Genomic DNA, 56,804 nt, shown 5'->3' on the forward strand with positions numbered 1-56,804 from the left:
AACCTCAACCTCAGATGCCCACCGTCTCTCCGGTGCGTCTCAACCGTCTTTCCAGTCCGTCAGGCCAACCTCAGTTGCGCCGGTGAAGGGGGTTCTAAGTATTACTCTCAAAACCCGCAAGCGGAAAATGACGTTATTGATCTTTTTTTTGAATTTTCTTTTATAAATACGATATTTCAATGACTTACACGTTATAGAAATTGACCACCACCCTTCTGTTCGGATGCTGTTGGGCATGATCTGACTGGCAAGCCCCGTAAAACAAAATGGGCCGCCACAAGATATAGAGACTTCGCGATTTCAAGATACAAGTCAGGGCGACTCGAAACGGGAAAACGAGTCGGAACTGCGGCCAGAATCCGGTCAAAATCCTCTCACCCCCGCCGGACGCCTAATACTGCGGGTCGCTCCCTGCCGGGATGTGGACGGAACAGGCACGATGTCCGCTATTGAACGCCCTGTCTTGCGCATCGCCTAAAGATGCGGTCAGGTTCCACCAATTCACTCTTCGATCCGAAAGCAGATCAGCAATGGCGCGCAACATTCAGTTTCCTTTGGTCAGAACCGTCGGATTTGACGGCGCGCTGGTGACCTTTGCGGATAGGATGACCGACACCGCGAACCGGGCAGCACTGGCGTTTCGGTCTGAAGTCGATCGTCTGCACTGGGATGAGGTGACCGAGTCGTCAGCCTCCCTGGGCTCGGCCTTTGTTCGGTTCGACACGCAGCGCATCTCTCATCAGAAGATGCTGCAAAAGCTTCGGGATCTGGTTGACCAGAAGGACTGGTACACTACACCCCTGCCCGCGGGTCGCAGGTTGTGGCGCGTTCCGACGGTTTACGGGACCGACCTTGCGCCCCAGCTTGACGATGCCGCCGCTGCTGCCGGCCTGTCACCGGAAGAAGCAATACGTCGGCTTGGACAATCCCGCGTGCGGGTTCTGACCATCGGCTTCGCTCCGGGGCAGCCTTATCTTGGGCCTCTGGGACCCGAATTCAACATTCCCCGGCTGCAAAGCCTGACCCCCATGGTGCCGGAAGGGGCTCTGGTTCTGGCGATCTCGCAATTTGTTCTGTTTTCCGGGCCGACGCCAACCGGGTGGCGGCATATCGGGCAGACCGCCTTTCGGTGTTTCCGTCCCGAAAGGGTCGAGGCCTTTACCCTTAGACCTGGCGATGAACTGTTGTTCGAGCCCGTTTCCCGCGACGTTCTGGAACACATCAGAGTCAACAACGAGGACGGCACAGGCGGCGCAACCTGTGAGGAGATCGCGCCATGAGCCTGATCGTCCACCGGATTGGCCCGGCCTGCACCATTCAGGATCAGGGGCGCACAGGTTTTCTGGATCAGGGGCTGTCCCGATCAGGGGCCGCGGATATTCTGGCCTTGCACGAAGGGGCGGCGCTGCTGGATCAAAGCCCAAACCTTGCGGCGCTGGAGATGGCCGGGATGGGAGGCGAGTTCGAGGCGACGCATAACATGCGCATCGCCCTGACTGGCGCACGAATGCAGGCCAGCATTGATGGCAGCCCTGTCGCCTGGAACGCCTCGCACCAACTGAGCGCCGGGCAAAGGCTGGTCATCGGGGCGACGCTGGCTGGAAACTATGGCTATCTGCATCTGGGCGGCGGCATCGAAGCCGAGGTTTTTCTGGGGTCCCGCTCCACCCATCTGACAGCGCGGATTGGCCGGGCGTTACAGCAGGGTGACAGGCTGACCTGTGGACCGGATGCAGGCAACAGCGGGATGAAACTGGCTGCTGTCGAGCGGTTTTCGGGCGGGGTGCTGCATGTGGTTGCCAGTTTTCAGACATCTTTGTTTGACGGCGCGACGCTTGAACGGTTTGCCCAAACCAATTTCCGGCGCGGCGCACGCGCCAACCGGATGGGCATGCAGGTGGACAGCGACGGTGACGGCTTTGCCGCCTCGGGCCAGCTGAATATCCTGTCCGAGGTGATCACCCCCGGCGATATCCAGATGACCGGCACTGGCGATCCGTTCATCCTGTTGCCGGAATGTCAGACCACGGGCGGGTACCCTCGTATCGCGACCGTTCTGCCATGCGATATGTCCCGCGCGGCACAGACACCCGCAGGCGGCGACATCCGGTTCGAATTTGTCAGCATGGAACAGGCTGAAGAAATGCACAAAGCGTTCCTGTCAGACCTTGCGCGCCTGCCCTCAAAAGTCGAGGCACTGGTGCGTGATCCCCATGACATACCGGACCTGTTGTCCTACCAATTGATCGGCGGAGTGATCTCTGCCACAGACTAAGGAGATGTGCCAATGCCAAGCGTCGATCTGAATGCCGATTTGGGGGAAAGTTTTGGCCCCTGGAAAATGGGCGATGACGAAAGCCTGCTGAAAATCATCACCTCGGCCAACATCGCCTGTGGGTTTCATGCCGGTGATCCGGATGTAATGGCATCGACGATGAAACTGGCGGCCGAAAATGACGTAGGCATCGGCGCGCATCCCGGCTTTCCCGATTTACAGGGGTTTGGTCGGCGGAACATGAAGTTGCCCCATGACAACCTGCGCAATCTGGTCCGGTATCAGCTGGGGGCCGCAATCGGCATGGCCACCGCAGTTGGTACCAAGGTACGGCACCTGAAACTGCACGGGGCGCTGGCCAATATGTGTTCAGCCGATATCAATATGGCGCGCGCCTGTTATCAGGGTGCATTGGATGTTGATCCCGATATCATCGTCATGGTGCTGGCCGCGACAAAACAGGAAGAGGCCGTGCGTGAACTCGGGTGCAATTGGGTGGGCGAGATTTTCGCCGACCGTGCATATAACGACGACGGAACACTGGTTGATCGCAGCCTGCCCGGCGCCGTCATCCACGACGCCGACGTCGCCGGACCTCGCATCCTGAACATGGTCCGCGAAGGTGCGATCATCACCGAAAGCGGCAAGCGGCTGGAAACGTCCATCGACACAATCTGCCTGCACGGCGACGGCCCGACCGCGGTTCAAATCGCCCGCTCCGTTCGCGAAAGCCTGATCGGGGGCGGTGTCGATGTGACGAAATTCACCCGCTGACCATCATGCGTTAACGTCGGCAACCCAATTTCACGACTGTTGCCCGTACACGTCTCAGCGCCTAGCATGACGGGCAAGCACATGTTCTGAAACCTACAATTTCAAACGATCGCTCGCCCCGGTTGGGGTGTCGCGCAAGGAGGTAGTCGAATGTCCTTTGATCTGATGTCCTATCAACCCCGGGGCGACAAGAAGAACTCGGACTTCTTTGCGGAATACCTGCCGAAAATCTACGAGCGCCGGACAAGCTCGGGCATCGCCGGGCAGGTCGGGCCAATGCGCGCAATCTGTATGCAGGTCGAAACCGACGCGCTGTTCGATACGCTGGTCGAACTTTACGTGATGACACCCTATCGCCACACAGCCAGCTATCTGGGGCAGACCCACAAATTTTCGGTCCTGCATTCGCATCCCGATTATCCCGCGCTGATCGTGATGGCCCCGCTCAGCCCCGGTTTCGAAGACTTCATCCCCCGCATCAATCGCATGTACCCGCTGGCCCGCAATACGCCGCAAACGCGGTATGTTGGCGAGATTTTCGGCGCCTGTGATCTGAAGGCGCTGACCGGGACGCTTGAGGATCAGAATATCCGCTTCGAATATGCGGGAGACACAGAAAACCCGTTCTACACATTGGACGGCTTCCGCTTTACGACCCCGTCCGATTTCACCTGTAACCGGGTCGGGTATTCGACACTTGATTTCAACGACACAGACAGCCTGGGCCTTGGTGATCGTGTGTTATTGAGCGACGCGGAACAAGCGCGGCTGGATCAGGCAGCCGCGTTCGGATCGGACAGCAAAATAGCGCCCTTGATGCTGGGCATCGATCATCTGGCGACGCGCGTGCTGGCGGGTGAGCGCGAGGATGCGATCCTCGAATTCCTGACCATGGTGCCCTACTATTTCTGGGGGGCTTACAACATCTTCGACATGAACTCGTCCACCAATGTGAACCGCAACGCCAATGTGGACGATGACAAGAAATCTCCGGCCAAGGTTTTCACCGCCAACAACACGCCGTCCTTCGTCAACTCATTCGCCAAGCTGCCGATGCCGACCGAGGATTTTGTGCGCAATTTTGGCCGTCGCCTGCATCACATGGCCGTCGAGATCAAGGATGGCGACCATGGTGCCGGGGAAAAGAATGTCGACTTTGTCGTGAACACGCTTAAAGACAAGGGCGTGCCGTTCCTGGCCCATGTGGTGGGCGAATGCAAAGACGACCCGAACCTGAAACAGATCTTCTCGAAACACTCGAAGAACACGCTGCTGATCACTGAATATATCGAACGGTGTCACAAGTATGACGGGTTCTTCACCAAGGACAATGTCGCCGCCCTGACCGCCGCCGCGGGACAGGACGAACAATATCAGCACGGTCACGTCTTCGATTAAAAAAAGGGCCGCGGATGACCGCAGCCCAGACCCAACAGGAGAGAATATGCCGGACCTTATGATGGCCCGATCATGAAACAGGTGACATTGCGGGCTTGCAGACGGCGACACGCCAAATCGGCCTGTTCCCGCGTCATGCCCTGGAATGTCGCATCAAAGCCGCGCGAGCTCTGACTGACCTTGCGCAGACTGCCATCCAGCGTGGTCATTTCCGACAGCGCCGTTTTCAGCAGAATCTTCTCGGCCTCATATCGTGTGGTGTAGCGGCCCACATTTACCCCCCACAGATGTCCACCGGACGAGGACAGGCGGGTAATCACTTCCTGCTCGGGCTCTGGTGGGCTGGCGGGTTCGGTCGAGGCCAGCACCAGATTGTCCGGGCGCAGCGCCGGGCGGGTGTCGGATGTTTCAACCGGCGGGGCGGTTGGGGCAACATCCGCTTCGGCAATCGCCGCGGCAATGCCGCTGCTGATACGGTCGCTGTTCTGGTCCGCCACGACCGCGACCGCACTTGCAACCTGTGTTGTGGCACTCGGGCGCCCAAGCGGGCGCAGGCTGGATTTCGGTGCTCCGCTCAACGCTGCAACTTGGGTATCGCCCCCCAGCCCGACATTGCCCGCATAGACCGGGCGCTCAGGTTTGCGGATAGGTGCACGAGACGGGGCACGGCGAAACCCCAAATCCAGCAATTCCGCAACCTTGGCGTTCCGCGACGCCCCGGATTTACCGCCAAAGACAGTTGCGATGATGCGCTCATCCTTGCGTTTGGCCGACGCCACGAGGTTGAATCCCGCCGCACGTGTGTATCCGGTCTTTATTCCGTCCGCACCTTTATAGGCCGCCAGTAGGCGGCGGTTGGTGTTGGGAACAGTCTTGATACCGGCATCCGTCGATTGGCGCGAGAACAGGTTATAATACTGCGGGTAATCATACAGCAGATGCCGTCCCAGCGTTGTCATGTCACGCGCGCTGGACAGGTGCCCTGCCTCAGTCAGACCATGCGCATTCTTGAAGGTCGTGCGGCTCATGCCCATCGCTTTGGCGGTTCGGGTCATACGGCGGGCAAAGGCCGCTTCCGAGCCACTGATGGCAATGCCGATCGCCGTGGCCGCGTCGTTGGCCGATTTTACCGCAGCGGCGCGGATCAGATAGCGGAACGCAATCGTCTGGCCCGCGCGCAGGCCCAGCTTCGACGGGGGCTCGGCCGCCGCCTTCTGGGTAATCCGAACGGGTGTGTCCAGTGTGATCTCGCCGTTTCGCACCGCCTCAAACGCGATGTAGAGCGTCATCATCTTGGTCAGCGAGGCCGGGTGCAGCCGCGCATCCGCATTTCGTGAATGCAGCACCTCGCCAGTTCGGGCGTCGATCACCATAGCTGCGTAAGGCGCCGCCATGGACCTGAGCGGCGCAAACGCCAGCACACATAGCAACGCTATAAGGAAAAAGCCCATTCGGGCCGGAACTGTCCGCCGAATCTGCACGATCTTTGCCTCTGTCTGCCTCGCGCTGCCGGGTTTTCCCGGTCAGCAAAAATTATTTTATTGTCCCCAAGGCTATCACAGCGACCCAATGAAATAAACCGAAAGCTGAGGTTTTCGCAGTTTCGTTTTGCGTCTGGGCTGAGGCTATATCTTGCGAATTTCCCCGTCAGAACCACCAGATGCGCGATAAAGGCAAAACTGCGCCCGGTTGCGGCAGGGTTTATGTGAAACTGAGGCGAAAAGGCAACATCACTTCAGGTCGCGCAACAGATCGGCCAGATCACCCAAATCTCTCAACTCGCGGAATCGGGTGCTTTCGACCGGGGCTTCTGCATGTTCCACCTCCCAGACCAGACCGTGGGGCACGTAGACACCCCAGCACCCGGCCTGAATCGGGGCTACGACATCTGACCGCATCGAATTGCCGATCATCATTGCGGCAGTCGGGCCATCACCATGACGGTCGAACACGAACCGATAGGTTTCGGGGGTCTTTTCGGAAACGATTTCCACCCCATCGAACAGATCACCCAGCCCGGACTGGGCCAGTTTGCGTTCCTGATCGATCAAGTCGCCCTTGGTGATCAGGATAACCCGATACGCATCGGCAACACCTTCGACGGCCTCGCGGGCATGGGGCAACAGCTCGATCGGATGGGCCAGCATCTCTTGCCCCGCTTCGATCAGCTGCCGGATGACCCAGGCCGGAACGCGGCTTTCGGTAACTTCGATCGCCGTCTCGATCATCGACAGAACAAATCCTTTGATGCCGTACCCATAGCGCTGAATGTTTCGTTTTTCTGCCGCAAGAAGACGGTCCATCAGGTGATCACGATCGGCATGATCGGCCAAGAGTTCAGCAAAACGAGCCTGCGTCATCTGAAAAAACCGTTCGTTATGCCAAAGGGTGTCGTCTGCATCAAACCCGATTGTCGTCAGCTTGGTCGTCATCCCGTTTACGTCCGCTTGCTCTTTTCACTGGCCATGCACACGTTATATAAGCGCCAAGATAAACCCCAAGCCTGAATCGGACAGTTGCACACGATGCTTGAAATGATCTGGATGATGTCTGACAAGCCGGACGACGACAGTGACGCGTCCGTCCTGGTACAGACACGCCCAAAAACCAAGCGTCCGCCTTTATACAAGGTCCTGTTGCTGAACGACGATTATACACCGATGGAATTTGTGGTGCATGTGCTTGAACGCTTCTTCGGCATGACCCATGCGCAGGCGTTCGAGATCATGCTGACCGTTCACAAGAAAGGCGTGGCCGTAGTCGGTGTTTTCAGCCACGAAATTGCCGAGACCAAAGTTGGTCAGGTGATGGATTTTGCCCGCAGGCACCAGCACCCTTTGCAATGCACAATGGAACGCGAAGAGTAAGGCCTTTGGCCTGACGCGCGCGCCTCTCTCAGCCGGAATTGCCCATGTCCCCTCGTCTGGAACTTGCCTTGCAAAACGGCCTGACGCTGTCCCCCCCTCTTAGCGTGATTTGCCCCACACCCGACCATGATCTGTCTGCGCTGGCGGGCGGCGCACAAGTTGTGCAGCCTTTCAAACCATTTCACGACCATTTCGCCGCGCAGGGTTTTGAAACGGTGCCCGACGCAGATGGCCCCTGTCAGGACGCCATTGTCTTTCTGCCCCGCGCCAAGGCACTGGCCCGGTCGCTCATTCATCAGGCCTGTGCGCGGGCGAGCGGCCTGGTTGTCGTCGACGGTGCCAAGACGGACGGTGTGGACAGCATATTGAAGGATGTGCGCAAGCGGGTTCCGGTCGAGGGACCGCTTTCCAAAGCACATGGCAAGATTTTCTGGTTTCAGGCCGATGATCAGGCCTTTGCGGACTGGGCCGCGCCGAAACATCAGATGGTTGACGGATACCACACAGCGCCGGGTGTGTTTTCAGCGGACGGGATTGATCCTGCCTCAGCCCTGTTGCTGAAGACTCTGCCTGACCGGCTTGGTCCCTGCGTGGCCGATCTGGGTGCGGGATGGGGGTATCTGTCTGCGGAAATCCTGAAGCGCTGCGGGATAACCTCGCTGCATCTGGTCGAAGCTGACCATGCGGCCCTGACCTGCTCGCGGCTTAATGTCACTCAATCCCAGGCGCATTTCCACTGGAGCGATGCCGTATCCTGGACCGCCCCGGAACCTATCGACACCGTTGTGATGAACCCGCCATTCCACACGTCTCGCAGCGCGGATCCCGCCTTGGGGCAAGGGTTTATAACCTCCGCCGCCCGCAATCTGACACGCAACGGAACCCTTTGGATGGTCGCCAACCGGCACCTTCCTTACGAAGCTACACTGAACGAACATTTCGCTCAGGTCGGTGAAATTGCCGGCGACAACCGGTTCAAGGTATTCCAGGCCTCTCGCCCTCGGCGTTAAGGCCCGTTAACCTGCGCCCCAATTCAGGAGGATTCGGATGTCCTTTTCCATCGCTGGCAAGACAGCAATCGTAACGGGCGGGGCCAGCGGCATCGGCCTGGCCATCGGGCGGCATTTCGCGGATGCGGGCGCAAATGTCATGTTTGCCGACATAGATGAAAAACGCCTGATCGACGAGCTTGGAGAACAGGCCGAAGGCAGCAATATCCGGTACTTTGCGGGCGATCTGCGCGAAAAGCTGACCATAGCCAACCTGTTATCTGCGACGCTGGATGCGTTCGACCAGGTGGATATTCTGGTCAACGGCGCACGGCAAGTGATCCCGTCTGATCCGCTGGATCCGGATGACGATTCGATGCGCACCCTGCTGAACCAGAACCTGATGCCCGCCTTGCGGCTCAGCCAGTTGGTCGCAAATCGCATGATCAAACAGGCCGACGGCGATGTCGAAAACCCGGCGGGGACGATCATCAACCTGTCCTCGATCGCGGCCCGGCGGACCCACCCCGATCTGATGGCCTATTCCGTTTCGACCGCTGCACTGGATCAGCTGACCCGGTCCCTTGCGGTTGCGCTGGCTCCGAAACGGATCCGCGTCAACTCGATCGCGCTGGGTTCGGTCATGAGCGCATCGCTACAATCGACCCTCAAGGACAATCGCGACTACCGCGTCGATATCGAAAAGCACACGCCCCTGGCCCGTATCGCCTCGGCCACGGAACTGACGGAAACCGCGCAATATCTTGCGTCTGATGCAGCTGGTTTCGTCACCGGGCAGATCCTGACAATCGATGGTGGCCGTACCCTGCTTGACCCGGTCGCAGCCCCTGCACATTAAGACCCATGTTCGAAACAGAAAAATCTACCGCCTCCGCCTGGTTTCGCCAATTGCGCGATGACATCGTTGCAGCGTTCGAAGCCCTTGAAGACAGCCACACCGACGGGCCGTTTGCCGATGCCGCACCCGGTCGGTTCGAGGTCAAGGAAACCAAACGCCAGTCGAACGATGGGTCAGACGCGGGCGGCGGGCTGATGTCGGTCATGCGCGGCGGGCGTGTGTTTGAAAAGGTCGGTGTCAATGTCTCGACTGTCTACGGCACGCTGGGCGAACGTGCGCAACAAGCGATGGCGGCGCGCAAAGGCATCCCCGGAATGACCGAAGACCCGCGCTTCTGGGCGTCGGGTATCAGCCTTGTGGCCCATATGCAGAACCCCCATGCCCCGGCGGTCCACATGAATACACGCATGTTCTGGACACCCCATGCCTGGTGGTTCGGTGGCGGCTCGGACCTCAACCCCTGCATCGAGTATGACGAGGACACCGCGCATTTCCATGCCACGCAAAAGGCGCATCTGGACCCGCACGGACCCGCCCATTACCCGCGCCTCAAGGAATGGGCTGACGAGTATTTCTATATCCCTCACCGCAAACGCGCGCGTGGCGTCGGCGGGATCTTCATGGACGACTATTGCACCGGTGACTGGCAGGCGGATTTTGCCCTGACACAGGATATTGGCAGGGCCTTTCTGCCCGCCTTCCTTCCCTTGGTTGAAAAGCGCCGCGTTCAGAACTTCTCAGAAGCGGACAAGACCACCCAACTGGTGCATCGCGGCCTTTATGCGGAATACAACCTAGTCTATGACCGGGGCACAAAATTCGGTCTGGAAACCGGGCATGACCCGGATGCCGTTCTGATGAGCCTGCCGCCGATGGCAAAATGGGTCTGACGATCAGAACGTGTCCATGATGAAATTGTCGTAGCAATAGTTCTGCGCCGACACCGCCGACATGTTTGCTCCGACTTTCTTGACCGTGATCGAATAGCCGGGTTTCGTATCGGCCCCCGGCGGCGGAGTCATGGAAAACTGCACCGTTCGCACGCCGGGTTCATACGCCCGCCAGATATAGATCCTCTGCGAGTTCGGAACGCCCAGTGTGCGAATGGCATAATCTCCGATCCCGCACCAATAATTGACCGGCGCGGATGAACCGACAGCCTTTACTTCGTAAACCCCGTCCGGCAAGGGCGTGATCTCGGTTCGGAACTGCGGCCGGACTGACAGGCCGAACCCAACGGCCCCGGCCACCGCAGGCGTCATAACAAGTGTGGCAGCGATGAATGGCTTGAGAAAACGCATGATCCAGATATCCCGAAACAATGGCACCAATACCGATAGCATAACCACGACACCCTGCGAGTAAAGTGGGGCAAACCAGCTGCGCCGGCACAGTTATCCGGGGAAATTCCACTATTCATATCGCCGGAAACAAGTACACTACCCGAAAGAATTAATAACGCATCAAACTGTCGGCAGTTCCGTTGAACAAGAGTTTTCCAAAAGACTGGTTCGATTTCCCACCCGAGAAATATGCGGATCTGGGGGCGATGTTCTATCTCGCGGGTCTGACAAAAACGCACCAGAAACGTAACCTTGCGCAAGTTCTTTATGCGTTCGAAACCCCGTTCCGCCTGGGCCAATACCAGATCTTCAGGCAAAATGGCTTTCCCCGCGGATTTGTCACTTTTGCCGGTCTCAGCCCCGACGCCGAATATCGCTATGCGGTGAAAGAAACCTCACTGACAGACAAGGATTTTACCAGCGGGTCTTCCTTCTGGATCATCGACCTTGTCGCGCCGTTTGGACAGACCAGCCAGATTGTTGATATCCTCAAGCAAGAGATCCCGCATCCGCGCGTGCGCACCAACCGAATGGACAGCGACATGACACGCAACCGGATTGTCGAATGGACACGGGACGATGCAGGCGAGGTTCATATGCGCCTGTACCGAAAGAAGGAATTTGAGCGGATGCTGCAACAAGGCGAGGTCTAGTTGGTTTCAGTTCCGATCACAGGTGAATTGACCGGCAACGTGACCGGGTCCCCACCCAATGTGGCGATGGGGCAACCCACGCTGAACAACGGAAACTTTACACCGCTCACCCAAAGCTGGACAATTGCGACACCCCCTGCCAACGGTACAGCCACGATCGACCCAAATACCGGTGAGTGGACCTATACGGTCGATCCGACGTTTTTCGACAGCCTCGACAATGGTGAAGTTGTTTTTGATTCCTTCTTCATCAGTGTCTCGGGAACAACGCAAGCCGGTCCGATTACACTTCCGTTTACCGGCTCCCCGGACCCGGTAGAGGTGGTCATCCGGATCGAAGGCGTGTGTTTCGTAGCCGGAACCCTGATCGAGGCCGAAAACGGCCCGCGCGCCATCGAGACCCTGAAGGTCGGGGACAAGGTGGCGACAGCCGATCACGGGTTGCAACCTGTTCGCTGGATCGAAAGCAGCACGATCCCACCCGACCGATTACGCGACGAACCCGCAATGTGGCCCGTTCGCATCTCGGCAGGCAGTCTGGGACCCAACACACCCTCGCGGGATCTTCTGGTGTCTCAGCAGCACCGTATTCTGGTGAACGGCCCCCGGGTTGAGCTGCTTTTCGGAACCACCGAAGCACTGGTTGCCGCCAAGCACCTGTGCCGATGGCCCGGAATAGGGCTCGATACCTCGGTTGAGACGGTCGAGTATCTGCACATCCTGCTGGATCGGCACGAAATCCTTTCGGCGGATGGGGCACAGGCGGAAAGCCTGTTTCTGGGGGAAGAGGCGCTACATACCCTTTCATCCGACGCGCTCCAGGAACTGGCCGCAATATTTCCCGACCGTCCCTCCTCCGGCCATCAGGGGTTTGGACGCGCCGCGCGCCTTATCCTGCTGGAACACGAAGCCCGCGCACTTGCCTGAGGTCAGGTGCCGGTCCCGATGCGGCCACCGACATTCTGCGGGGCCAGCGCAACCGTCTTGATCACGGCATGGCATGTACTGCCCGGCTGCAAGTTCAACGCCGCAACTGACCGGCGCGTGACCCGTGCAAGAACAGTCCCAGCCAGTGTCCTGACCGACACGATCGCTCCGGGACCTTCACCCGACCGGATCGAGTCGACCGTCCCGCTGAGCACGTTCAATGCCGACAGACCCTCGGGCTTTTGGACGGACAGGATCACCTCTTGCGCCGGAATGCGAATTCGCAGATGCGCGCCGACCTCCTGCCCGATACGTGGCAGAAACAGACGCGCGCCATTTGCGTTCAGCTCGGTCAACCCGTCAGCGTGGTGCTGGTGCACCTGCACTTCCAACACGGCCCCGACCGCGCGCACACCTGCGGGCGCCACGGACGGATCCGACAGAACCTCAGACGCGGGGCCATGGCGGACGACCCTGCCATCCTGCAAAGCGACAACCGATGTGGCCAGACGGGCCACCTCGTCGGCTGAGTGGGTCACATACAGGATCGGGACAGACACCTCATCCCTGAGACGCTCGAAATAGGGCAGGATCTCCGCCTTGCGGGCCTCGTCCAGCGCCGCAAGCGGTTCATCTGCAAGGATCAGTCGCGGGCTGGCCAGCAACGCCCTGCCTATCGACACGCGCTGTTTCTCGCCCCCTGACAACCCGGCTGGACGGCGATTCAGAAGGTGGCCGATCCCCAGCATCTCGATGACCTTTTCCGGGTCTTCACGCTGCGCGCTTTTGGGGGCGAACCAGCGGCCATAGGCAAGGTTCTGGCGCACGGTCAGATGCGGGAACAACCGCCCTTCCTGAAAGATATAGCCCAGCCGCCGCCGGTGCGGCGGCAGCCAGTGCCCGCGTTCGGTGTCAATCAACACCCAGTCATCCACGGCCACTCTGCCCGCGCGCGGCCGCAGCAATCCGGCCACCGCGTTGACAATCGTGGTCTTGCCCGACCCGGAACGCCCGAACAGCACAGTCACACCGGGTGGCGCGTCAAAACTGACCTCCAGATCGATCCCCGGCAGCTGATGATGCAAACGAACAGACAGGCTCATGATCCGGCCACCCGCGCAGCGGCGCGCCGTCCCACATATTCCGACAGCAATAACGCGCCCATGGCGATGACGATCGAGATCAGGACCAGCCGCGTTGCAGCAGCCTCGCCCCCCGGCACCTGCAAAAAGGCGTATACAGCCGATGGCAATGTCTGCGTCTGGCCCGGAATATTCGACACGAATGTAATCGTGGCCCCAAACTCACCCATGGCTTTTGCAAAGGCCAGAATGGCCCCGGCGATGACACCGGGCAGGATCATCGGCAAGGTCACGGTCAGAAACACCATAGGCCGCGACGCCCCCAGCGTCGCCCCCGCCTGTTCCAGCTTCGGGTCCACCGCCTCGATCGACAGACGTATCGCCCGGACCATCAGCGGAAAGGCCATGATACCAGCGGCCAGCGCGGCCCCAGTCCAGCGAAAGGCGACCACAATGCCGAACTCGGCTAAAAACCGCCCCAACGGCCCCTGAGCGCCGAAGGTCAGCAACAGCAGATACCCCGTCACAACCGGCGGCAGGATCAAAGGCAAATGCACCAGACCATTCAGAACCTGCCGCCCGGGGAACCGCCAGCGGGCCAGAATGTAGGCCACGAAAATCCCGACCGGCAAAGTCGCCAGCGTCGCCCAAAACGACACGCGCAGCGACAGCTTCAGCGCTTCAACTTCGGCGGGGCCCAACCACTCCAACGCGATCACCCGCCCGGCAGGGAAAATCCCTGCTCCTGAAAAATTGCCAAAGCCGCATCGCTGTGCAGATGATCCAGAAAAGCCCGCGCCGCACCTGTGGCATTACCTGTCATCGCCGCCGGATAGATGATCGGAGGGTGCAGGTCGGTCGGAAAACTGGCCACAACACTGACCCGCTGTTCCGCCTGCGCATCCGATCGATAGACGATCCCCAGAGGCGCGGCACCGGTTGCCACAAGGGCCAGCGCAGCGCGCACATTATCGGTTTGCGCCACACGCTCCTGCACCGCCTCCCACTGGTTCAACCCCTGCAAAGCCGCCTTGCCGTAGATACCGGCGGGCACCGCATCGACCAGCGCCATGGCCAGAAAGCCTTCGCCCAGTTCGGCCCTGAGGTCATGAACCACCCGAATGTCACCCAGATCAGGACGCCCAGCAGCGCCGATCAGAACCAGACTGTTGCCCAGAAAATCCGATCGTGTCCCCGGCTGCAACAAGCCCTGCTGTTCCAGATAATCCATCCATTCGGCGTTGGCCGAGATGAACACGTCCGCAGGCGCACCCTGCTGAATCTGCCGCGCCAGTACCGAAGACGCCGCGTAAGACACGGTGACATCCTGCCCCGTCCGCTCTGTGTATTCCGTTGCAATTTCGTCCAAAGCGGTCTTGAGACTGGCCGCGGCGAAAACCAAAACCCCTTCTGCCCCGGCCCGGACCGGAGCCAGCACAAATGCGCCAAGGACCAGTGCCACCATCCAGATACGGCAGGCGAAGGGTAGGATCATGTGTGCTCCCGACCGGAAAGTTGCAGTCTCTTCGGGCATATCGGAGGCCATAGGGCGCTTGCAAGCGCCTTTGATCTTTTCCAGACCACATGCCTGAAACCCACGCAGACCTGCCTCATAAGCCCATGCTCACCGAGGCTGGCGTCTTTGAGGGCGGCATTTCCTATCCGCAACCCATCGCGGAATAAAAATCTCACAGACCCTCTTGCGCCCGCCCGCTGGCTTGGCTACATGCAGCGTCACGGGTGATTAGCTCAGTTGGTAGAGCGCTTCGTTTACACCGAAGATGTCGGGAGTTCGAGTCTCTCATCACCCACCATCCTTTCCCCACAATTTATCAAGGTCTTACGTGACTGGCACATTTTGCTGTGCTGCGCGTGAAACTGTGTCCGCTGCGCATTGATCGCCCCGCTGAGTAAATAGCGTTTTCTTGATTAGTGACACGTATCTCAGCATGATCCGGATATGTCGGTTGAAATGGACACGTGGCTAAACGACCTCGGATTGGGTCAGTACGCAAGTGCCTTTGCGGAAAACGACATTGATGCGCGGGTTTTGCCATTGCTGACAGGCGACGACCTGAAAGAGCTTGGGGTAAGCCTTGGTCACCGAAAGATCATCCTTGCGGCGGTTCAGGATTTGGTTGGCTCTGGGCGCCTGTCTTCATCAGCGCCAGCCGCAGGGGAGCCAACCAGCGAGAAAACTCAGCCATCCGCCCTTGATGATGTGCATGGCGAAGCTGCACCAGCAAAAAAGCCCATCGCACCTGCGGCTGAGCGGCGTCATCTGACAGTCTTGTTCGCTGATCTGGTCGGCTCGACGGAGTTGACCAACCGATTTGATCCCGAAGACATGCGGGATCTGCTACAGAACTATCAGGATACCGTCGCGGGGGCAGTGAGCAGGTATGGTGGCTATGTCGCGAAATATCTTGGCGACGGTCTTCTTGTGTTTTTCGGCTGGCCAACAGCCTACGAAGATCACGCCATTCGCGCGATAAAGGCGGGGCTTGAGTGCGTCCGTCGGGTTGAAGAGCTCAACGCCCCTGACGGTGAGCGTTTGTCAGCCAGACTGGGTATTGCCAGCGGCGATGTCGTGGTCGGTGACACGATCGGCGAAAACTCGTACGAAGAAGGTGCCATGACCGGGCCGGCGGTCAATCTGGCGGCGCGGATACAGGAACGCGCCCTGCCAAACTCGGTGGTTTTGTCTGCAGAAGAAACCGAAGCCGCCTTGCACCGGATATTCGAGTTCGAGACCCTTGGATCAACTCAGTTGAAGGGTTTCAAAGACCCTCGGACCTTGTTGAAGGTCGTATCGGAACGCAGCGCGGAAAGCCGGTTTCGCGCGTCATACAAGGATGACGCTGGCAGCACCATGATTGGCCGGGACTACGAAAAGGGTATCCTGTTGCAATCGTGGCAACGTGCCCAAAACGGTCATGGTGAGGTCGTTCTGCTGTCGGGGGAGGCGGGGATTGGAAAGTCGCGCCTGACTGAGGGGTTTCTTGCGGACGTTACAGCAACCGGACAAGCCGATGTGATAAGGCTGAACTGCTCGCCCTATCTGACCAGCAGCCCCTTTCATCCGGTCACCCAGCGAATTTCACAGGATGCGGGCGTTGAACCGGATTTTGACGACAATCAAATTCTGGAACATGTCAGGAAGCTGCTGGAAGGCCGGGAAGGTCTGGACTGGGAACAGGTTCTGCCTGTCTTTGCAGCGCTGGTTGCGCCGCGCAGCGCGCTGGCTCGTGAAGTTCTCGAGATGTCGCCGCAGGAGCAACGCGACATAACGATCCAAACCCTTATCCATACGGTGCAGGTCCGGGCCGGCGTGCGCCCGGTTATTCTGTGTGTTGAGGATGCACATTGGATCGATCCCTCGACGCAAGCCCTGCTGGAGCGGTTCAAGGCGATTTGCACCGATCTTCCCCTGATGATCTTGATGACCCACAGACCTGGGTGGGACCTGGCCCGCGATGACGGGGACACGCATGTTCAAACACTCCTGTTGCGCCGGTTCGGTTCTGCTGATGTCTCGGATCTGGTCCGCAATATCACCGGCAAGGACCCTGACGATGCCTTGATCGCGACGATCATCGAAAAAACGGACGGCGTGCCCCTGTTTGTCGAAGAATTGACCCAAGCAATCGTAAATGCTGATGAGCAGGGACAAGTCCACATACCATCGTCGCTGAAGGGCGCCTTGATGGCGCGGCTTGATGCAGTTTCGCCCGAGGCCAAACAGGTTGCGTTGACGGGGTCCGTCATTGGGCGGGAATTTGAACCAGACTTGGCAAAGGCCGCGATGGGGCTGGAACGCGCGGATATCAATCTTCGCCTCGAAGAATTGTCGCGAACGGGATTGATCTTTGAAAGCGGAAACAACCGCGGGCATTTCGTGTTTCGCCATGCCCTTATCCGCGATACGGCGTATCAATCCATGTTAAGTTCTACCCGCAGGCAGCAACATTCAGATGTTGCCCGAGCACTGATCGCGATGCGATCAGCTGAAATCGAACGCCGACCCGAGCTGGTGGCCCGCCATCTGTCAGAAGCAGAAGAATGGCGCGCCGCATTCGACAAATGGGAAGCTGCGGCGGAAATGGCGTTGGCCCGGTCAGCCAGCCAGGAAGCGATGGCCAATGCACTGGAAACACTCAGGGCTGCGGAAAAACTTGGCTCTGAAATCAGTGCGGAGATGGTCAGGGGCAAAATTCTTGTCGGACGCAGCCATGACAGCCAGGGCCGGTTGCCTGAGGCGATGGAAGTTCTGAAAAGTGCATCTAAAGCTGCCCGGAAACTCCATGACGTGGAGCTGGCAGCCGATGCAGCCAATCATTTTGCTGACTCGTGCATGATGACAAGCACGCGACATCACGAGGCCATTGACCTTTGTGACAAGGCGCTGAAAGACCTGTCTGACGGTGACGAAGTCAGGCGGTGCCGGTTGATGAGCCAACTTGCAAGGGCGTATATGTTTGTCGGCCAGTTTTCCGAGGGTACGCGCTTTGGTCAGCAATCCATGGAACTGGCGGCGAAACTTGGGGATCATAAATCCCAGTTTTCGGTAATGATGATGCATTTTGGGGCGCCATTCATCGCGCGCAACGGGCGAGAGGCGCGCCATTGGCGTGAAAACCTGGATGCCATGCATCGGGTCGCAGAAAAGCTTGGCACCATTGATCAGGGCCGCGACCGGACGCTCAGCCTGTTTGTCGGTGCTGAAATGGCCGACCGCGACCTGATGGACAACTCACTCGAATTGCTGACTGCGATTTCCGAAAAGGACAATCATCTGCAACTCTATTGGGTTCAGAAACACGCACGCGCCATGGTTGCAATCATGGACGGCGACTTTGTTCAGGCTGAAAAGCACGCCACCGAAGCGGTCAAGATCGGCCGAAAAACGCACGGCGAACATGTCGAGGGCGTTTTCGGCGTTCAGATGTTCACCATCCGCCGCGAGCAGAACCGCCTGCACGAGGTCGCGCCTGTGATCAAGAAACTGATGACCGACAGCCCCGAAGACATATCGTGGAAGCCGGGTTTTGGCCTTATCGCAGCCGAACTGGGGTACACGGAACCCGCCGAAAAAATACTGAATGAAATGGCGGAAAACGGCTTCGACCTGCCGCCAGATGCCATGTATTCAACAACACTGTCCTATCTTGCCGACATCTGTGTGGCAGTCGGGCATCCGGATCATGCCCAGACGCTTTACGGTATGCTGCAACCCTACGAGGACCTGACGATCACCGCAGGGGCAACCACAGTCTGCACAGGTGCCGCAGCCCGACGCTTGGGGAACCTGGCAACGGTGCTGAAAGACTGGGAAATTGCCGGGAAGATGTTCCGGAAAGCCATCGAGATTGACACGAGGATGAATTGCCCGCCATGGATTGCGCATTGCAAGGCAGCGTATGCATCCGCACTCAGACAACAGGGCCGCCCCAGCGATTTGGAACTGGCGTTTCAACTGGAAGGGGAAGCGTTGGCAATATCACAGAAATTGAGTATGGTTTCCCTTAAGTCAAAGCTCGAAGGGGTAGCCAGTTAAGGCCCGGAAAATGCTTGGGGGGCATAATGCCACGATACATCATTGAACGGAATTTTGCCGAGCAGCTGAATATCAGCGACAACGACAAAATTCACATCAAAGAAATCAACGACGAAGTCGGCATTGAATGGATCTTTTCCTTCCTCAGCGCAGATAAGCGCAAAACATACTGCCTTTACGAAGCCCCGGATGAAGAAAGCCTGCGAAAAGCAGCCGAGCGTCTGAACATTCCTGCCGATGTCATCACGCCGGTAGATCGGATCGATCCGGGACTATTTGCCTGACGACCAGCTTTCTCCCACAACCAAGTATCCCCTTCTCAGGGCAATAACAAACTCACGAGGCAGCCGTGCGCGAAACCTTTCCTGAAACAAGGGAGGCCTAAGCATGTTTGACCTGAAAGCACTCGACGGACATATCGCAACTGTGGATCAAGGCGATTTGGACGCGCTTGATGCCTCACTGCGCGGCGGGGTCTACCTGCCGGGAACCCCGGAATACGAAGAAGCCAGGATTACCTGGAACAGCATGTTCGAGCGTTTCCCCGCCTTCGTGATCCGTGCGATGGGGGCGAGCGACGTCCAGAAGGCAATTAACTTCGTCCGACAAGCAGGCCTCATGATGACCGTTCGATCAGGTGGGCACCAGATTGCAGGGCACGCCGTCGCGGACAAGGCCGTCATGCTGGACCTGTCCCAGATGCGTTCGGTTCACGTGGACCCTGCCCGCAAAACTGTCCGCGTTGCACCCGGTGCGTTGCTTGGAGACGTTGATCGCGAAACACAGGCCCATGGTCTTGTCGTCCCCACAGGCATAAATTCGACCACCGGCATCGCCGGGCTGACCCTGGGCGGCGGTTTCGGCTGGACGACCCGGAAATTCGGCATGACAATCGACAACCTTCTGTCGGCAGAAGTTGTCACAGCGGATGGCGCGATTGTCACCGCATCATCCACGAGCCACCCGGAACTTTTCTGGGCCATTCGTGGTGGTGGCGGAAACTTTGGTGTCGTCACCTCATTCGAATTCCAGTTGCATGATCTTGGGCCCGATATCCTGTCCGGCCTGATCGTGCACCCGATCGAAAAGGCACCAGAACTGCTTTCCGAATTTGTGGCCATTGCGGACACGTCCCCCGATGAGCTCACCGTCTGGAGCGTGATGCGAAAGGCGCCGCCGCTCCCGTTCCTGCCGGAAGAGTGGCACGGGCGCGAAGTGCTGATTTTCGCAGCGTGCTATAGCGGCCCGATGGATGAAGGTGAAAAAGCGATGTCGGCCTTGCGCGCGCTGGGTGAGCCGATTGTGGATGTCATTTCACCGCACAGATTCGTGGACTGGCAGGCGGCTTTTGATCCTCTGTTGTCGCCGGGCGTCCGCAACTATTGGAAAAGTCATGACTTCAACACGCTGCCCCCGGCCGCCATCACGGACCTGCTGGACGCGATTTCCACCCTTCCTGATCCCGCCTGCGAGGTTTTCATTGCTCATGTCGGTGGCGCGATGGCCCGCGTTGAGCCCGCTTCTACCGCCTACCCGCAAAGATCTGCGCATTTCATCATGAATGTCCACACGCGATGGGAAGACCCTGACAAGGATGACACCTGCATCGGTTGGGCGCGCCAGCTGTACGAACAGATGAAACCGTACTCAACAGGCAGTGCCTATGTGAACTTCATGCCTGAAGACCAATCCGATCACATGAAAGGCGCTTATGGAGTGAACGGCGAAAAGCTGTCCAAGATCAAAGGAAAGTACGATCCCACCAACTTGTTCAGGATGAACCACAATATTCTACCAACGTAAGACAACCAGAGTGGCAATTCCCGAACTGCATTGATGTTGGGACCGCTGTCTTAGCACCACTCAATTTTTCTCGCTGTTCGGCTATCGCGCCAAGCGGTTCCTCTCACCTATGGCCGCGCTGGCACTCATGCCCTCTTGTCGTGCAGCTACCCTAGATGCTGTATCCTTAGAGCGTTGAACTTGCGGGGCGCGACCGAACCGACGTCCCTGATCCCGCTTCAAACACCTGTTTTACGCTTAAGCCTGCAATCTGGGTCGCTAAGAACAATTCATCGAATAACCGCCTCGGAATTCGCGGGGCAAGTTTCTTTCGACTACTGGCCGAAACTATCCGACAAGCCCATTGCGGCGTCCGGTTCCCAGAACCTTCACCTCGAGCCAGTGGAACACCAAAGCAATTACGCCCGCTACGAGAATGTAGAATACAGCCAACAGGATAAGCGGTTCGTAGACGATAAACGTATCGGCACGCACACGGGACGACACGGCATAGATATCAACCACGGTTATTGTGGCGACCAGCGGTGTTGCCTTTAGTTGCAGTATAGTTTCACCGCCCAAAGTCGGCAGAACATTGCGGATTGCCTGCGGTAACCAGATGCGGCGAAACATCGTCAGCCTTGGCATACCAAATGCCTTGGCCGCCTCCAGCTGTCCTTTGGCAACACCCTTGAAGGCTCCGCGCATGACCTCGCCTTCATAACCCGCATAAGAAAGTGTCAACGCCAGCACCGCATAGGGCCAAGCCTGACGCAGGTACGGCCAAAGTTCAGATGATCGTATCCATGGAAACTGCGGAAACAGAGAGCCGAGGCCATAATACAGCAACCAAAGCTGCAAAAGCAGCGGTGTGCCGCGAATGATGGTACAGAACGCCTTGGCGGGTGCCGCAAGGTACCACGGCCCAACGGCCTGCGCTAATCCAAGCGGTACAGCCAGTAAAAATCCAAGAACGATCGTGACAACCAGCAACCAAAGCGTGGTCCAGATACCCTTCAATGCAAGCGGCGCATAATTGGGTATCCAATCCCACCGCAATGTCATCGCGCACCAAACCGCGATCCCGGCAAAGATCAGCATCATCACGATACGATGAGGTTGCATCAGAGATCTGAGGTCGATCATCTGCTGCCTCCGTTCAGAGCGGGTTGGCCGCGACGGGCCCATTTCTCAATCCGCGCAAAGATCCCACCCGAAAACAGCGTAACCATCAGATAAAGGAAGCCCGCCGCCAAGAAAAAGGTGAAGTAGGCCCGCGTGCTGCTGGCCGCCTGGCGCGTTTCCAACGTCAGCTCGTTAAAGCCGACAACGGCCAGCAATGCGGTGTCTTTGGTTGCAATCAGCCACAAGTTGGCCAGACCCGGTACCGCAAAGCTCATCATGGCGGGGATTGTGACGCGCCGCATGGTCATGAAGGCCGGCATCCCGTAGGATTTCGCCGCTTCGATCTGACCGGGCGGAACCGCCTGAATGGCACCGCGCAGAATCTCGGTCGCATACGCGCCCTGAACGACGCCCAGCACCCAAATGCCTGCGGCAACGCCGTTGATCTCGACGCGGCCACCACCCATGGCAGCAGATATTTTGTTGATAATATCGGATCCCACGTAATACAGGATCAGGATCAGGACCAGTTCCGGCACGGCCCGGATCACGGTCGTATAAATGGCAAGAAGGTCGCGCGTGACCTTCCCGCCGTAAAGTTTGCCATACGCTCCGAACAATCCGATCACGAGGCCCAGCGCATATGCGCCAAAAGCGATCTGCAAGGAGTGGGACAATCCGCGTAGCAGATTGGCCCCCCACCCCGGCGGCGAGAGCGACAGAAGCTCTGCGCTCTGCGCCAAACCAAGTGATTCCAGAAATCCGGTCACGGCAACGGCTTAGTAGATGCTGGTCGAGAAATAGTTCGACGTGATCTTCTCATGCGTGCCATCGGCAAGAATTGCCGCGATGCCCTTGTTCAACGCCGCAAGCAGGTCATCCTGCCCTTTACGAACGCCCGCACCGACACCACGCCCCAAAATGGCGGGATCGTCCTTCACGGCACCTTTGATTTCGCAGCAAGCACCGGCATCCGAATTCACAAAATCGGCCATCGCAATGCTGTCAGCTTGAGTGGCGTCGATCCGACCCGCAAACAGGTCCTGATTGGCCTCATCCTGAGTTTGATAGACGCGCAGTTCGGAATCCTTGAAGTATTCCTGCGCATAGGCTTGGTGGATCGTCGAAGCCTGAATGCCAATGACTTTACCCGCCAGCGATTCCGGGGTTGCTTCGATATCCATCGATTTATCGGCAACGATAACCGCAGGTGTGTTGTAATAAGGATCGCTGAAATCAATGGTTTTCAACCGTTCCTCGGTGATCGACATCGAGGCCATGATGGCGTCGATCTGCTGCCCCGTCAGCGAAGGGATGATACCGTCCCAGGCCACCGGCGTGATAACACAGTCAAGTTCCGCAGCGGCGCAAACAGCATTGATGACATCGATCTCCCAACCAACCCAGTTGCCTGAGCTGTCCAGCGACGCGAAGGGCGGATAAGGCTCGGCCGCGATGCCGATCTTGACCTCTTCTGCACTGGCAACACCAGCCGAAAGGACAGCGGCGGCAAGACCGGACGCGAGCAGTTTCTTGACGTTCATTTTGTTACTCCCTTTAGGTTTATTTTGTTGTTTTTTGTAGTGGATCAGGCGACCGAGCTGAGGAACTGCTTCAATCGTTCTGATTTTGGATTTCCGAAGACCTCGGCAGGTGGACCCTGCTCTTCAATGCGGCCCTCGAAAAGATAGACGACATGGTTCGCGACTTCGCGCGCAAATTTCATTTCATGGGTCACAAGCAGCATGGTGCGCCCTTCCGCTGCAAGATCCCGGATCACGGTCAGAACCTCGCCGACAAGCTCTGGGTCAAGCGCTGAAGTTGGCTCATCGAAAAGCATCACCGAAGGATCCACCGCAAGCGCGCGTGCGATGGCGGCGCGCTGTTGCTGACCGCCTGAAAGATAGGCCGGATAGGTGTCAGCCTTGTCACCAAGCCCCACCCTTTTCAGCAGGTCATGCGCCCGCGCGACAGCTTCGGCCTTTGGTACCTTAAGGACATGTACCGGTACCTCGATCACGTTTTCCAGAAGCGTTCGATGTGTCCACAGGTTGAACTGCTGGAAAACCATCGCAAGCCGCGTACGGATACGTTCTATCTGGCGGCGGTTCGAGGGGCTGCCGTCGGCATGCATTTCAACCAGCTCACCGCCGATGGTGATCTTTCCCGAGCTTGGTGTTTCCAGAAAGTTGATACAGCGCAACATGGTGGATTTGCCCGAGCCTGAACCCCCAATGATGGCAACGACATCGCCCTTGTTCGCTGTCAGCGAGACACCTTTCAAAACCTCCAGCGTGCCGAAAGACTTGTGCAGGTCCTCAACCCTTATCGCCTCTTCAGACGTGGTTGCTTCGCGTGCGGGTGTTGCTGCTTTGGCTGTGTCCATATCCAAGAATCTTCTGATTTCAGCTTGCAGTAAGCCTCGAATCTCGCAATTATGCAAGTGTATAATAATTCCGTACCATGGATGGCCCGGACGTGCAGGACGACAGCCGTAAATTTACACGTGAATCTGCCGAGTTTCGGCGCGAGGCGCTGATCCTGGCGACTTTGGACCTGATTGCCGAGATGGGCGTTCGGGGTGCCACTGTGCGTCAGATCGCGGCCCGCGCGAACGTGACCCAAGGGCTGATCCGGCACTATTTCTCATCCAAGGAGGAACTGGTTCAGGCTGCGTACGAACATCACATGAATACGCTGACCGATCAGACTGCTGCGTCGTCAGGGAAAGGCAGCGCAGTATCTCAGTTGACCAACTTCGTTGATGCGTCGCTGCGACCGCCAATCGTTGATCCAAGCGCTGTGGCCTTGTGGGCCGGCTTCCTGAACAAGGTGCAGCGTGATCCGAAAATGCAACGCATCCACCAGCAAACCTATAACTATTTCCGGGATCAGCTTGAAAAGCTGATCGTCGCCGCATTGCAAGAAACCGGACGTCCAGTCACCACGTCGCAAGCCGTGCAACTGGCCATTGCCTGCAACGCGGTTATCGACGGTCTTTGGCTGGAAGGCGGTGCGCTTCCAGATGAATTTTCCGAAGGTCAATTGGCGCAGATCGGATTGGATTCCGTCAGTGCTATCGTCGGTATCCCATTGATCAAAGAGGTGGAACAACCATGAAGACCACATCTGTGACAGAACGGTTAGCGGGCTTGGGTGGCGCCAAATGGGGCGTACATCTGAAAGCGCGCGACCTTATCAAGGCCGGAGCGGACATCGTCGAAATGACGATAGGTGAACCGGACGTGCCGGTGCCGGACGCGCTGGTCGAAGCCACCGTAACCTCACTACGGGCCCAGCGAACGGGCTACTCCAATGGCCGTGGCGAAGCTGGCTTGCTTGACGCGCTTTCCGCCCGTTACTCGGCTTCCCGCGGACGCGTTTTCGGGCCCGAGAATTTTCTGTGCTTTCCCGGAACGCAGACCGCATTGTTCGCTGCCATGGCCGGCGTTGCCGAGGCCGGTGACGAAGTTCTGGTCGGTGATCCGATGTATGCAACCTACGAAGGGGTCGTGCGTGCTTCCGGGGCGGAAATGGTGCCCGTACCGCTGCGCCCGGAACACGGGTTTCGCATGCAGGCCAAAGATATCGCCGTACGCGTAACACCGCGCAGCCGCGCCATTCTTCTGACCACGCCACACAACCCAACGGGCGCGATCCTGACCGCCGAGGAGCTAGCCGAGATCGGACAGCTCGCGATTGCGCATGATTTGTGGATTATCTCGGACGAGGTCTATGAAGAACTGATCTTTGACGGGGCCAGATTTGTGTCGCCACTGGCAGACCCGGAACTGGCGGATCGTGTCATAGGCGTATCATCCATCTCGAAATCACATGCCGCGCCGGGGTTCCGCAGTGGCTGGTGTGTCGGGCCAGCCGCGTTTTGCGAAGCGCTACTGCCCTATTCCGAGACCATGCTTTTCGGCAATCAGCCCTTTATCGCCGATATGACTGAAAAGGCGATCCGCGACGGGTCCGAGGTTGCCTCCGGCATGGCCGCCCGTTTTTCAGCGCGCGCCACGCTTTTGGCTGATCGCCTCGAAGCAGAAACGGATCTGACCGTTCACCGGCCTCAGGCGGGAATGTTCGCCATGATCAACGTCTCCGCCACCGGGCTGGACGGCGAAGCCTATGCCTGGGACTTGTTGCAGACCGGGGTGGCTGTCATGCCGGGATCCGCCTTTGGGGACAGCTTGAAAGACTGGGTGCGAGTGGCCCTGACGATCAGTGACACCGACTTTGCCACTGCGGTGTCCCGCCTCATCGATCACGCCAACAGAAAATCACGCGAGGTTGCATGAGTGAAATGACCGTGGGCGAAGCATTGGTTGCCAGGCTTCGCCAAAAGGATGTGACCTGCGTGTTCGGAATTCCGGGCGTTCATACGGTCGAGCTTTACCGCGGGCTTGCAGGCTCGGGCATTCGTCACGTTACACCCAGACACGAACAGGGCGCAGGATTTATGGCCGACGGCTATGCGCGCGTGTCAGGCAAACCGGGTGTGGCCTTTGTGATCACCGGGCCCGGATTAACCAATACATTGACGCCGATGGCGCAGGCCCGCGCGGATTCAATACCAATGCTGGTGGTGTCTGGGGTCAACAAAACCGCGTCGCTTGGCAGGGGTTTAGGGCATCTGCATGAGTTGCCAGACCAGTCGGGACTGGCCAGGACCGTTGCGTTGTTGTCCGAACAGGTTTCCGCCACCAACGCTCTGGACCCGGCCTTGGACCGCGTGTTCCACACCCTCACCAACGGTCGACCCGGACCGGTGCATATCGAAGTTCCGTTGGATATTGCAGCGGCTGATTATCAGGAAACACAGGTCGAACCGCTTGTCTCAGCCTCTCCGAATGACCCGGCTTTGATTACACAAGCCGCACAGCAACTGGCCAAAGCGAAGAACGTTGTCATTCTGGCGGGCGGCGGCGCAAAACGTTCCGAGGCTGGATTGCAGGCTCTGGCCGAAGCTCTCGATGCGCCCGTGGTGCAAACGGTCAACGCGCGCGGCCTGATGCACAGGCATCCACTGACTGTTCCGGCAAGCCCCAGCCTGAACGCCGTACGCGGCTTGATAGAAAGCGCCGATTGCGTCCTTGCACTGGGAACCGAGCTGGGCCCAACCGACTATGATATGTATGCCACCGGCCAAATTGCTAAAACGTCAGGGTTGATACGGATTGATCGGTGCGGCGACCAACTGGCGCGACATGAGGCAGCGCTCATCATTCAAGGTGACGTCAACTTGGCTGTATCAGCGCTGGTTGACGCCTTGCCGCACAAGCCAAAGCAAAGCGATGGCGCGGAACGTGCAAGCAAAACACGTGACGCCGCCTGGGCGGAAATTGGTCCGGACTATCGCAAACAGGTGGAAGTCCTCAACGCAATGCGTTCTGCGGTCCCGAACACCCTGATGGTCGGAGACTCCACCCAACCGATCTATGCCGGCAATCTTTTCTACGATCACGACCGGGCCGGAGGCTGGTTTAACGCGGCAACCGGGTACGGCGCGCTGGGCTATGGAATCCCCGCAGCCATCGGCGCTTCGGTCGCCGATCCCACGGCACGTGTAATATGCATCGCGGGCGATGGGGGCGCGCAGTTTTCTCTGCCTGAAATTATGGCCGCGGTCGACGAAGACCTGCCGATCACCTTCGTGATCTGGAACAACCACGGATACCAGGAAATTGCCACGTCAATGCAGGATGCGGGCGTGACAGTCATAGGATGTGATCCCTCGCCTCCTGATTTTTCTGCGACGGCCAAGTCATACGGTATTCCATTCGCTTCGGTTCCAGCTGAACCGCAGGCTGTCGCGCAGGCATTGCGCCAAACTGCCGCCCAGAACGGGCCGGTAATGATCGAAGTCACCGCTCCGAAATTCGCAGCTCAGAAAGATTGAAACATGTCAGACCCAACCTTTGAGTTTTCCCGCGCCATCACCCGCCGTCCGGCTCCGACTATTGCAGGCGGGTTGCGTGCAGAAGATATCGGAAACCCGGATTTCGACGGGATGACAACGGCGCATAAGGCATATGTGGCAGCACTGAAAAGCACCGGAGCAGAGGTGATCGAACTGGATCCCCTGAACGCGTTTCCCGACGCGCAATTTGTCGAGGATACAGCCCTTTGCCTGCCGCAAGGTGCGATATTGATGCGGCCCGGCGCACCTTCGCGGATGGGTGAAGTGGCTGAAATGGCGCCGACCCTTCGCGACTGCTACGACACGGTTCTGGAAATTCAGGGACCCGGCCATGTCGAGGGTGGAGATATCCTTGTTACCGGTCGCGAAATTCTGGTAGGCCGGTCAGACCGGACTGACGCGGAAGGTGTCGCCGAGCTGGCGAAAATCACCTCGGAGTGGGGGCACAAACTGCGCGAAGTTTTCACGCCCGAGGGCGTCCTACACTTCAAGACAGATTGTTCGCTGATGGACGCCGAGACAATACTGTCGACCCGACGGCTGGATGCATCGGGCTGTTTTGAGGGCTACCGGGTGCTGCATGTTGAGGACGGAGAGGAAGCTGCCGCCAATGCGATCCGCTTCAACAATCTGGTGTTGATGGCCGCTGGCTTCCCACGCACCGCTGAGATGTTGGATCGCGAAGGGTATGAGGTCGTAGAGATCGACAACACCGACTGCGCAAAGCTGGATGGTGGAATGTCCTGCCTTTCGTTAAGGTTCTAAGGGCGTCACCGGTAGCGTTCGATCCTTGGTGTTTCCTGCGAAAACTGTCGCCCGTACCGGTCTTTCCTTTCCCGCCATTCGCTCATAAACATAGGTGGCCGCCGATGATCTCGTCCGCCTAGTGCGACCTGCAACCGGTTGCAAGACTTTTGCGATGGTGCATAATGAATCTCTGATGCAAAACACCTTGATATCTCTGACCATCAACGACCGGAGCCGCACTGCGTGAGCGTGACCCTGAAAGACGTCGCAGCCTTGGCTGGTGTATCGCGATCCGCGGTGTCGCGCACCTTTACCGAAGGCGCCTCGGTCTCTGCAAAAACACGCAGCAAAGTTGAAAAGGCCGCCCGAGAGCTTGGCTACAGTCCCAACGCCCTCGCCTCGTCCCTGACCACCGGGCGCACCAAGTTGATCGGGTTGATTTCGAACAACTTTCACAACCCGATTTTCCTTGAGGTGTTCGATCAGTTCACCCGCGCCTTGCAGGAACGCGGGCTACGCCCTTTGATCGTGAACCTGACGGACGAGACCGAGCCCGCAAACTCGGTCCGCATGCTGCGCCAGTATTCGGTTGACGCGGCCATCGTTGCCTCTTCGACGCTGCCACCCAGCTTTGCCAAGGCGTTTCACGATGCGGGCGTACCGGTGGTGCATACATTTGGCCGCTCGGCCACCTCGCCCGAAGTGCATGTGGTCGGGATCGACAACGTCGAATGCGGGCGCATGGCCGCGCGCGAGCTTTTGGCGCGCGGATACAAGCGTGTCGGCTATCTGGGCGGGCCTGAAGATGCAACCTCGGCGCTCGACCGGTATCGCGGGTTCATGGAGGAGTTGACAGATCATCCCGATATCGAAGTAAGCCATTGTTTCGCAGGGGCTTATTCCTTCGAAGCCGGTCGCGCCGAAATGTTGCGCCTGTTGGCCAACACCCCGTCCGAAGCGTATTTCTGTGGCGATGACATCCTGTCTGTTGGCGCATTGTCCGCACTGGCCGATCACGGGCTGAAACCGGGTCAGGACATTGGAATCATCGGCCTGAACGACATGGAAATGTCGCGCTGGGAAAGCGTTAACCTGACAACGATCCACCAGCCGATCAAGCAGATCATCACCTCATCCGTCGATCTGGTTGTCGAGATGCTGAAAGAGCCTCAGCGCTATCCCGAGGCCCGTATTTTCCCCTGCCGCGTGATTGAACGGGGCACATTGCGGCCCCGCCCCTGATCAGCGAAACATCGGCGGCCGCGCGTCCTTCCATACGCCATCGGCCTTGCCCGATGCAACAGCCGCGTGAACGGCCGCAATGGACCGCAGCCCATCTGCCGCACCGGGCAGACCGTCGCGTCTTTCACCGCGGATCGCATCCGCCAGATCGCAATAGATGTTGGCGACCGCCAGCGGGAACCCCTCGGGGTGCGCTATGGCGACACGCGACAGGCGTTGCACCTCGTCGTGCAAACCGCCCTCACCCTTTTCGATGATCTGAGTACGCCCCCCGACCGGAGTATAGATCAACTGGTTGGGCTGTTCGGACGCCCAGCGCAGCCCACCGGTTTCGCCAAAAACCTGAATGTCAAAGCCATGCTGCCGTCCGATCGCCACCGATGATGTCCAAAGGCGTCCAACCGTGCCGCCCTCCATCCGGAAATTGATCATTGCATCATCTTCCAACTCACGGCTGGCGATGGTCGAGGCCATGTCAGCAGACAGGGTTTTCACCTGATCGCCACAGATGAAACTGGCCATGTGCAACGCATGGATGCCGCAATCGGCAAACTGCCCCGAAACACCGGCCATCGCAGGGTCATAGCGCCAGCGTACGCGCGGATTATCCGCATCTGTGGCGTCGCCATGATGACCGTGGCTGAAATTGGTCACCACCAGACGTACCTTGCCGATATCGCCTGCACGCACCATCGCGCGGGCCTGACGCACCATCGGATAGGCAGAGTAACAGTAGTTCACCGCACAGATCCTGCCCGAGGCTTCGGCCACGCGCACAATCTCTTCGCCCTCTTCCACCGTCATGGTCATCGGCTTTTCACACAACACGTTAAAACCTGCCTCAAGATACGCCTTGGTAATCTCAAAATGGGTCGAATTGGGCGTCGCGATGGTTACCAGATCAACCCGATCCTCGCGGTCTTTTTCGCCCGCCAGCATCTCTTGCCAGTCACCATAGGCACGATCGGCAGCAACACCCAATCGCTGCGCGTATTCGCGGCCCACGTCGGGCCGGTGATCCAGCGCGCCAGCAGCAAGCTCGAACAACCCGTCCGCCTGCGCCCCAAGGCGGTGTGCAGGGCCAATCTGGCTGCCTTCACCACCCCCGATCATGCCCCATCTCAACTTAGCCATGGTCATTGTCTCTCATTGGAATTGTCTCGTAGAGCGATCAGAAATCGCTGATGTCCTGCCACTGCCGCTGATCGGACGAGGCCAGCGCAGCGGCCAGCACGCGGTTGACCTCATGCCCGTCGCGGAACGTGGGCCAGATCGCCTCGCCGGTGTGGATGGCCTGTAGAAAGTCCTTGGCCTCGATGATGATCTGGTCCTGATAGCCGGTTCCATGACCCGGACCCTGACAGAAGGGCTCATAATCCGGGTGCGCGGGGCCGGTCAGGATCTTGGTGAACCCGCGCGCGGCTTCGGGCCCTTCGCGCTTGTACAGCCACAGCGCGTTCTGGTCCTCCTGATCGAACCGGAGCGCGCCTTTTGTGCCCGAAATTTCATAGGCATAGCCCATTTTCCGACCCGTCGCGACGCGGCTGAAATACAGGTTTCCCATAACCCCGTTTTCAAACCGACACATCATCTGGGCATGGTCGTCATTTGTTACCTCACCACCGGGGCGGGTTTTGTGAACGGTCTCAACATCTGCCATCACCTGCGCAATGGGCCCGATCAGTGCCAATGCGCCGTTGACCATATGCGGGGCAAGATCGCCGATTGTGCCATTGGCCCTACCGGTTGTGCGCCAGGTGGCCGGGGCCTGCGGATCTGCATAGAAATCCTCGGTATGCTCGCCCCGGAACCACGTGATGTCACCAATCGCGCCATCGGCAATCAACTGGCGGGCATATTGGCTGGCGGGTGTGCGGATATAGTTGAATCCCACCATGTTCACCGCTCCCGAAGCCTCAGCCGCGGCAACCATCGCCCGACTGTCTTCAAGCGATGCGCCCAATGGTTTCTCGCACAAGACCGGTTTGCCCAAGGCAAAAGCCGCTTCGGCGATCTGACGATGTGTTGACTGAGGCGAGGCGATCACGATTGCCTCGACCCTGGGGTCTTCAACCAACATGCGCCAGTCATCGGTTGCCCGCTGAAATCCATAGGCCGCCCGGTAGCGTTCGGCACTGTCCGGGCTCGACGCGCAGATGACCTCAAGCCGGGGGCGCAACGCCGTGTTGAACACCGCACCGACGGCCGACATGGCAACGGAATGGGCCTTGCCCATATAACCGCCCCCCACGATTCCCACTCCGATTTCAGGCATCTGCCATGGCCTCGCACATTGTGTTTGCAACCGGTTGCAAAATCAGTATCGTGTGAATCGATTCAACGCAAGGTCCAAACTTTGCCCACCCCACTTTGCCGGAGGACATGACGTGAGCGCTTTGATGGAGGGTATCAAAGGAAACAGCTTTGCCGTTCTGGGGCGTGCGGGTATGGACCTTTACGCAGACCCGATCGGTGTCAAAAGCGAAGAGGCCGATACGTTCCATGCCGATCTTGGCGGCTCGTCCGCGAATATCTGCGCCGGTCTGGTCAAGCTGGGCAGTCAGGCATCCTTGATCACCTCCGTCTCGGACGATGCAATTGGTCGGTTCTGCCTCAACCGGTTGCAACATTACGGGGTGGATACCTCTTATATCCGCGTGTTGGGGGGTGAGTATCGCACCTCTCTGGCCCTGTATGAAAGCCGGACCGATAACTTTCAGAATGTCATCTACCGCAACGGTGCGGTCGATTTTCAGGTTACTGACGCGGATGTCGACAAGGTTGATTATTCATCCTTCTCGGCCCTGATCTCGGCTGGTACCGTCTTTGCGTCGGAACCCTCGCGCAGCGCCACGTTCCAAGGGTTTGAAAACGCGCGCAAAGCTGGCCTTCCGATCATTTTCGATGTTGATTACCGCCCCTACAGCTGGCCATCGCCAGAAATTGCCGCTGACGTTCTGTCCCGTGCGGGCGAAGCCTGTGACCTGATTGTCGGCAATGATGAAGAGTTCGGCTTCATGGCCGGCGGCATGGAAAAGGGCTTTGCCAAGGCACAGGACCTCGCCAGGAAACCGGGCCGGGTTGTCATTTACAAGATGGGCGAAAAAGGCGCCGTGACGCTGGCGGATGGGCAGGAAATCAGAACCGGGATCTACCCAGTGGACGCCATCAAGCCAGTCGGGGCTGGTGACAGTTTCATGGCAGGGCTTCTGGCTTCGATCGCGGCGGGGCACTCGCTGAAAGACTCGGTGATGCGCGGTTCCGCCTGCGCATCCATTGTCGTTTCCAAACCCGGCTGCGCCCCCGCCATGCCGACGACCCCCGAACTGAACGCGTTCCTCGCCTCTCACCCCGGCCCGACCACATAGGAGTATCCCATGCATATCGCGCCCTATGACAATCAGAACAAGCCCATCGTTGACGCCGGTGATCCGTCCGTTCCGCTGAACTATTTCAACATCGTCAAACTGAAAAAAGGCGAGGCGTTCGAATACCAGGTGCCGGGCTACGAGACCTGCATCGTCCCTGCAACCGGCAGCGTCGATGTGGATGTCGAAGGCGTTTCCTTCCCCAGTCTGGGCAACCGGGGCGAAGATGTCTGGGATGGCGAGCCCGAGGGCATCTATGTGCCCGTCGGCGCAAAGGTACAGGTGGTCTGCGTTTCTGACGCGACCGAGGTGTTCATTGCCGGTGCGAAATACGACAAGGTGCTGGACCCGTTCGATGTGCGCGAACACGACCTTGTGCAATATGGCAGCGACGACACCAAAACCCACCGCAAGATCAAACACATCCTTGGCCAAAAGCAACACGACAAGGTCGGCCGCCTGCTGGTGAGTGAGCTGTTCACCGTCGGTCAGGGCGGCTGGTCGGGCTTCCCCAGCCACAAGCATGACACCAACCGCCTGCCGGACGAGACCCGCCACGATGAGACCTATAATTTCCGGTTCAAGCCCAACTGGGGCTCGGGCCTTCAGATGTTGCAGCGCGAAGATAACCAGCCGGGCGACGCCTATCACATCGTGGATGGATCGACCGTTTGCATCGACAAGGGCTATCACCCCTGCTGCGTTTTGCCGGGGTACGAGATGTATTATTTCACCATCCTCGGCGGCCTGACCCAGCGTTCTCTGGTGCAGTATTTCCAGCCCACACATGCCTATCAGATCGAGACCATTCCTGGCATCAAAGACATGATTGCGAAATTCAAATGACCCTCGTCACACTGAAAGACGTCCTGCAACCCGCTTATGAACAGGGCTATGCCGTAGGCGGGCTGGTCACACTCGGCTGGGAAGACATGCGCGCCTATGTAGCCGCGGCCGAGGCCGAGAATGCGCCCGTGATCCTGCAAGCCGGACCCAGCTGCCGCGAGCACACGCCACTGCCGATCCTGGGCAAGATGTTCCGGTATCTGGCCGAAAACGCCTCGGTGCCCGTCGTGGCGCATCTGGACCACGGCTATACCTTCGAGGACTGCAAGATCGCGCTGGACAGCGGGTTCACCTCGCTGATGTTCGACGGATCGCGCAAACCCCTGCGGCAAAACATCGATGAAACCGCCGCAATTGCCGAGATGGCCCATGCGGCAGGGATTTCCTGCGAGGGCGAGATTGGTTTTGTCGGGTACTCGGGCGGTGAAGGATCGAACGGCACCGACCCGGCAGAAGCGGCCCAGTTCGCACGTGAAAGCGGTGTGGATGCGATGGCGATATCGGTCGGCAACGTCCATCTGCAACAAAACAAGGAAGGCGGTCTGGACGAAGCCCGTATTGCCGAGATCGACGCCATGACCACAGTACCTCTGGTCATTCATGGCGGGTCGGGCGTGCCGATAGATCAGCGCGTGAAGCTGTCCCGCGAAACCTCGATCTGCAAGTTCAACATCGGGACCGAGCTGCGTATGGCGTTCGGAAATGCCATGCGTGAGGCCGTCAATCGTGACCCGGATCGGTTTGATCGCGTCACGATCCTGAAAGAAACCCACGATCCGGTCGAAGCCGCCGCGCGCATGGTCATCCGTGCCTTTGGCGCACCACCGCAACGTTAACGCGCGCTTTCGCCTTCAGATCGAGCCGCCCTCGACCATGAAGTTGCCCGCGCTGCACATGGCGGCGTCGTCCGAGGCCAGAAACAGAACCATGCGCGCGACATAGACAGGCTCTATCGGATCGGGCAGGCATTGACGGTCCACCTGTTTGGCCAGCGCCTCGGGCGTGACCCACAGGTCTTTCTGGCGCTCGGTCATGATCCAGCCCGGCACCACCGTGTTCACACGAATGCGGTGATCGCCCAATTCGCGCGCCATGGTGCGGGTCAGGCCATGCACAGCGGATTTGGCTGTAGCATAGGCCGGAAAACCTGCCCCGGCCTCCCACCACGAATTCGATCCGATATTGACGATCGAACCTGCGCCCTTGGCGATCATACCCGGGGCCACTGCCTGAATGGCAAAGAACATATGGCGGATATTGGTCGCCATCCGCTCATCCCAATAGTCCGGCGTCACCTCGCGCCAATCATGACGGTCATCCTGGGCAGCGTTGTTGACCAGCACATCCGCCGCGCCCAGCTCTTCGACCAATTGCTCCAGCGCAGCCCGCATCGCTTCGATATCGCGCAGGTCGCATTGCGCAAAGGCGTGTTCACCTTCCAGTTCCGCCAGCAGAGTAAGGCCGGCATCCGCATTGATATCCAGAAACCCGACCTTCGCCCCTTGTGCCGCAAAGGCGCGAACGGTTTCCGCACCAATTCCCCCGGCCCCGCCCGTGATGATAACCGTTTTGCCCGCAAGGCTAGGGTAATTGGCAAAGTCTTGGCTCATCCGTCACGCTCCATGATCCATTCGACCTCGGGGGCCAGGGCAAACCGCCATTTGCGCAGGGGGCCCGCCATGACGTTCAGGTAATACATCTCAAACCCATAGGGCGCGCCGCAAGGGTGATGGCCACGCGGAACGATCACAACATCGCCATCGGAGACGGCCATCGTCTCATCCAACTGGCTATCATCGGTATAGACTCGCTGAATTCCGAACCCGTTGGCCGGGTTTAGGCGGTGGTAATAGGTCTCTTCCAAATAGGTGATGCGGGGGAAATCATCCTCATCATGTCGATGACTGGGGTAAGAGGACCAATGCCCATTGGGCGTAAAGACTTCGGTCACCAGCAGGCTGTCGGCATAATCCTCGTTCTCCATCGCGATATTGTTGATATATCGCGTATTCACACCCTTGCCGCGTTCGGTCAGCGTGATGCCATCTGGCCCGATCCGGCGCGCTTTGTGGCCGCCCTTGCCCGGGGCCGAGCAGACCGCCACAACACAATCGGTTTCCGCCACAGCCTCCCACTCGGTTCCGTTGGGCAGATACAGGCTATGCGGCGGTGTCTTTTCGAACACGTTCATCCGACCGCCCAATACGCCCCAGTCCTGCCCGGCCCCGGTGATCCGCGCCTTGCCTTCGACCATCACCAGAATGACTTCGCGGTCTCCTGTCGCCTCGGCCGCCCTGTCGCCTGCTTGCAGATGATACAGCCCAAAACCCACATATCGCCATCCGGCACTGTCCGGAGTGATGTCATGTACCTTGCCACGGGTTCCAATAGACTTCTTCAGCAGGTCTGCCATTCTTGTTCTCCTTATTGGGCGGGCCTAAACGGCCCGCCTGTATCGCCCTCAGGCCGCTTGCCGTGTTTGCAGGGCCGAAAGCGCCTCGGACAGTCGGGCCTCGGCCCACCCTTCCGATACGGCCCGGTGCAATATGTCAGCCTGGCTTTCGGGCGCATTGCCACCAATCGGCGGGTCGGTGTCCAGATTGGTCGGGAACGGATAGCCCTCAGCCGTTGCGGCAATCGCCGCAATCAGCTCTGGCGCACTCAGCGCCCCCCGTTGTTTCAGGGCGGCCAGCGACGGAAACACCGCCTGCGACATGGACTGCCGGTCAACCATCTCCATCGCACGACCGAAGGCAGACGAGACCTGCAACAGGTTCGCCATCCGCTGAATATCCGCACTGCTGTTTTCCCCGGCAGCGTGAAACAGCGCCGGGTTGAAGAACACCGCATCCCCCTTTTCAAGGGGCAACTGAATGTAGTTCTCTTCGAAAAACGCCCGGTGTGCCGCGTCATGGAAGGCGAGATATCCCGGCGCATAAAGCTGCGAAAACGGCAGCAGTTTGGTTGGGCCGCTTTCCACGGGCATATCGCAATGCGCAACCGCCCCCTGCAAGGTCAGCGAAGCCGTCACCAGATGGGCATGGGCCGGATACCGGGCGGCGCTGTCGGCGGTTTGAAAGCCCAGATGATAATCCCGATGCGCCTGCTGTGCCTTGCCGCCGGGGCGCACCTGATTGATTTGCGCGGTCATTTGATAGTTCGGCCCCAGCCACGCCTCGCAAGCCGCTGCAATGGCCACATTCCCGAAATAGAGCGCAAAGCCCTCGGGATCGCGCAAGCACTGTTTCTGCAATGCGTTCCATATCCGGTCATTCGCGCCCGAGGCCGCGAAGTGGTCACCTTCCCCGGCCCCGCCCTGACGTTCTTCCTCGATGATCTGATGGAACACAGCGGTCGCCCGGTCGATCACGGACGTATCCGCAAATGCGCCTTTTAGAACGATCACACCCGCAGATTTGTCCAACACGCCTGCCCATTCTGCCAGCAGTGCTTTTCTTTGATCCGCATTCTCCAGCGCCGGGCGCAGGGCGTGCATATCATAGATCGGAACGTTCTTTTGCACCGATGCGGCATGAGGCACCGCACCGGCTGTCAGGTTTTGCGAGGTCAACACCTTGAACTCATCCAGATCGCAGGATTCCCGGTCAAAATAGCCGACATATCCAAGGTCTTGATGTACCATGACAAACTCCTCTTTCATGGCTTCGGTGTTGCCCCGAGGGGCGGTGATTAAACGGTGATCTCCAACCCTGCCTTGCCGCAAACCTCGACGATATGGTCATAGCCCAGCTTGGAGTACTCATAGGGCGGCGCCTTGGCGGGGTCCTGCTCGGCCTCGACCACGATCCAGCCGGTGTAATCCATTGCTTTCAACGCGTTGGCTACGGCCTGAAAGTCGATGCACCCATCACCCGGCACGGTGAACGCGCCGGCGATCACCGCATCCAGAAAGCTGCGATTGTTCTCGCGCGTGTCCTGCACGATGTCCGGGCGGATGTCCTTGAAGTGGACATGGTGCACCCGGTCGCCCCAACGGTTCAGCGTGGCCATCACATCGCCACCGCCAAATAGCAGATGGCCCGTATCGAAACACAGCTTAAGTTCGGGGCCTGAACCCTGCATCAGCCAGTTCACCTCATCTTCGCTTTCGATGATCGTGCCCATGTGATGGTGATAGGCCATCGGCATACCCTGATCTGCCATCCATTTGGCAAGCTCGGTCAGCTTGGCCGCATAGGCCAGAACCTCGTCTTTGGACAGCTTCGGGCGGTCATTGACCGGCGTTCCGATCTGCCCCTGAACGGTATTGGAACACTCGGCGTAAACGATGCAGGGGCTGTTCAGCGCAACAAACTGTTCGACCTGTTCACGCACGACAGCGATTTCGGCGTCCAGGTCATTGACCAGAGTACTGCCCGAGCACCAGCCGCCACACAACGCGATGTCATTGGCCTCCAGATAGGCGCGCAACCCTTCGGTGTCGCCGGGCATCCGCTGGCCCCGTTCAACACCGGTATAGCCGATCTCGCGCGCTTCTTTCAGCGCCTGCTCCATCGTGTAAGCTGCGGTCAGGTCCGGCAGATCGTCATTCTGCCAGGCAATCGGAGAGATACCGATCTTCACGCTCATTTCGTGTTTCTTTCCTTGATGGCGACCTCATAGGCCGCACGTTTTTCGTTTACTTCCGGACGGATGCTGACCTCGGGCACCGCCACTTCCCACCACGTTCCGCCATATTCGGTCGATGGGTAGGGATCGGTGTCGATCACCACCACATAGGGGCCTTTGATGTCACTTCGCTTGGCCAGTGCCTCCTCAAGCTCGGTGATCGAGCTGACCTTGAGCGCGGTCGCCCCCATGGCTTCGGCATGTTTGGCAAAGTCGATCACCGAATTTTCGCCGCCGACCGCGTGATCCAGCAGGTTGTTAAACTCGGCCCCGCCGGTTCCCATCTGCAAACGGTTGATGCAGCCAAAGCCGCGATTGTCGGTGACCACAACGGTGAACGAAATCCCCATCATCGCCGCCGTCGCCATTTCCGAGTTCGCCATCATGTAAGTACCGTCGCCGGTAAAGCAGATCACGTCGCGGTCGGGCTGGGCCATCTTGATGCCCATCGCACCGGCGATCTCATACCCCATGCAGCTGAAGCCATATTCCATATGATAGGCACCGGGGCGCGGTGCCTTCCACAGTTTGTGCAACTCACCCGGCATCGTGCCCGCGGCACACATGGCAACGGTGTTTTCATTGGCCGCCCGCTGCACGGCACCAATCACCTGCATATCCGTGGGCAGCGCATTGCTGTCCGCGGGCGCGTCGGTCAATGCGTCGACCTTGGCAAACCATTCGGGTTTCAGCGTTGCAGGCATATCAGGCGCGCGGTAACCGCCCAACGCGTGGCTCAGTTCACCCAGTCCAACGTGGGCGTCAGCCTGCAGCGGCATCGCGCCGTGCTTTGCCGCGTCATAGGCGGCGGTGTTCAGGCTGATCAACTCCCGCTCGGGGTTTGCGAACAATCCCCAAGACCCGGTGGTGAAATCCTGAAACCGGGTGCCGACGCCCAGCACCAGATCCGCCTCGGCGCAGATATCGTTGGCAGGCTCACCGCCGGTGACGCCAATCGGACCAAGGTTCAGCGGGTGATCCCAGGCCAGCGCGGATTTACCGGCCTGCGTCTCGGCCACCGGCACATTGTGCGCTTCGGCAAAGCGCTGCAACGCGGCGGTCGCATCCGAATAATGCACACCGCCCCCGGCCACGATCACAGGGCGCCTGGCTGCCTTGATTGCGGCCACGGCCCGTGCCAATTCACCTTCATCCGGACGAATGCGGCGCTGATACCAGACGCGCGGCTCAAAAAAGCTTTCGGGATAATCATAAGCCTCGGCCTGCACATCCTGACAAAAGGCCAGCGTCACGGGACCGCAATCCGCCGGGTCCGTCATGGTGCGGAAGGCACGCGGCAGCGCCGTCAACAGATGCTCCGGCCGGGTGATGCGGTCGAAATAGCGGCTGACCGGTCTGAAACAGTCATTCGCACTAATAGTTCCGTCCGAGAACACTTCGGGTTGCTGCAAAACCGGGTCGGGTCCACGCGTGGCGAACACGTCACCGGGCAGCAACAAAACCGGCAGGCGGTTCACATGGGCCAGCGCAGCAGCGGTAACCATGTTGGTGGCCCCCGGCCCGATGGACGAGGTGACCGCCATCGCCCGCCTGCGCCCCAACTGCTTGGCATAGGCAATCGCACAATGTGCCATCGTTTGTTCGTTATGACCGCGATAGGTGGGCAGGCTGTCTTTCACACCGTGCAGCGCCTCGCCCAAACCAGCCACATTGCCATGGCCGAAAATCGCCCAGACACCTGCGATAAAGGGCTCTCCGGCCTCGTTCATCTGCGCGCCCAGATAGCGCACCAGAGCTTGCGCCGCGGTCAGTCGGACTGTCTTGCTCATCATGATCCCTTTCAACTCAGCCCCGCCTTTGGCGGCCTGCGGGTTTTCTCATTTGCGAAGGTGCCAGCTTTTGTATCAAAGCCTGAAAACAGAGTGGCGTCACGTGCCACCGCCCGATGGATGCCCCATTGGGACATCCAAATTCTGTACTCTAAACCGTGCCGCCCAGCGATCCCTCAAGCTCGGCCATTTCCTGACCGCCCGCCATCAGGTCCTGCAACTGCTCTGGCGTGATCTCGCCACGCGTTGCTGTGCCCAGCGTCTTGCCCCGGTTCAAAACGGTGAACCTGTCGCCCACCGCCAACGCGTGACGCACGTTGTGGCTGATGAAAACCACGCCGACGCCCTGACTTCGCACCTTGTCGATGGTGGCCAGAACGTTCGAGGTCTGGCGCACACCAAGGGCCGAGGTCGGTTCGTCCAAGATCAGGATCTTGGCCCCGAAATACACGGCGCGGGCAATGGCGACGGTCTGCCGTTCCCCCCCAGACAGGGTGCCAACGGCCTGATCCGGGCCGCGCAGGTTGATGCCCATCTTGCGCATCTCTTCCATGCAGACCTCATTTGCCTGTTCAACATCGAACCGCTTCAGCAGACCCTTACCCTTGGTCGGCTCGCGCCCCATGAAAAAGTTGCGCGTGACGCTCATCAGCGGGATCATCGCCAGATCCTGGAACACGGTCGCGATGCCTGCCTCCATCGCATCCCGAGGGGTGTCGAAATGCAGCGGCCTGCCCTCGAAAAAGATCTCGCCCTTGGTGGGTTTATGTACCCCGGACATGGTCTTGATGAAGGTTGATTTACCCGCGCCGTTATCGCCCAGCAGGCAGTGGCATTCACCCGGCTTGACGTCAAAACTGACGCCCGCCAATGCGATGATGTTGCCAAAGTGCTTTTCGATATCCTTCATTTCCACGATGGGGGCCTGATCGCCCGCCGCATCGCCGTGGTGGAACTTGGTATCTTCGGTCATATCAGCGCTCCCCGGTTACGCGTTTGCGGATCGCGTTGTTGAACAGAACGGCAATCAGCAGCATCGCGCCCAGGAACACCTGGAACCAGTCCTGGTCGAAATCCGTATAGGTCAGTCCGATGACAACCATGCCAAAGATGATTGACCCAAAGAACGCTCCGATGGCCGAGCCATATCCGCCCGTCAGCAGACAGCCCCCGATCACGGCGGCGATAATCGCCTCGAATTCTTTCTGGAAACCGCGCCGCGCGTCGGTCGAGCCCGCGTCGATCACCGTAATGATGGCAACAAGTGCAGCACAGCAGGCGGTCAGCATGAACAGGGACACCTTGATCTTGCTCACGGGAACACCGGAATTCGATGCCGCAGTGCTGTCACCGCCCGCCGCGAATATCCAGTTTCCGGCCGGGGTCCGCAGCAACACGTAGGTGGCTGCCAATGCCAGCACGATGAACCACAGGATTTCCACCGGTACGCCGGGTACCTTGGGTGCTCCGCTTTTGAAGGTGTCAATCATGCCGTTGGCCGCCAGCCAGGCAAACAGGCTGCCAAAGGCTTCGCCCGAAAAGAACGGCGCCAGCCAGTCGTTTTCAACTACGTCACGTACACCTCGCAACTGGGTCGACCCTCCGGTCGCCGCCTTGAGGCCAACCAACGACAGACCGCGCAGAATGAACAGGAAAGCCAGCGTCACGATAAAGGACGGCAGGCCGGATCTTATGACGATATTTCCGTTCACTGCCCCGACGAATGCCGCGAATACGAATGTCATGGGGATCGCAATGATCAGTGGCAACTGCCATGTCACCACACAGACGCCGAAAAACAGGCCCGCAAACGCCACCATGGAACCGATGGACAAATCAAACTCGCCACCGATCATCAAAAGGGCCGCACCGATTGCCAGAATGCCCAGCTGTGCCGCAGGTGTCATGAAGTTCATGACCCCGGCCAGAGTAAACATCGAATCGTCTGCTGTGATGGCAAAGAAGATGACCACCAGAACGACGCCCGCCATCGCACCGAGTTCGGGCCGTTTCATGAGCTTGGTCATGAAAGGTTCTTTCTTGACCCTTTCGTCCCCGGCGATTTGCGCTGAGTCACTCATCGTTTCCTCCCACTTGGATGGGAACGGCGCCACCGCGCCGCCCCGTTTTGTTCAGGTTGCGGTGTGGATCAGCGGATGCCCTGCGCGGACAGCTCGATCACCTGCGCGGCCTTATCCTGAGTGATCAGGTTCGGACCCGAAGGAACGTTACCGCCGGGCATCAGGCCGTATTTGGCGTGCAGGCCCATGAAGTTCACCGACAGGTACCCTTGCAGATACTGCTGCTGGTCGATGGCAAAGGCCGCGTCACCATCCGCAATCGATTGCAGGAAGTTGGCCGACAGGTCGAAGGACGCAACATTCACGTCACGACCCGATGCTTTGACAGCGGCAACAGTCGGCTCACCGGCCGAGCTTGCACCCAGCGCCATAACCGTATCGACGGCTTCGTTAGCAGCCAGAGCAGCCGAGACTTTCGACTCGATTTCCGACGGATCGTTCGAGGTCGGCAGAACTTCGACATTACCGCCAAAGCCTTCCGCGAAACCTGCACAACGCAGGTCCAGCGCAACGTTGCCCACTTCGTGGTTCACACAGATCGCGGTTTTGCCCCCCATCGAAGCCAGTTGTTCGCCCGCAGCTTTCCCGGCGTCAAACTCGTCCTGACCCACGTGCAGCAACGCACCCAGCTGTTTCGACACATCCGACCCCGAGTTGATCGAGATCACCGGGATGCCTGCGGCAACGGCGCGTTCGATCGACGGGCCAAGCGCATCCGCATCCGGGATCGAAACGATCAGGCCATCGGGCTCCTGGTTCACGGCAGCGTCGATCAGCTGCGACATGGCCACCATGTCGAAAGTTTCCGGAGCGCGGTATTCCACATTCACTCCGACATCCTTGCCAGCCTGTTCTACACCGTTCTTCACGACGTTCCAGAATGCGTCATTGGCCTGGCCATGCGATACGACCACGATGTCCTGCGCAAGAGCGGGCGTCGCCAGGGCCAGTGCCCCTGCGGCAAGTGCACCTTTAACGAATTTCTTCATTTCAGTTTCCTCCCATTGGTTCAGTCTGATCTTCTGTTGGGGTACCGGCCCCAATCATCCGGCTGTGCCGAATCTCAGTGGCTGCGGCTCAGGGCCGAGCTGTCGTTAGTTTGAAGAATTTTGGTCATTTTGCAACCGGTTTCAAAATTTCCTCCATCCGGACGGGCATTCCCGTCTGCGCTGACAGGGTCGCGGCCTCGGCCATCGCCAGCGCTGCCACACCATCCTGCAACGTGACGGGAACGTCGGAACCGCCGCCGACAGCATCAACAAATGCGGCCCATTCCACGCGGTAGGCCGGCATGTAGCGTTCCAGAAAGAAATAAGTCGGCTTCGCGCCCACAACGCCATCCGCCGTCGATTTCACGACGGTGTTTTCCAGCATGTTATGCGCCTGCAACAACCCTTCGGAGCCCAGCAACTCGACCCGCTGGTCATACCCATAGGCCGCCCGGCGCGAGTTCTTGATGACCGCAATCCGGCCGTCTGCGTAAGTCATTGTGACCACGGCCGTGTCCACATCGCCTGCTGAGCCGATCTCTGCATCCACAAGCGACGATCCCACCGCTGTGACGGTCTGGGGCACATCCCCCATCAGAAAGTTCGCCATGTCGAAATCGTGGATCATCATGTCCCGAAACAGTCCTCCGGACACTTTTACGTAGCTGACCGGTGGCGGGGCCGGGTCAAATGACGTGATCGACAACAGTTCGGCCTTGCCGATTTCACCTGCGTCCAAACCGGCCTTCAAAGCCGCAAAATTAGGATCGAACCGCCGGTTAAACCCGATCATGACAGGTTTGCCGCGCCCCGCTACGGCGCTCAGACAGTCCTGTGCCCTCTGAAGGCTCAGATCGACGGGCTTTTCGCACAGAACGGCTTTGCCAGCGCCCGTGGCCGCCTCGATCAGGTCGGAATGCGTATCCGTCGGCGTTGCAATCAGAACCGCGTCAATTTCGGGATCAGCGATAATTTCTTCTGAACTGCGTGCCTCGGCCCCATATTCATCCGCGAGGCTGTTCGCCGCCTCGGGCAGCGCATCGGATATCGCACACAGCCTGCTCCCCGGATGGGAAGATATGGCCTGCGCATGAACGCGCCCAATACGCCCGGCACCCAGCAATCCGACCCTCAACATGCAGCTCTCCCGAATCTTGTTGTTGTGCGTAACAATGATTTTCTTTGCAACCGGTTGCAATATATTTTTTGCATCACCCCCGGATTTGCCAGCGGCTTCTACAGCCTCAACACGAATACCGCGCAAAAACCCGGTCTGATCTCAACAGGATTGCACTGCCTGACACGCATATTTCCGCGCAAATACCAGCCTACGGGAATCCCCCAATATCGCCGCACGGTGAATCACGTTAGATTGTACGTAAGGAACACATACTACCACTCTGTGACCCCCTTAGAGGGGCTGGCATGACCCCCTCGTCCAGCCCCTCATACCACACCAAACAGCCACAAGATTACGACGCGCCGACCAAAGCAGGCGCATGTCCGGTATAGATCTGGTTTGCAAATGGCGATCCCTGAAGGACTCGAACCCTCAACCTGCTGATTAGAAGTCAGCTGCTCTATCCAGTTGAGCTAAGGGACCGCTGCGCCCTTCTTGCGGTTTTTACCCGCGGGGTTCAAGAGGCAAGCGCATGAATGCGCTGTTGGGATCATCAACATATCCAAAGATAGGCCCGCAATAGGAATATCCCAGCGACTCATACAACTTGCGGGCGGCATCATATTCGCGAAGATGGCTCGCCCCGGTCTCAAGAACCAATGCCGCACACCCCTCTGCGCCAGCCTGTTCAGCCAGATGCACCATCAGAACGCGCGCCAGCCCGCGCCCTCTTGCCTGCGCCAGAATATGCACCGATTTCACTTCGGCGGTTCCATCGGGCAGCGCTTTCAGCGCACCGCACCCCAATGGCTGCTGTCCGTCAAAAATGGCCCAGAACCGCACCCCCTGCCCGGCCAATGCTTCGGCGTCCATCGTGTGGTTGCTATCCGCAGGTCCCGCCGTTTCGCCATGGGCAAAATGCGCATCGACAATCGGGCGCAATACGTCCGATGTCGGGTCAGCCTCGCGGATTTCGATCATTCAGTGTGTCCAGGGGCCGCGCCGGTCGGTTGCGAAATTCTCGCCATAGCCCCGCGCGCGCAGATTGGGCTTGCGCTTGTGCGGCTCGCTGACCTGCGCATCGATACCGTGGGCCTTGGCATAATCCAGCGCCTCTTCCCGCGTGTCGAACTTCAGGCGTACCTGAGCCTGCGTGTCACTGGACGACGTCCAGCCCATCAGCGGATCAACCTCGCGCGCCGAGGCCGGGGCGTATTCCAGAACCCATTTGCGGGTCTTGGCCATCCCCGAGGTCATCGCATTTCTTGCGGGCTGGTAGATCCGTGCGCGCATGTCGCCTCTCCGTACTCACTTGGCTGAGCCCGTTTATGCGTCAGAGCGCGCCCGGGGGCAAGATTGCAATTGTCGCGGCCCTCGCCTGCGAACTCATGCCAGAATCTGTCATCAGGCTGGGATAGGGTCGCGCCAAACGTACGCAAGAACATCACGCCATCTCACCCGTCGCACGGCCTCAGACCGCATAGCGGGCAATGAATCCGGATCGGCCCTTGCAGTTGGACAAAATAAGAACAAATGTAAGGGCCTGACGCCTGGAGCCTACCAATGCCTTACGCCCATTCCGACAAGACCCAACTGACCACCGAAGACGTGCGCGCGCGTCTGAAACTGGAAGGCGGCAAGCAATTCGTGATGCATACCGAATTCAACCCGGCGGGCGATCAGCCCACGGCGATCAAGGAACTGGCGGGCGGCGTGCTGGACGGGGAACGCGATCAGGTGCTGCTGGGCGCGACCGGAACGGGCAAGACCTTCACCATGGCCAAGGTGATCGAGGAAACCCAGCGCCCCGCCATCATCCTGGCCCCCAACAAGACGCTGGCGGCGCAGCTATACGGTGAATTCAAAGGCTTCTTCCCCGAAAACTCGGTGGAATATTTCGTGTCCTATTACGACTATTACCAGCCCGAGGCCTATGTGCCGCGCTCTGACACCTACATAGAAAAAGAATCCCAGATCAACGAACAGATCGACCGGATGCGCCACTCGGCCACGCGGGCGCTGCTGGAACGCGATGACGTGATCATCGTCGCCTCGGTCAGCTGCATCTACGGTATCGGCTCGGTTGAAACCTACGGGGCGATGACGCAGGATCTGAAGGTCGGTCACGAATACGACCAGCGGCAGGTGATGGCCGATCTGGTGGCCCAGCAATACCGCCGCAACGATCAGGGGTTTCAGCGCGGCTCGTTCCGGGTGCGGGGCGACAGTTTGGAGATCTGGCCCGCCCACCTTGAGGACCGCGCCTGGAAACTGTCCTTCTTCGGCGAGGAACTGGAACAGGTCACCGAATTCGACCCGCTGACCGGCGAAAAAACCGACACGATGGACCATATCCGGGTCTATGCGAATTCCCACTACGTGACGCCGAAACCGACGATGCAGCAGGCGATCATCGGGATCAAAAAAGAACTGCGGATGCGCCTCGACCAGCTGGTCGGCGAAGGCAAACTGCTGGAAGCGCAGCGGCTGGAACAGCGCACCAATTTCGATCTGGAAATGCTCGAGGCCACCGGCGTCTGCAACGGGATCGAGAACTATTCGCGCTATCTGACCGGCCGCGCACCGGGCGAGCCGCCCCCGACCCTGTTCGAATTCATCCCCGACAACGCCATTGTCTTTGCCGACGAATCCCATGTCAGCGTGCCGCAGATCGGCGGCATGTACCGGGGTGACTACCGGCGCAAGTTCACGCTGGCCGAACACGGGTTCCGCCTGCCCTCCTGCATGGACAACCGGCCTTTGAAGTTCGAGGAATGGGATGCCATGCGCCCGCAATCCGTCTTCGTCTCGGCCACCCCCGCCGCGTGGGAGCTGGACCAGACCGGCGGCGTCTTCACCGAACAGGTGATCCGCCCCACCGGCCTGCTGGACCCGCAGGTCGAAATCCGCCCCGTGTCGATGCAGGTCGACGACCTGCTGGACGAGGTGCGAAAGGTCGCCGCCGATGGCTATCGCACGCTGGTCACGACGCTGACCAAACGCATGGCCGAGGATCTGACCGAGTACCTGCACGAACAGGGTATCAAGGTCCGCTACATGCATTCAGATATCGACACGCTGGAACGCATCGAGATTCTGCGCGACCTGCGTCTGGGCGCGTTCGACGTGCTGGTTGGCATCAACCTGCTGCGTGAAGGGCTCGACATTCCCGAATGCGGGCTGGTCGCCATTCTGGACGCCGACAAGGAAGGCTTTCTGCGGTCCGAGACCTCGCTGGTCCAGACCATCGGTCGCGCCGCGCGCAACGCCGACGGCCGGGTGATCATGTATGCCGACAAGATCACCGGTTCGATGGAACGCGCGCTGGCCGAAACCGACCGCCGACGCGCCAAGCAGATGGCCTATAACGAGGAACACGGTATCACGCCCGCGACCGTGAAAAAGAATGTCGAGGATGTTCTGGCCGGGCTGTACGAGGGCGACGTCGACATGAACCGCGTCACCGCCACCATCGACAAACCGATGCACGGCGCCAACCTCGAGGCGCACCTGAACGGGCTGCGCGACCAGATGCGCAAAGCCGCCGAGAATCTGGAATTCGAAGAGGCCGCCAATATCCGGGATGAAATCAAACGTCTGGAAGCGGTCGATCTGGCCATCGCCGACGACCCCATGGCCCGCCAATGGGCGGTCGAGAAAGCCTCGGAAGCCGCCGTGAAGTCACGCGGTCGGTCAACGGCTGGCAGACCGGGGCAGCGGGGTGGGAATGTGAAGCGGCGGAAGCGGTAGCTTTACACACAACTGATGGTTGCAATTTACCTCAAAGCAGGAAATCTATCTTCTTAGACAATCGATTTAGGAAAGTGTTTTGATCACGCTTCTTATTGCAGTTGGACTGCTCGGAACAATTTCACTCCTAGCAATGGTTTGGGTATGGATAAGTGTGCTCGCTGGATGGCGCGAAGCGTCGCCCGGCAGAAGTTTATCAATGCTATGGTTCGTGCTCCTTTTGATGATCATCTGGGGACTTGGAGTAGATTCGAACTTTAGCGGCTTACGAATATTTGCGCTCGCTGTATGGCCCGCCTCAATCCTATTTTTACTGGGAGATGCTTTAACCGCGAGACTTTTTGTTTTTATCTTTGCGGCGTTGATTTTACTGTTTTTGGTGGCCGCAGCCGCTGCGATCATGCCGGGCAAGGCAAAAATGCCGACTATAATTGTTGGCGCAATGCTTACAGTGATAGGTCCGGTCGCGTTGCAAAACCTGCAAGTGCAATGGCAAATGAAAAGATACGCGAAAGCATCCGAGTTACGCATCATAGAACGTTCGTCTTTGTTCAAGTCCATTCGAGAACGCTCCGACGGTTACCAGTCCCCACATGGCGTCGCGTGTAACAGCGAGAATTGGCCGTTTCTTTGGAGTTATCGGCACAGAGACTGGATCGCACTGCCGTCCAACACCCGTTACGGCGGTGATACTAAGGAAAGAGTTATGAGCGTTTGCCTGAGTAGGTAAGTCACATCCCACACTCCACCCTTGCAGCCCAGCGCGCACTCCTCCACGTTTGAATTCACAAATTGTGTTTCCAAGCGGTTGCCATGACGAACCCGAACACCCTGGCCAGACCACATGAGGTCCAAATCGCTGTTCTCTCCAAATAAAAGAAAGGGCGGGTCTATCCCCGCCCTAACCGCTACCCCTTATCCCAATGGGCAATCACGTCGTACCCAACCGGCGTCGGTGGGCCTTCCATGAATTCGGCGAAATGGCCCCACAGCTCGGCCACTTTGGGTGCGTTTGCGTTCGAGGTCGCCTCGCTTTCGACCACCGAAATCACATAGCCCGAACCATCCTCGTTCATCACATTGGTAAAACTGTGCATGCCGGGCATACCCATGATGTCGGATTTCAATGCGTTCATCTTCGCCGTCGCCGCCTCGCGCGTACCGGGCTTCATTTTATATTGGGTAATTCGTGCAAACATCACTTTCCTCCGTCGTCTGGCAAAATTGCCATGTAACACGGCCGGAACGGCCCCGCCGCGCGTACCCTAGCACGACGATCCGAAATCTCGCATTGATACCGGCGATTTGCGCCGATTTTCAACCATACACCGCACTGCATCCGGGTGGCTGTCCCTTCAGGGTTGCAGCCTCGCCCCCAGTGCGGTTGTTTTTGCACCGATGGATGCTTGATCCCAATCAATGTCGAAACGCGAATGCGTCGGCAAAGTGGGTCCCATGCAAACACAGAACCCAACCGGAATTGACGCCTACAAACCAGCCCAGATCGCCGAGCTGGTTGAAACAGCTGGCGTTGCCAAGGCACATCTCACGGTCGGTCAGACGCTGACTCTGGCGATACTCGCGGGTGTGTTCATCGGTTTCGGCGGGGCCGCCTTCACCATGGTCATGACCGGCGTTGACCCGGGGTTTGGACCGGCCCGGTTTCTGGGTGGCGTCGTGTTTTCTCTGGGCCTGATCCTTGTGGTCGTCGGCGGGGCCGAGCTGTTCACCGGAAACGCCCTGATGACCGTCGCGGCGGTGGATCGGAAAATCTCGCCGCGCGCCCTGCTGCGCAACTGGAGCCTCGTGTACCTTGGGAACTTGGTCGGGTCTATCGCGCTGGCTCTGGCCTTCGCTGCAACCGGTTTGCTGGACGGGCCCATGGGGGCCACCGCATCAGCAATCGCAAATGGCAAGGCCGACCTCTCTGCCACCCAGGCGTTTGCCCGCGGCGTTCTGTGCAACGCGTTGGTCTGCCTTGCCGTCTGGCTGAGCTTCGCGGCCAGATCGGTGGCGGGCAAGGTCATGGCGGTACTCTGGCCCATTGCAGCGTTTGTCCTCTTGGGGCTCGAGCATTCCGTCGCCAACATGTACCTGCTGCCGCAGGGCGCGCTTGCCGGTGCCGATTTCGGTTTGGGCGCGGCCATGGGCAACCTGTTCTGGGTCACGATCGGCAATATTGTCGGCGGCGCAGGCGGCGTCGCGCTTGCCTATCGCTTTGCTTATCTGCGCAAGATACCCCAATGAACACGCCGAACCTCCGGTCGGGGACGCGGCAAACCCCGGCATTTCAAACTTGCACCCCGCCCCACCCTCCTCCACGTTTGAAATCACAAATTGTGATTCCAAACGGCTGCCATGACGAACCCGAAAAACCTGCCCAGCGCGCATGAGGTCCAAAGTGCCATTCACAGGGTGCGCGGCACCCGCGTGGTGCTGGCCGAGGATCTGGCGCAGTTCTACGGAAAATCCGTCAGTGCCTTCAATCAGGCCGTCTCGCGCAACACCGACCTGTTCGAAGGCTACCGCTTTCAGCTGACCGATGCCGAGGTTGCCGATTTGCAATCACAGAATGTGATTTCAAAACCCAAAGGCCGCGGCGGGCGGCGGGTCAATCCGTGGGTCTATACCGATTACGGCGTGGCCATCGCCTCGGCCCTGTTCAAGGACCCGCGCGCGATCAAGATCACGCGGATGATCACCGAAGCCTTTGTCGATGGCGCGAACGCTCTGGCCGAGGTTCCACGCAACCTGCCGGAAATCCTGCCGCCCGAGGATGCACCCACCCCGCTGCTGCCCAATGGCGACCAACTGCGCGAACTGGCCGAAAACATCCTCGATTCCGGCCAGCAGAGCCTTGTCGATTATATCGCCAACCCCACCACCAAGCGCCAACAGGCCGTGGCGGTGATCATGAAGACGCTGGCCGAAACCGCCGGGGAAGAGGTCCGCACTCAACAGGAACGCCTGCGCCTGCGTATCGCCGAACGGCTGGCCACCGGCGATTATGCCAGTGACGACGATCGCAAAGGGTTGTTGGAATTGCTACAGGCGATGAAAGGCTAGCCCCTTCCCGCCCCCCGAAAATCAGGGGCGCACGAACTTGGCGCTTCCCACCGACCGTTCGCGCGGCTTTGGCTGGTCCTGCGCCTGCACGGTGGTCGCGCGTGGCAGCTCCAGCTCGGCATACCCGCAGGCCACCCCGTCACCATCCGGGTCGTTGCGCTCATGATATCCCGGCTGCCCTGCGCGGAATGGACCGATCCCCATGGCCTGTGTCGCATCACACCCCGCCAGCGCGATCAGGTGGATCACCGCCTCGTCCCGCTCATAGCCCGAGGTGCGCAGAAAGACGCCCGTGGCAATCAGCACGGTCGTCAGCGGCAGCAGCAGAACCATGATCAGGATCCGCAGCGGGGACAGCGCCTGCCGCCGCGCCGCCTCGGCGCGCTGGTGTCGTCTGGCCGAGCGCGGGTTCAGATCAGGTGCTTCCTGCGAGGGTTTCTTGAACAACATGCCCCGACCCATAAGGGCAATATGTGGCAAAGCCGAGGCAACACAGTTCCACCGGGTTCAAAAAATCTGGCCCGGCCCGAAACCACCGCCCGCACAGGCACAATTTTGCTTACTGCCAGTGATGTCCGACCGTTACCGGACCACATGCACCGCGCAAGGGGCGTGGCGTACGATATGGGACGCGGTTGACCCCAGCAGCAGATCCTGCATCCCCGGCCGGTGCGAGGCCACGATGATCAGGTCCGGGTGATGCGCCTCGGCCCAATCCAGAATGGTCCGGCCGGAATGCCCTTCGACCACCACGCCCGTGGCATTCGGCAATTGCGACGCCAGCGTATCAAGCTCTGACTGAATCGCCTTTCGGGCCTCGGACAGATATTCCGCCGGCATGTACGAGATTGCATAATTCGGAATATGCTCAACCACATGCAGCAATGTGACCTGCGCGTCCGGTGTGGCCAGAACCCGGGCCAGTTTCAACGGCCCGGACGTGTCTCTTTCAGCATCGAAAGAAATCGGAACGAGAATGTTGTGATACATAGCATGCGCCTCCGTTTTGCAGACTTACTTTGAAACAGACATGCACCGCAGGCTTTGATTCAGGTCAGGTAGAGCCAAATGTCTCTGCAACGTCATACATGACCGGCTCAAAGCTCTTGCACAGCTCGTTGATCTTGCGGTTGCGGTCGCGCATCTCGGGGGTCCGCAGCATGGCCAGGAAATCCTCGCGACGTTGCCATTGCGAATAGTTGGCAATCCGGGTTTGCGCATCATTCACATGAAGCCCCGCAGAAACAAAGCCGGGCTGCTTCGAAATGAACTCGGAATAGGCGTCGGTCAGCGCTTCCAAAAGGTCCTGACAGGTGCCGGGCGTCATTTCAAACGTGGTGATAACTGTCTGAACACTGGCGTTTTTGGCGATTTTCGGCATCGGGATTCTCCATTTCTTTCCCCAAGCCTAGCACATCAGATTGAAACGTCGCCTATTTCCTTACCGCTGCGCCAATCCGCGCTTTTCTGCGCCCGTTTATCAGGCGGCTGGCAACCCGGTATGGGCGGCCAGCCGCTGTTTCAACGCTCCATGCGCATCGTGACCGAGACTTCGCCTTTCAGGTGATCCGGCCAGCGCAGAATAAGACTGTCGCCACTGACCCCCTGTTCCGTCAGAACATGAGGGGCCGAATAGACAAGGTTGTTGAACACCCCGGTCAGCGACCCGATGGCAGTGACCCCGTCGCAACCGCGCGCCTTGCCGCCAAACGGCAATTCGCCGTTTGCCGAAACAGTCCAGACATTCGCGACCGAGTTCTGCTGGCTGCGGATGCGCAGCGGGTTCGAGGATCTCTTGCCAATCCCGTGATAGGTATTGTTCTCGTAGGTCACGTTCGAATGCCTGTTATTGTCCAGATCGGCAAAAGACGTATCGACCCGTTCCGCCCGGTCGATCGAACCGCTGGTGGCGCGGAACTTGTTCCCGGTCACCGTCACACCATTCAGGTAATGGCCAGCGCCATAGGGGCGGATGATGATATAGCTGAACCAGGCCGGTGCATCGCTCGAGAAAAAGATATTGTCCGTGATGCTCATCGAACTGAACGAGAACCCGCTGGTATAGGTGGGTGCCGCATCGCGTTCATTGGTCCATTCGATAAAGCAGTTGTCGACATAGTTCTCGGCAATGGTCGAGGTGTTGTAGGTGCCGATCATGATCAGCCCCGCGGTACGGACCCCCTGCGGGATGCCGTCGCCCTGAAAGAAATGGTTGCCCAGAACCAAATTGGTGCCACCGCCCAGAACGGCAAAATGCTTGAACCGCACCGCCTGATTGTGACGCAGCTTCACATCGTTCGAGTTGGTGTTCAGCCCGATGGAGTTCCGGTCCGTCACGTCGAGCGCCTCTTCTGAGGACAGGAACTGGCAATTGTCGATCAGCAGTCCCTTGCACCCCGTCGCGGTCGAGGTCAGGCCCCGATCCTTCGGGCGACTGATAAAACAGTCTTTCAACGAAAACGTACTGCCCGAGGCCGCCAGACGAATGCCGCTGCACCGGCTGTTGCACTGAAACTCGATCTGCTCCATGCCGAACTTCCGCAACGTATCGAAACCGCTGAAATCCAGCAGGTATTTGAACGACTGAAAGGTAAAGGTCTGGGTACCGGCGGCGTCATAGATGGGCGCGCTCAGGGTCATCTCACCGGCGCCTATGTTCTTCGAGCGCACGTAAACCTCACGCCCGACACCACTGCCTTCAACCAGCGATCCTACCGGAATATTGGCCACATTGGCGACATTGGTCAGGCGTGTCTTGTCCAAGGGGTCATAAGTAGCGACAGAGGTGAAGGTTTCGGTGTCCCAGGCGGTACCGCTTTTGACATCGAACTGCCCGTTGCGGATCACGCGGCGCGTGGAAAAGCCGCTTTGCTTGTTGGGAACCGCAGCGGCCATGTCGATTGGCGCGGAAACGGAAATCTTGCGCCCGCCAAGATCCAGCGAGTCGTGGTCCGAGTTGTTCAGCAGCGCCTGAAACGCCTTCTTGAAGGCCAGCTCCTCATCTCCGAACGCCTCAATATATGCGGGCAGATGGAAATCCTTGGTCAGCAACAGCATCTTGTCATCCGGCATGGTGACGGTGCCTTCGAATTCAATCTCCGCATCGATGCTGGTGTTTTCCGCAAGGTGATAGATGCCTTGCGGAACAAAGACCCGGCGGCCACCGGCCGCCTGATCCGCCGCCTCAAACGCAACCGAGTCATCCGTCACACCATCACCAACGGCACCAAAGTCGCGCACATCGACCAGGCTGATCATCTCGCGCAGAAAGAACCCGGTGACATCGGTGATCTCAAGATCATCGACACGCACCAGCGCGCCGTTGGCCCCTTCGATATCCAGGCCGAAATGCCCGTAAAGGGCGGCAAGCCCCCAGGGCATGTCCACGCCCGGGCGCTGGCCGGTGCCGACAATCGCGGTGATCTCGTGAACCGTGCCATAGCCCGACAGCTGGGTGGCAGGCCCCTGTTCCACAACACCGGCCACATGCACATCACCCGCGCCACCGGCCCAGGCTGCTATGCGCACCGACGGCAACGGGCCGCTGATCGCCTTGACCCGGGCTTTGATCTGCAAATAGCAACCGGGCAGGATCGGCGTCTGCCCCATGTAACGCAATTGCTGGGTTGTGTTGACCTTCAGGATCTCAAGACAACCGGCAAAATCCGCATCCGCCGGAACAAACACGCCCGTGCCGGACCCGCCATATGTGGGCGACCCGGGCGTTCCGTCCCCCGCAGACCAGACCGTCAGACCATTCGCGAATTGAGGCGGCATGAACACGATGCCGTCGGTGATTGCCTTGTTCATTGAAAACCCTTTCCCAATCGCGTCGCGCAAATCCGGCGACGCGTTCAAACCCCGTGTTCAGGTCCGCCCCGAACGCGACAGTCTGGATATCGAAAAGGAATTAACCACGGCTCATCTCACCGTGACGGTGGTGTTGCCTCAGGCCGCAGGGTCAGCGGCACCCAACAGTTGCACCCCGTTGATCTTCCAGCCTTCCGTCAGCGGGATCATCTGATAGTCCAGAAGATGCACCCGCCCGTTACCGTCCGTAATCATCACCTTCTGCCACAGCGCGCCATCGACCTCGCGCAGTTCCAGAAAACGCACATCGGCGGGGCGCCAGACCATGGGATAGCCATTGCGCACCATCGCGCCGAAATTGTCGGGGTTTCGGAACAGACGCTGGATGCTGGGGCTGGCAAAGGTGAAGGCGGTCGCAAAGTCATCCGCCCGGAAGGCCTGTATCTGTGCCGCGATATTGGCCTCGATCTCGGCACTCTGCGCAAATGCGCCCGACGCCAGCCCGGCGCTCAGGGATAATGCAAGCAGTAGTCGACGCATGGGGCCACCTCCTGTTCCAAGGATAGCCCCATGCCGGTTCAGGTCAAATCAGACCAGCTCTCCGGCCAGTGCCTTGTCGATCAGCGCGATGGTCTCGGGCACGCCGTAAAGCGCGATAAAGCCCCCGAAACGCGGCCCTTGCGAGGCCCCCAGCAGCACCTCATAAAGCGCCGAGAACCACCCTTTCATTGGATCAAACCGCTCGCGGCCGATGGCATAGACCACCGATTGCAACGCTTCATCCTCGGTCGGGCCATCATATGCCTCAAGCGCCGCCTTCAGCGCTTCCAGCGCCTCGCGCTCCTGATCCGTCGGCGCGCGATGCTTACGCGTCGGTTTGACGAAATCGTTGAAGTACCGCACGGCGAAACCGGCTGCCTTGTCCAGATCGGGATGGCTCTCTGCCGTTGCCTCGGGCGCATAGCGGCGAATAAAGCCCCACAGCGCCTCCTTGTCTTCGGCACCGGAAACCGATGCCAGATTCAGCAGCATCGCAAAGGGAACGATCAGGGTCGATTCCGGCACGTCGCCGCCGTGGATATGCCAGACCGGGTTGTTCAACTGCGCCTTCAGGTCCTGCCCCGGATAGGCGCGCAGCTGCTGATGATACTCATCATAGGCTTTCGGGATCACGTCGAAATGCATCCGCTTGGCCGTCTTGGGCTTTTGGTACATGAAATAAGCCAGCGACTCGGTCGGCGCATAGGTCAGCCATTCGTCAATCGAGACACCATTGCCCGACGATTTAGAAATCTTCTGTCCGTTCTCGTCCAGAAACAGCTCATAGCTGAAATGCTCGGGCGCGCGGCCACCCAAGGCCCGGCAGATCCCGTCATAGATCTTTTCGTTGGTCGCGTGTTCCTTGCCGTACATCTCGAAATCAACGCCCAGTGCCGCCCAGCGCGCCCCGAAATCCGGCTTCCATTGCAGCTTCACGTTGCCGCCGGTGACGGGAACGGTCCATTCCTTGCCGTCTTCATCATCGAAGGTGACGGTGTAGGTCTCGGCGCAGACCTTTTTCATCGGCACATACAGAACCCGCCCGGTTTCCGGGTGGATCGGCAGGAAGATCGAATAGGTCTGCTGGCGTTCTTCCCGCAGGCTTTTCAGCATGATGGCCATCACGTCGTCATATTTCTCGACGGCACGCTTCAGGATCTCGTCGAACTGGCCCGAGCGATAAAAGTCGCGCGCCGAATAGAACTCGTATTCGAACCCGAAGGTATCAAGGAACCGGCGCAGCATCGCGTTGTTGTGCTCGCCAAAGCTGTC

At 58.9% G+C, this 56,804-nt stretch carries 55 protein-coding genes and 2 tRNA genes (1 of these 57 running past the window's edge); 26 read left to right on the forward strand and 31 right to left on the reverse strand.

What is annotated here, in order from left to right:
* Positions 1–530: 530 nt before the first annotated feature.
* The 4 genes from ACR0D9_RS11685 (at position 531) to ACR0D9_RS11700 (ending at position 4,447) form a co-directional block, all read left to right on the forward strand.
* Entirely contained in the window at positions 531–1,280 is a 750-nt protein-coding gene (locus ACR0D9_RS11685; RefSeq protein WP_480538879.1) for a 5-oxoprolinase subunit B family protein, read from the forward strand.
* Positions 1,277–2,275, forward strand: a complete 999-nt coding sequence (locus ACR0D9_RS11690; protein WP_480538880.1) for a 5-oxoprolinase subunit C family protein — start codon at positions 1,277–1,279, stop codon at positions 2,273–2,275. Before ACR0D9_RS11685 ends, ACR0D9_RS11690 begins: the two co-directional genes overlap by 4 nt.
* Before the next feature lie 12 nt (positions 2,276–2,287).
* Entirely contained in the window at positions 2,288–3,049 is a 762-nt protein-coding gene (locus tag ACR0D9_RS11695; protein ID WP_480538882.1) for a LamB/YcsF family protein, read from the forward strand.
* A gap of 150 nt (positions 3,050–3,199) precedes the next feature.
* Entirely contained in the window at positions 3,200–4,447 is a 1,248-nt protein-coding gene (locus ACR0D9_RS11700; RefSeq protein ID WP_480538884.1) for a hypothetical protein, read from the forward strand.
* Positions 4,448–4,503: 56 nt separating this feature from the next.
* On the opposite strand, the gene ACR0D9_RS11705 is transcribed toward ACR0D9_RS11700, so the two are convergent.
* Positions 4,504–5,898, reverse strand: coding sequence for a D-alanyl-D-alanine carboxypeptidase family protein (locus ACR0D9_RS11705; protein WP_209507823.1), 1,395 nt, complete (start codon positions 5,896–5,898; stop codon positions 4,504–4,506).
* Positions 5,899–6,177: 279 nt separating this feature from the next.
* Positions 6,178–6,879: an HAD family hydrolase gene (locus ACR0D9_RS11710; protein ID WP_480538886.1), complete on the reverse strand. Its 702-nt coding sequence runs from the start codon at positions 6,877–6,879 to the stop codon at positions 6,178–6,180.
* 93 nt (positions 6,880–6,972) lie between these two features.
* Between ACR0D9_RS11710 and clpS the strand changes: the two genes are divergently transcribed.
* Genes clpS through hemF form a run of 4 tightly spaced genes read left to right on the forward strand, consistent with a single transcriptional unit; the run spans position 6,973 to position 10,052 of the window.
* Complete coding sequence (gene clpS / locus ACR0D9_RS11715; RefSeq protein WP_209598551.1) at positions 6,973–7,314, forward strand: ATP-dependent Clp protease adapter ClpS; 342 nt, start codon at positions 6,973–6,975, stop codon at positions 7,312–7,314.
* Positions 7,315–7,358: 44 nt separating this feature from the next.
* Positions 7,359–8,324 (forward strand): class I SAM-dependent methyltransferase, encoded by a 966-nt coding sequence (locus ACR0D9_RS11720; protein WP_480483343.1) that lies wholly within the window; start codon positions 7,359–7,361, stop codon positions 8,322–8,324.
* A 37-nt stretch (positions 8,325–8,361) separates the two neighbouring features.
* A complete protein-coding gene (locus ACR0D9_RS11725) occupies positions 8,362–9,162 on the forward strand; it encodes an SDR family NAD(P)-dependent oxidoreductase (protein WP_480483341.1) in 801 nt (266 codons plus the stop codon).
* Between the two features lie 5 nt (positions 9,163–9,167).
* Complete coding sequence (gene hemF / locus ACR0D9_RS11730; RefSeq protein ID WP_480483339.1) at positions 9,168–10,052, forward strand: oxygen-dependent coproporphyrinogen oxidase; 885 nt, start codon at positions 9,168–9,170, stop codon at positions 10,050–10,052.
* 3 nt (positions 10,053–10,055) lie between these two features.
* On the opposite strand, the gene ACR0D9_RS11735 is transcribed toward hemF, so the two are convergent.
* Positions 10,056–10,505 carry a hypothetical protein gene (locus ACR0D9_RS11735; protein ID WP_480483337.1) on the reverse strand — a complete coding sequence of 150 codons (450 nt, stop codon included), beginning with the start codon at positions 10,503–10,505 and terminating at the stop codon, positions 10,056–10,058.
* A 140-nt stretch (positions 10,506–10,645) separates the two neighbouring features.
* Here ACR0D9_RS11735 and ACR0D9_RS11740 point away from each other — a divergent pair, with 140 nt between their 5' ends.
* Positions 10,646–11,158 (forward strand): toxin-activating lysine-acyltransferase, encoded by a 513-nt coding sequence (locus ACR0D9_RS11740; RefSeq protein WP_209507836.1) that lies wholly within the window; start codon positions 10,646–10,648, stop codon positions 11,156–11,158.
* Positions 11,159–12,085, forward strand: coding sequence for a Hint domain-containing protein (locus ACR0D9_RS11745; RefSeq protein ID WP_480538889.1), 927 nt, complete (start codon positions 11,159–11,161; stop codon positions 12,083–12,085).
* Between the two features lie 2 nt (positions 12,086–12,087).
* On the opposite strand, the gene modC is transcribed toward ACR0D9_RS11745, so the two are convergent.
* The 3 genes from modC to modA are packed head-to-tail and all read right to left on the reverse strand — an operon-like array spanning position 12,088 to position 14,662.
* Complete coding sequence (gene modC, locus ACR0D9_RS11750; RefSeq protein ID WP_480483333.1) at positions 12,088–13,188, reverse strand: molybdenum ABC transporter ATP-binding protein; 1,101 nt, start codon at positions 13,186–13,188, stop codon at positions 12,088–12,090.
* Positions 13,185–13,877, reverse strand: a complete 693-nt coding sequence (modB, locus tag ACR0D9_RS11755; RefSeq protein WP_480538890.1) for a molybdate ABC transporter permease subunit — start codon at positions 13,875–13,877, stop codon at positions 13,185–13,187. Before modB ends, modC begins: the two co-directional genes overlap by 4 nt.
* 5 nt (positions 13,878–13,882) lie before the next feature.
* The gene (gene modA, locus ACR0D9_RS11760; protein WP_480538892.1) at positions 13,883–14,662 is read right to left on the reverse strand and encodes a molybdate ABC transporter substrate-binding protein; all 780 of its coding nucleotides are present in this window, start codon (positions 14,660–14,662) and stop codon (positions 13,883–13,885) included.
* 243 nt (positions 14,663–14,905) lie between these two features.
* Between modA and ACR0D9_RS11765 the strand changes: the two genes are divergently transcribed.
* From ACR0D9_RS11765 to ACR0D9_RS11780, 4 genes are all read left to right on the forward strand, one after another.
* Positions 14,906–14,981 (forward strand) — tRNA-Val (locus ACR0D9_RS11765).
* A 146-nt stretch (positions 14,982–15,127) separates the two neighbouring features.
* Complete coding sequence (locus tag ACR0D9_RS11770; RefSeq protein WP_480538894.1) at positions 15,128–18,724, forward strand: adenylate/guanylate cyclase domain-containing protein; 3,597 nt, start codon at positions 15,128–15,130, stop codon at positions 18,722–18,724.
* A 26-nt stretch (positions 18,725–18,750) separates the two neighbouring features.
* Entirely contained in the window at positions 18,751–19,008 is a 258-nt protein-coding gene (locus ACR0D9_RS11775) for a DUF4242 domain-containing protein (protein ID WP_267366859.1), read from the forward strand.
* A 103-nt stretch (positions 19,009–19,111) separates the two neighbouring features.
* Complete coding sequence (locus ACR0D9_RS11780; RefSeq protein ID WP_480538896.1) at positions 19,112–20,527, forward strand: FAD-binding oxidoreductase; 1,416 nt, start codon at positions 19,112–19,114, stop codon at positions 20,525–20,527.
* Between the two features lie 327 nt (positions 20,528–20,854).
* Here the strand turns inward: ACR0D9_RS11780 and ACR0D9_RS11785 are convergent, their stop codons facing one another.
* The 4 genes from ACR0D9_RS11785 to ACR0D9_RS11800 are packed head-to-tail and all read right to left on the reverse strand — an operon-like array spanning position 20,855 to position 24,017.
* Complete coding sequence (locus tag ACR0D9_RS11785) at positions 20,855–21,652, reverse strand: ABC transporter permease (protein ID WP_480538898.1); 798 nt, start codon at positions 21,650–21,652, stop codon at positions 20,855–20,857.
* A complete protein-coding gene (locus tag ACR0D9_RS11790) occupies positions 21,649–22,401 on the reverse strand; it encodes an ABC transporter permease (protein ID WP_480475310.1) in 753 nt (250 codons plus the stop codon). Before ACR0D9_RS11790 ends, ACR0D9_RS11785 begins: the two co-directional genes overlap by 4 nt.
* A gap of 9 nt (positions 22,402–22,410) precedes the next feature.
* The gene (locus tag ACR0D9_RS11795; RefSeq protein WP_480475308.1) at positions 22,411–23,175 is read right to left on the reverse strand and encodes a transporter substrate-binding domain-containing protein; all 765 of its coding nucleotides are present in this window, start codon (positions 23,173–23,175) and stop codon (positions 22,411–22,413) included.
* Between the two features lie 44 nt (positions 23,176–23,219).
* Positions 23,220–24,017: an ABC transporter ATP-binding protein gene (locus ACR0D9_RS11800; RefSeq protein WP_480483321.1), complete on the reverse strand. Its 798-nt coding sequence runs from the start codon at positions 24,015–24,017 to the stop codon at positions 23,220–23,222.
* 77 nt (positions 24,018–24,094) lie between these two features.
* On the opposite strand from ACR0D9_RS11800, the gene ACR0D9_RS11805 reads away from it, so the two are divergent.
* The 5 genes from ACR0D9_RS11805 (at position 24,095) to ACR0D9_RS11825 (ending at position 29,543) form a co-directional block, all read left to right on the forward strand.
* The gene (locus ACR0D9_RS11805) at positions 24,095–24,751 is read left to right on the forward strand and encodes a TetR/AcrR family transcriptional regulator (RefSeq protein WP_480538900.1); all 657 of its coding nucleotides are present in this window, start codon (positions 24,095–24,097) and stop codon (positions 24,749–24,751) included.
* Positions 24,748–25,932: a pyridoxal phosphate-dependent aminotransferase gene (locus ACR0D9_RS11810; protein WP_480538902.1), complete on the forward strand. Its 1,185-nt coding sequence runs from the start codon at positions 24,748–24,750 to the stop codon at positions 25,930–25,932. The genes ACR0D9_RS11805 and ACR0D9_RS11810 overlap by 4 nt, the downstream gene beginning before the upstream one ends.
* On the forward strand, positions 25,929–27,533 hold the full coding sequence (locus tag ACR0D9_RS11815; protein WP_480538904.1) for a 5-guanidino-2-oxopentanoate decarboxylase: 1,605 nt from the start codon (positions 25,929–25,931) through the stop codon (positions 27,531–27,533). Before ACR0D9_RS11810 ends, ACR0D9_RS11815 begins: the two co-directional genes overlap by 4 nt.
* A gap of 3 nt (positions 27,534–27,536) precedes the next feature.
* Positions 27,537–28,319, forward strand: a complete 783-nt coding sequence (locus ACR0D9_RS11820; protein ID WP_480538906.1) for a dimethylarginine dimethylaminohydrolase family protein — start codon at positions 27,537–27,539, stop codon at positions 28,317–28,319.
* Between the two features lie 225 nt (positions 28,320–28,544).
* A complete protein-coding gene (locus ACR0D9_RS11825; RefSeq protein ID WP_480538907.1) occupies positions 28,545–29,543 on the forward strand; it encodes a LacI family DNA-binding transcriptional regulator in 999 nt (332 codons plus the stop codon).
* Here ACR0D9_RS11825 and ACR0D9_RS11830 read toward each other — a convergent pair whose 3' ends face one another.
* A complete protein-coding gene (locus ACR0D9_RS11830; protein ID WP_480538909.1) occupies positions 29,544–30,677 on the reverse strand; it encodes a Gfo/Idh/MocA family protein in 1,134 nt (377 codons plus the stop codon).
* A 37-nt stretch (positions 30,678–30,714) separates the two neighbouring features.
* Positions 30,715–31,818, reverse strand: coding sequence for a Gfo/Idh/MocA family protein (locus ACR0D9_RS11835; RefSeq protein ID WP_480538911.1), 1,104 nt, complete (start codon positions 31,816–31,818; stop codon positions 30,715–30,717).
* Between the two features lie 124 nt (positions 31,819–31,942).
* Here ACR0D9_RS11835 and iolC point away from each other — a divergent pair, with 124 nt between their 5' ends.
* From iolC to ACR0D9_RS11850, 3 genes are read left to right on the forward strand one after another with little or no spacing between them, the layout of a single operon-like run.
* The gene (gene iolC, locus ACR0D9_RS11840; protein ID WP_480483371.1) at positions 31,943–32,911 is read left to right on the forward strand and encodes a 5-dehydro-2-deoxygluconokinase; all 969 of its coding nucleotides are present in this window, start codon (positions 31,943–31,945) and stop codon (positions 32,909–32,911) included.
* Positions 32,912–32,920: 9 nt separating this feature from the next.
* Positions 32,921–33,757 (forward strand): 5-deoxy-glucuronate isomerase, encoded by an 837-nt coding sequence (locus ACR0D9_RS11845; RefSeq protein WP_480483307.1) that lies wholly within the window; start codon positions 32,921–32,923, stop codon positions 33,755–33,757.
* Positions 33,754–34,593 carry a class II fructose-bisphosphate aldolase gene (locus ACR0D9_RS11850; RefSeq protein ID WP_480483305.1) on the forward strand — a complete coding sequence of 280 codons (840 nt, stop codon included), beginning with the start codon at positions 33,754–33,756 and terminating at the stop codon, positions 34,591–34,593. The genes ACR0D9_RS11845 and ACR0D9_RS11850 overlap by 4 nt, the downstream gene beginning before the upstream one ends.
* A 15-nt stretch (positions 34,594–34,608) precedes the next feature.
* On the opposite strand, the gene ACR0D9_RS11855 is transcribed toward ACR0D9_RS11850, so the two are convergent.
* The 12 genes from ACR0D9_RS11855 to ACR0D9_RS11910 all read right to left on the reverse strand — a co-directional run bounded on the left by ACR0D9_RS11855 (position 34,609) and on the right by ACR0D9_RS11910 (position 45,659).
* Entirely contained in the window at positions 34,609–35,367 is a 759-nt protein-coding gene (locus tag ACR0D9_RS11855; protein ID WP_480538913.1) for an SDR family NAD(P)-dependent oxidoreductase, read from the reverse strand.
* On the reverse strand, positions 35,364–36,170 hold the full coding sequence (iolB, locus tag ACR0D9_RS11860; protein ID WP_480538915.1) for a 5-deoxy-glucuronate isomerase: 807 nt from the start codon (positions 36,168–36,170) through the stop codon (positions 35,364–35,366). Before iolB ends, ACR0D9_RS11855 begins: the two co-directional genes overlap by 4 nt.
* A gap of 48 nt (positions 36,171–36,218) precedes the next feature.
* Positions 36,219–37,400 carry a phytanoyl-CoA dioxygenase family protein gene (locus tag ACR0D9_RS11865; RefSeq protein ID WP_480538917.1) on the reverse strand — a complete coding sequence of 394 codons (1,182 nt, stop codon included), beginning with the start codon at positions 37,398–37,400 and terminating at the stop codon, positions 36,219–36,221.
* A gap of 47 nt (positions 37,401–37,447) precedes the next feature.
* Complete coding sequence (gene iolE, locus ACR0D9_RS11870) at positions 37,448–38,347, reverse strand: myo-inosose-2 dehydratase (protein WP_480483297.1); 900 nt, start codon at positions 38,345–38,347, stop codon at positions 37,448–37,450.
* Positions 38,344–40,176: a 3D-(3,5/4)-trihydroxycyclohexane-1,2-dione acylhydrolase (decyclizing) gene (gene iolD, locus ACR0D9_RS11875; RefSeq protein ID WP_480538919.1), complete on the reverse strand. Its 1,833-nt coding sequence runs from the start codon at positions 40,174–40,176 to the stop codon at positions 38,344–38,346. Before iolD ends, iolE begins: the two co-directional genes overlap by 4 nt.
* Positions 40,177–40,327: 151 nt before the next feature.
* Positions 40,328–41,149 (reverse strand): ATP-binding cassette domain-containing protein, encoded by an 822-nt coding sequence (locus tag ACR0D9_RS11880; protein ID WP_480538921.1) that lies wholly within the window; start codon positions 41,147–41,149, stop codon positions 40,328–40,330.
* Between the two features lies 1 nt (position 41,150).
* On the reverse strand, positions 41,151–42,257 hold the full coding sequence (locus ACR0D9_RS11885) for an ABC transporter permease (RefSeq protein WP_267364099.1): 1,107 nt from the start codon (positions 42,255–42,257) through the stop codon (positions 41,151–41,153).
* A gap of 68 nt (positions 42,258–42,325) precedes the next feature.
* The gene (locus tag ACR0D9_RS11890; protein ID WP_267364100.1) at positions 42,326–43,246 is read right to left on the reverse strand and encodes a sugar ABC transporter substrate-binding protein; all 921 of its coding nucleotides are present in this window, start codon (positions 43,244–43,246) and stop codon (positions 42,326–42,328) included.
* 124 nt (positions 43,247–43,370) lie between these two features.
* Positions 43,371–44,384, reverse strand: coding sequence for an inositol 2-dehydrogenase (iolG, locus tag ACR0D9_RS11895; RefSeq protein ID WP_480538923.1), 1,014 nt, complete (start codon positions 44,382–44,384; stop codon positions 43,371–43,373).
* Positions 44,385–44,772: 388 nt separating this feature from the next.
* A tRNA-Arg gene (locus ACR0D9_RS11900) sits at positions 44,773–44,849 on the reverse strand.
* Positions 44,850–44,870: 21 nt separating this feature from the next.
* Positions 44,871–45,347 (reverse strand): GNAT family N-acetyltransferase, encoded by a 477-nt coding sequence (locus ACR0D9_RS11905; RefSeq protein ID WP_480538925.1) that lies wholly within the window; start codon positions 45,345–45,347, stop codon positions 44,871–44,873.
* Positions 45,348–45,659 carry an ETC complex I subunit gene (locus ACR0D9_RS11910; RefSeq protein ID WP_209507877.1) on the reverse strand — a complete coding sequence of 104 codons (312 nt, stop codon included), beginning with the start codon at positions 45,657–45,659 and terminating at the stop codon, positions 45,348–45,350.
* Between the two features lie 270 nt (positions 45,660–45,929).
* Between ACR0D9_RS11910 and uvrB the strand changes: the two genes are divergently transcribed.
* Together uvrB and ACR0D9_RS11920 are read left to right on the forward strand one after the other, a co-directional pair.
* Positions 45,930–48,116, forward strand: coding sequence for an excinuclease ABC subunit UvrB (gene uvrB / locus ACR0D9_RS11915; RefSeq protein ID WP_480538927.1), 2,187 nt, complete (start codon positions 45,930–45,932; stop codon positions 48,114–48,116).
* 79 nt (positions 48,117–48,195) lie between these two features.
* On the forward strand, positions 48,196–48,846 hold the full coding sequence (locus ACR0D9_RS11920; protein WP_480538929.1) for a hypothetical protein: 651 nt from the start codon (positions 48,196–48,198) through the stop codon (positions 48,844–48,846).
* A 178-nt stretch (positions 48,847–49,024) separates the two neighbouring features.
* On the opposite strand, the gene ACR0D9_RS11925 is transcribed toward ACR0D9_RS11920, so the two are convergent.
* On the reverse strand, positions 49,025–49,315 hold the full coding sequence (locus ACR0D9_RS11925; protein ID WP_480538931.1) for an antibiotic biosynthesis monooxygenase family protein: 291 nt from the start codon (positions 49,313–49,315) through the stop codon (positions 49,025–49,027).
* A gap of 256 nt (positions 49,316–49,571) precedes the next feature.
* On the opposite strand from ACR0D9_RS11925, the gene ACR0D9_RS11930 reads away from it, so the two are divergent.
* Positions 49,572–50,363: a formate/nitrite transporter family protein gene (locus tag ACR0D9_RS11930; protein WP_480538933.1), complete on the forward strand. Its 792-nt coding sequence runs from the start codon at positions 49,572–49,574 to the stop codon at positions 50,361–50,363.
* A gap of 111 nt (positions 50,364–50,474) precedes the next feature.
* Positions 50,475–51,182: an ORF6N domain-containing protein gene (locus tag ACR0D9_RS11935; RefSeq protein ID WP_209507887.1), complete on the forward strand. Its 708-nt coding sequence runs from the start codon at positions 50,475–50,477 to the stop codon at positions 51,180–51,182.
* Positions 51,183–51,203: 21 nt separating this feature from the next.
* On the opposite strand, the gene ACR0D9_RS11940 is transcribed toward ACR0D9_RS11935, so the two are convergent.
* From ACR0D9_RS11940 to ACR0D9_RS11965, 6 genes are all read right to left on the reverse strand, one after another.
* Entirely contained in the window at positions 51,204–51,632 is a 429-nt protein-coding gene (locus ACR0D9_RS11940; RefSeq protein ID WP_209507889.1) for an excalibur calcium-binding domain-containing protein, read from the reverse strand.
* 132 nt (positions 51,633–51,764) lie between these two features.
* Entirely contained in the window at positions 51,765–52,172 is a 408-nt protein-coding gene (locus ACR0D9_RS11945; RefSeq protein WP_209507891.1) for a universal stress protein, read from the reverse strand.
* A 64-nt stretch (positions 52,173–52,236) separates the two neighbouring features.
* The gene (locus ACR0D9_RS11950; RefSeq protein ID WP_209507893.1) at positions 52,237–52,563 is read right to left on the reverse strand and encodes an antibiotic biosynthesis monooxygenase family protein; all 327 of its coding nucleotides are present in this window, start codon (positions 52,561–52,563) and stop codon (positions 52,237–52,239) included.
* A gap of 140 nt (positions 52,564–52,703) precedes the next feature.
* Positions 52,704–54,992: a glycosyl hydrolase family 28-related protein gene (locus ACR0D9_RS11955; protein WP_480538935.1), complete on the reverse strand. Its 2,289-nt coding sequence runs from the start codon at positions 54,990–54,992 to the stop codon at positions 52,704–52,706.
* A 138-nt stretch (positions 54,993–55,130) separates the two neighbouring features.
* Positions 55,131–55,532, reverse strand: coding sequence for a DUF4864 domain-containing protein (locus tag ACR0D9_RS11960; RefSeq protein ID WP_480475250.1), 402 nt, complete (start codon positions 55,530–55,532; stop codon positions 55,131–55,133).
* Positions 55,533–55,580: 48 nt separating this feature from the next.
* Positions 55,581–56,804 carry the 3' portion of a lysine--tRNA ligase gene (locus ACR0D9_RS11965; RefSeq protein ID WP_480538937.1) on the reverse strand. It continues 351 nt past the right edge of the window, so the window shows 1,224 of its 1,575 coding nt (coding positions 352–1,575); its start codon lies beyond the right edge, outside the window — the gene reads right to left on this strand; it ends in the stop codon at positions 55,581–55,583.

It is taken from the genome of Ruegeria sp. AK11 (genome assembly GCF_056541095.1).

Bases quoted from the DNA above. Each gene is read 5' to 3' on its own strand.
- ACR0D9_RS11685 (WP_480538879.1), top strand. From the start codon at position 531: ATGGCGCGCAACATTCAGTTTCCTTTGGTCAGAACCGTCGGATTTGAC.
- ACR0D9_RS11690 (WP_480538880.1), top strand. From the start codon at position 1,277: ATGAGCCTGATCGTCCACCGGATTGGCCCGGCCTGCACCATTCAGGAT.
- ACR0D9_RS11695 (WP_480538882.1), top strand. From the start codon at position 2,288: ATGCCAAGCGTCGATCTGAATGCCGATTTGGGGGAAAGTTTTGGCCCC.
- ACR0D9_RS11700 (WP_480538884.1), top strand. From the start codon at position 3,200: ATGTCCTTTGATCTGATGTCCTATCAACCCCGGGGCGACAAGAAGAAC.
- ACR0D9_RS11705 (WP_209507823.1), bottom strand. From the start codon at position 5,898: ATGGGCTTTTTCCTTATAGCGTTGCTATGTGTGCTGGCGTTTGCGCCG.
- ACR0D9_RS11710 (WP_480538886.1), bottom strand. From the start codon at position 6,879: ATGACGACCAAGCTGACGACAATCGGGTTTGATGCAGACGACACCCTT.
- clpS (WP_209598551.1), top strand. From the start codon at position 6,973: ATGCTTGAAATGATCTGGATGATGTCTGACAAGCCGGACGACGACAGT.
- ACR0D9_RS11720 (WP_480483343.1), top strand. From the start codon at position 7,359: ATGTCCCCTCGTCTGGAACTTGCCTTGCAAAACGGCCTGACGCTGTCC.
- ACR0D9_RS11725 (WP_480483341.1), top strand. From the start codon at position 8,362: ATGTCCTTTTCCATCGCTGGCAAGACAGCAATCGTAACGGGCGGGGCC.
- hemF (WP_480483339.1), top strand. From the start codon at position 9,168: ATGTTCGAAACAGAAAAATCTACCGCCTCCGCCTGGTTTCGCCAATTG.
- ACR0D9_RS11735 (WP_480483337.1), bottom strand. From the start codon at position 10,505: ATGCTATCGGTATTGGTGCCATTGTTTCGGGATATCTGGATCATGCGT.
- modC (WP_480483333.1), bottom strand. From the start codon at position 13,188: ATGAGCCTGTCTGTTCGTTTGCATCATCAGCTGCCGGGGATCGATCTG.
- modA (WP_480538892.1), bottom strand. From the start codon at position 14,662: ATGATCCTACCCTTCGCCTGCCGTATCTGGATGGTGGCACTGGTCCTT.
- ACR0D9_RS11770 (WP_480538894.1), top strand. From the start codon at position 15,128: ATGTCGGTTGAAATGGACACGTGGCTAAACGACCTCGGATTGGGTCAG.
- ACR0D9_RS11775 (WP_267366859.1), top strand. From the start codon at position 18,751: ATGCCACGATACATCATTGAACGGAATTTTGCCGAGCAGCTGAATATC.
- ACR0D9_RS11780 (WP_480538896.1), top strand. From the start codon at position 19,112: ATGTTTGACCTGAAAGCACTCGACGGACATATCGCAACTGTGGATCAA.
- ACR0D9_RS11785 (WP_480538898.1), bottom strand. From the start codon at position 21,652: ATGATCGACCTCAGATCTCTGATGCAACCTCATCGTATCGTGATGATG.
- ACR0D9_RS11795 (WP_480475308.1), bottom strand. From the start codon at position 23,175: ATGAACGTCAAGAAACTGCTCGCGTCCGGTCTTGCCGCCGCTGTCCTT.
- ACR0D9_RS11800 (WP_480483321.1), bottom strand. From the start codon at position 24,017: ATGGACACAGCCAAAGCAGCAACACCCGCACGCGAAGCAACCACGTCT.
- ACR0D9_RS11805 (WP_480538900.1), top strand. From the start codon at position 24,095: ATGGATGGCCCGGACGTGCAGGACGACAGCCGTAAATTTACACGTGAA.
- ACR0D9_RS11810 (WP_480538902.1), top strand. From the start codon at position 24,748: ATGAAGACCACATCTGTGACAGAACGGTTAGCGGGCTTGGGTGGCGCC.
- ACR0D9_RS11815 (WP_480538904.1), top strand. From the start codon at position 25,929: ATGAGTGAAATGACCGTGGGCGAAGCATTGGTTGCCAGGCTTCGCCAA.
- ACR0D9_RS11820 (WP_480538906.1), top strand. From the start codon at position 27,537: ATGTCAGACCCAACCTTTGAGTTTTCCCGCGCCATCACCCGCCGTCCG.
- ACR0D9_RS11830 (WP_480538909.1), bottom strand. From the start codon at position 30,677: ATGGCTAAGTTGAGATGGGGCATGATCGGGGGTGGTGAAGGCAGCCAG.
- ACR0D9_RS11835 (WP_480538911.1), bottom strand. From the start codon at position 31,818: ATGCCTGAAATCGGAGTGGGAATCGTGGGGGGCGGTTATATGGGCAAG.
- iolC (WP_480483371.1), top strand. From the start codon at position 31,943: ATGGAGGGTATCAAAGGAAACAGCTTTGCCGTTCTGGGGCGTGCGGGT.
- ACR0D9_RS11845 (WP_480483307.1), top strand. From the start codon at position 32,921: ATGCATATCGCGCCCTATGACAATCAGAACAAGCCCATCGTTGACGCC.
- ACR0D9_RS11850 (WP_480483305.1), top strand. From the start codon at position 33,754: ATGACCCTCGTCACACTGAAAGACGTCCTGCAACCCGCTTATGAACAG.
- ACR0D9_RS11855 (WP_480538913.1), bottom strand. From the start codon at position 35,367: ATGAGCCAAGACTTTGCCAATTACCCTAGCCTTGCGGGCAAAACGGTT.
- iolB (WP_480538915.1), bottom strand. From the start codon at position 36,170: ATGGCAGACCTGCTGAAGAAGTCTATTGGAACCCGTGGCAAGGTACAT.
- ACR0D9_RS11865 (WP_480538917.1), bottom strand. From the start codon at position 37,400: ATGGTACATCAAGACCTTGGATATGTCGGCTATTTTGACCGGGAATCC.
- iolE (WP_480483297.1), bottom strand. From the start codon at position 38,347: ATGAGCGTGAAGATCGGTATCTCTCCGATTGCCTGGCAGAATGACGAT.
- iolD (WP_480538919.1), bottom strand. From the start codon at position 40,176: ATGAGCAAGACAGTCCGACTGACCGCGGCGCAAGCTCTGGTGCGCTAT.
- ACR0D9_RS11880 (WP_480538921.1), bottom strand. From the start codon at position 41,149: ATGACCGAAGATACCAAGTTCCACCACGGCGATGCGGCGGGCGATCAG.
- ACR0D9_RS11885 (WP_267364099.1), bottom strand. From the start codon at position 42,257: ATGAGTGACTCAGCGCAAATCGCCGGGGACGAAAGGGTCAAGAAAGAA.
- ACR0D9_RS11890 (WP_267364100.1), bottom strand. From the start codon at position 43,246: ATGAAGAAATTCGTTAAAGGTGCACTTGCCGCAGGGGCACTGGCCCTG.
- iolG (WP_480538923.1), bottom strand. From the start codon at position 44,384: ATGTTGAGGGTCGGATTGCTGGGTGCCGGGCGTATTGGGCGCGTTCAT.
- ACR0D9_RS11905 (WP_480538925.1), bottom strand. From the start codon at position 45,347: ATGATCGAAATCCGCGAGGCTGACCCGACATCGGACGTATTGCGCCCG.
- ACR0D9_RS11910 (WP_209507877.1), bottom strand. From the start codon at position 45,659: ATGCGCGCACGGATCTACCAGCCCGCAAGAAATGCGATGACCTCGGGG.
- uvrB (WP_480538927.1), top strand. From the start codon at position 45,930: ATGCCTTACGCCCATTCCGACAAGACCCAACTGACCACCGAAGACGTG.
- ACR0D9_RS11925 (WP_480538931.1), bottom strand. From the start codon at position 49,315: ATGTTTGCACGAATTACCCAATATAAAATGAAGCCCGGTACGCGCGAG.
- ACR0D9_RS11930 (WP_480538933.1), top strand. From the start codon at position 49,572: ATGCAAACACAGAACCCAACCGGAATTGACGCCTACAAACCAGCCCAG.
- ACR0D9_RS11935 (WP_209507887.1), top strand. From the start codon at position 50,475: ATGACGAACCCGAAAAACCTGCCCAGCGCGCATGAGGTCCAAAGTGCC.
- ACR0D9_RS11940 (WP_209507889.1), bottom strand. From the start codon at position 51,632: ATGTTGTTCAAGAAACCCTCGCAGGAAGCACCTGATCTGAACCCGCGC.
- ACR0D9_RS11945 (WP_209507891.1), bottom strand. From the start codon at position 52,172: ATGTATCACAACATTCTCGTTCCGATTTCTTTCGATGCTGAAAGAGAC.
- ACR0D9_RS11950 (WP_209507893.1), bottom strand. From the start codon at position 52,563: ATGCCGAAAATCGCCAAAAACGCCAGTGTTCAGACAGTTATCACCACG.
- ACR0D9_RS11955 (WP_480538935.1), bottom strand. From the start codon at position 54,992: ATGAACAAGGCAATCACCGACGGCATCGTGTTCATGCCGCCTCAATTC.
- ACR0D9_RS11960 (WP_480475250.1), bottom strand. From the start codon at position 55,532: ATGCGTCGACTACTGCTTGCATTATCCCTGAGCGCCGGGCTGGCGTCG.